At 57.6% G+C, this 51439-nt stretch carries 42 protein-coding genes and 1 riboswitch; of the genes, 22 read left to right on the top strand and 20 right to left on the bottom strand.

All coding sequences use genetic code 11. The features are described 5' to 3' along the window. From WCO56_06560 to WCO56_06510, 11 genes are all read left to right on the top strand, one after another. Positions 1–310, top strand: a 310-nt coding sequence (locus tag WCO56_06560; protein MEI7729213.1) for a response regulator, incomplete at its 5' end; no start/stop codon positions are given. A 116-nt stretch (positions 311–426) separates the two neighbouring features. Then, a complete protein-coding gene (locus WCO56_06555; GenBank protein ID MEI7729212.1) occupies positions 427–2184 on the top strand; it encodes a DUF3365 domain-containing protein in 1758 nt (585 codons plus the stop codon). 79 nt (positions 2185–2263) lie between these two features. After that, positions 2264–3859, top strand: coding sequence for a SpoIIE family protein phosphatase (locus WCO56_06550; protein MEI7729211.1), 1596 nt, complete (start codon positions 2264–2266; stop codon positions 3857–3859). A gap of 26 nt (positions 3860–3885) precedes the next feature. Further along, positions 3886–4452 carry a SiaB family protein kinase gene (locus tag WCO56_06545; GenBank protein MEI7729210.1) on the top strand — a complete coding sequence of 189 codons (567 nt, stop codon included), beginning with the start codon at positions 3886–3888 and terminating at the stop codon, positions 4450–4452. Beyond that, entirely contained in the window at positions 4449–4844 is a 396-nt protein-coding gene (locus tag WCO56_06540; protein MEI7729209.1) for a DUF1987 domain-containing protein, read from the top strand. The genes WCO56_06545 and WCO56_06540 overlap by 4 nt, the downstream gene beginning before the upstream one ends. Beyond that, a complete protein-coding gene (locus tag WCO56_06535) occupies positions 4841–5311 on the top strand; it encodes a hypothetical protein (protein MEI7729208.1) in 471 nt (156 codons plus the stop codon). The genes WCO56_06540 and WCO56_06535 overlap by 4 nt, the downstream gene beginning before the upstream one ends. 128 nt (positions 5312–5439) lie before the next feature. After that, entirely contained in the window at positions 5440–9114 is a 3675-nt protein-coding gene (locus tag WCO56_06530) for a PAS domain S-box protein (GenBank protein MEI7729207.1), read from the top strand. Positions 9115–9474: 360 nt separating this feature from the next. Further along, on the top strand, positions 9475–10311 hold the full coding sequence (locus tag WCO56_06525) for a CheR family methyltransferase (protein MEI7729206.1): 837 nt from the start codon (positions 9475–9477) through the stop codon (positions 10309–10311). A 202-nt stretch (positions 10312–10513) separates the two neighbouring features. Next, positions 10514–10885 (top strand): GxxExxY protein, encoded by a 372-nt coding sequence (locus WCO56_06520; protein MEI7729205.1) that lies wholly within the window; start codon positions 10514–10516, stop codon positions 10883–10885. Between the two features lie 279 nt (positions 10886–11164). Next, positions 11165–14179 carry a response regulator gene (locus WCO56_06515; GenBank protein MEI7729204.1) on the top strand — a complete coding sequence of 1005 codons (3015 nt, stop codon included), beginning with the start codon at positions 11165–11167 and terminating at the stop codon, positions 14177–14179. A 468-nt stretch (positions 14180–14647) separates the two neighbouring features. Further along, positions 14648–16297: a response regulator gene (locus WCO56_06510; protein MEI7729203.1), complete on the top strand. Its 1650-nt coding sequence runs from the start codon at positions 14648–14650 to the stop codon at positions 16295–16297. A 195-nt stretch (positions 16298–16492) separates the two neighbouring features. On the opposite strand, the gene WCO56_06505 is transcribed toward WCO56_06510, so the two are convergent. After that, positions 16493–18823, bottom strand: coding sequence for a response regulator (locus WCO56_06505; GenBank protein MEI7729202.1), 2331 nt, complete (start codon positions 18821–18823; stop codon positions 16493–16495). Between the two features lie 268 nt (positions 18824–19091). On the opposite strand from WCO56_06505, the gene tig reads away from it, so the two are divergent. Beyond that, positions 19092–20429 carry a trigger factor gene (tig, locus tag WCO56_06500; GenBank protein ID MEI7729201.1) on the top strand — a complete coding sequence of 446 codons (1338 nt, stop codon included), beginning with the start codon at positions 19092–19094 and terminating at the stop codon, positions 20427–20429. 259 nt (positions 20430–20688) lie between these two features. On the opposite strand, the gene WCO56_06495 is transcribed toward tig, so the two are convergent. After that, positions 20689–22305 carry a DUF5597 domain-containing protein gene (locus tag WCO56_06495; protein ID MEI7729200.1) on the bottom strand — a complete coding sequence of 539 codons (1617 nt, stop codon included), beginning with the start codon at positions 22303–22305 and terminating at the stop codon, positions 20689–20691. A gap of 282 nt (positions 22306–22587) precedes the next feature. Here WCO56_06495 and WCO56_06490 point away from each other — a divergent pair, with 282 nt between their 5' ends. From WCO56_06490 to WCO56_06475, 4 genes are all read left to right on the top strand, one after another. Beyond that, a complete protein-coding gene (locus tag WCO56_06490) occupies positions 22588–23334 on the top strand; it encodes an HK97 family phage prohead protease (GenBank protein MEI7729199.1) in 747 nt (248 codons plus the stop codon). Between the two features lie 71 nt (positions 23335–23405). Beyond that, positions 23406–24593 carry a phage major capsid protein gene (locus WCO56_06485; GenBank protein MEI7729198.1) on the top strand — a complete coding sequence of 396 codons (1188 nt, stop codon included), beginning with the start codon at positions 23406–23408 and terminating at the stop codon, positions 24591–24593. 254 nt (positions 24594–24847) lie between these two features. Continuing rightward, complete coding sequence (locus WCO56_06480) at positions 24848–25903, top strand: hypothetical protein (GenBank protein ID MEI7729197.1); 1056 nt, start codon at positions 24848–24850, stop codon at positions 25901–25903. Between the two features lie 39 nt (positions 25904–25942). After that, the gene (locus WCO56_06475; GenBank protein ID MEI7729196.1) at positions 25943–26599 is read left to right on the top strand and encodes a hypothetical protein; all 657 of its coding nucleotides are present in this window, start codon (positions 25943–25945) and stop codon (positions 26597–26599) included. A gap of 162 nt (positions 26600–26761) precedes the next feature. Here the strand turns inward: WCO56_06475 and WCO56_06470 are convergent, their stop codons facing one another. Then, positions 26762–27514: an HNH endonuclease gene (locus WCO56_06470; protein ID MEI7729195.1), complete on the bottom strand. Its 753-nt coding sequence runs from the start codon at positions 27512–27514 to the stop codon at positions 26762–26764. Beyond that, positions 27511–28422 carry a Dam family site-specific DNA-(adenine-N6)-methyltransferase gene (locus tag WCO56_06465; protein MEI7729194.1) on the bottom strand — a complete coding sequence of 304 codons (912 nt, stop codon included), beginning with the start codon at positions 28420–28422 and terminating at the stop codon, positions 27511–27513. The genes WCO56_06470 and WCO56_06465 overlap by 4 nt, the downstream gene beginning before the upstream one ends. A 191-nt stretch (positions 28423–28613) precedes the next feature. Further along, positions 28614–28795: riboswitch (cobalamin riboswitch) on the top strand. Between the two features lie 211 nt (positions 28796–29006). Between WCO56_06465 and WCO56_06460 the strand changes: the two genes are divergently transcribed. From WCO56_06460 to WCO56_06445, 4 genes are read left to right on the top strand one after another with little or no spacing between them, the layout of a single operon-like run. Then, the gene (locus WCO56_06460; protein ID MEI7729193.1) at positions 29007–29831 is read left to right on the top strand and encodes a PEP-CTERM sorting domain-containing protein; all 825 of its coding nucleotides are present in this window, start codon (positions 29007–29009) and stop codon (positions 29829–29831) included. Positions 29832–29841: 10 nt separating this feature from the next. Next, positions 29842–30072 (top strand): cysteine-rich CWC family protein, encoded by a 231-nt coding sequence (locus WCO56_06455; GenBank protein MEI7729192.1) that lies wholly within the window; start codon positions 29842–29844, stop codon positions 30070–30072. Beyond that, entirely contained in the window at positions 30069–31049 is a 981-nt protein-coding gene (locus WCO56_06450; GenBank protein MEI7729191.1) for a hypothetical protein, read from the top strand. The genes WCO56_06455 and WCO56_06450 overlap by 4 nt, the downstream gene beginning before the upstream one ends. A 2-nt stretch (positions 31050–31051) precedes the next feature. Beyond that, a complete protein-coding gene (locus tag WCO56_06445) occupies positions 31052–31831 on the top strand; it encodes a prepilin-type N-terminal cleavage/methylation domain-containing protein (GenBank protein ID MEI7729190.1) in 780 nt (259 codons plus the stop codon). A gap of 3 nt (positions 31832–31834) precedes the next feature. On the opposite strand, the gene WCO56_06440 is transcribed toward WCO56_06445, so the two are convergent. The 9 genes from WCO56_06440 to WCO56_06400 form a co-directional block, all read right to left on the bottom strand. Continuing rightward, positions 31835–33073, bottom strand: coding sequence for a phage portal protein (locus tag WCO56_06440; protein ID MEI7729189.1), 1239 nt, complete (start codon positions 33071–33073; stop codon positions 31835–31837). Positions 33074–33109: 36 nt separating this feature from the next. Next, positions 33110–34468, bottom strand: coding sequence for a terminase family protein (locus WCO56_06435; protein MEI7729188.1), 1359 nt, complete (start codon positions 34466–34468; stop codon positions 33110–33112). Between the two features lie 111 nt (positions 34469–34579). After that, positions 34580–35095, bottom strand: coding sequence for a hypothetical protein (locus tag WCO56_06430; GenBank protein ID MEI7729187.1), 516 nt, complete (start codon positions 35093–35095; stop codon positions 34580–34582). A gap of 271 nt (positions 35096–35366) precedes the next feature. Next, complete coding sequence (locus WCO56_06425; GenBank protein ID MEI7729186.1) at positions 35367–36209, bottom strand: hypothetical protein; 843 nt, start codon at positions 36207–36209, stop codon at positions 35367–35369. Between the two features lie 16 nt (positions 36210–36225). Next, positions 36226–37473, bottom strand: coding sequence for a class I SAM-dependent methyltransferase (locus WCO56_06420; GenBank protein ID MEI7729185.1), 1248 nt, complete (start codon positions 37471–37473; stop codon positions 36226–36228). 91 nt (positions 37474–37564) lie between these two features. Then, entirely contained in the window at positions 37565–40162 is a 2598-nt protein-coding gene (locus tag WCO56_06415) for a DUF11 domain-containing protein (protein ID MEI7729184.1), read from the bottom strand. A gap of 66 nt (positions 40163–40228) precedes the next feature. Beyond that, a complete protein-coding gene (locus tag WCO56_06410; protein MEI7729183.1) occupies positions 40229–40957 on the bottom strand; it encodes a hypothetical protein in 729 nt (242 codons plus the stop codon). A 75-nt stretch (positions 40958–41032) separates the two neighbouring features. Next, positions 41033–41512: a hypothetical protein gene (locus tag WCO56_06405; protein MEI7729182.1), complete on the bottom strand. Its 480-nt coding sequence runs from the start codon at positions 41510–41512 to the stop codon at positions 41033–41035. 15 nt (positions 41513–41527) lie between these two features. Next, complete coding sequence (locus WCO56_06400; GenBank protein ID MEI7729181.1) at positions 41528–41698, bottom strand: hypothetical protein; 171 nt, start codon at positions 41696–41698, stop codon at positions 41528–41530. A 167-nt stretch (positions 41699–41865) separates the two neighbouring features. Between WCO56_06400 and WCO56_06395 the strand changes: the two genes are divergently transcribed. Then, the gene (locus WCO56_06395; protein ID MEI7729180.1) at positions 41866–42648 is read left to right on the top strand and encodes a WecB/TagA/CpsF family glycosyltransferase; all 783 of its coding nucleotides are present in this window, start codon (positions 41866–41868) and stop codon (positions 42646–42648) included. Here the strand turns inward: WCO56_06395 and WCO56_06390 are convergent. Further along, the gene (locus tag WCO56_06390) at positions 42645–43724 is read right to left on the bottom strand and encodes an ATP-dependent 6-phosphofructokinase (protein ID MEI7729179.1); all 1080 of its coding nucleotides are present in this window, start codon (positions 43722–43724) and stop codon (positions 42645–42647) included. The two genes, WCO56_06395 and WCO56_06390, sit on opposite strands and share 4 nt — an antisense overlap. 141 nt (positions 43725–43865) lie before the next feature. Next, positions 43866–44465: a DUF4230 domain-containing protein gene (locus WCO56_06385; protein ID MEI7729178.1), complete on the bottom strand. Its 600-nt coding sequence runs from the start codon at positions 44463–44465 to the stop codon at positions 43866–43868. A 297-nt stretch (positions 44466–44762) separates the two neighbouring features. Between WCO56_06385 and WCO56_06380 the strand changes: the two genes are divergently transcribed. After that, positions 44763–45869, top strand: a complete 1107-nt coding sequence (locus WCO56_06380) for a Gfo/Idh/MocA family oxidoreductase (GenBank protein MEI7729177.1) — start codon at positions 44763–44765, stop codon at positions 45867–45869. Between the two features lie 2 nt (positions 45870–45871). Here the strand turns inward: WCO56_06380 and WCO56_06375 are convergent, their stop codons facing one another. The 5 genes from WCO56_06375 to WCO56_06355 form a co-directional block, all read right to left on the bottom strand. Next, positions 45872–46264: a hypothetical protein gene (locus tag WCO56_06375; protein MEI7729176.1), complete on the bottom strand. Its 393-nt coding sequence runs from the start codon at positions 46262–46264 to the stop codon at positions 45872–45874. Between the two features lie 147 nt (positions 46265–46411). Next, the gene (locus WCO56_06370; GenBank protein ID MEI7729175.1) at positions 46412–47629 is read right to left on the bottom strand and encodes a hypothetical protein; all 1218 of its coding nucleotides are present in this window, start codon (positions 47627–47629) and stop codon (positions 46412–46414) included. A 57-nt stretch (positions 47630–47686) separates the two neighbouring features. Beyond that, on the bottom strand, positions 47687–48961 hold the full coding sequence (locus WCO56_06365) for an MBL fold metallo-hydrolase (GenBank protein ID MEI7729174.1): 1275 nt from the start codon (positions 48959–48961) through the stop codon (positions 47687–47689). A gap of 7 nt (positions 48962–48968) precedes the next feature. Then, positions 48969–50342, bottom strand: a complete 1374-nt coding sequence (locus WCO56_06360) for an MBL fold metallo-hydrolase (GenBank protein MEI7729173.1) — start codon at positions 50340–50342, stop codon at positions 48969–48971. 12 nt (positions 50343–50354) lie between these two features. Then, positions 50355–50834 carry a hypothetical protein gene (locus WCO56_06355; protein ID MEI7729172.1) on the bottom strand — a complete coding sequence of 160 codons (480 nt, stop codon included), beginning with the start codon at positions 50832–50834 and terminating at the stop codon, positions 50355–50357. Positions 50835–51439: the final 605 nt, after the last annotated feature.

Genomic DNA, 51439 nt, shown 5'->3' with positions numbered 1-51439 from the left:
TAGCTACATCGCACGGCCCATCGGCAACCGCGAATTGGCCGCGCGGGTGTCGGCGTTTGTCCGCATCCTGCGCCTGAATCGGGCCTTGCGCGAGAAGAACGCCGAATTGGAAGCCGCATTGGCCAAAGTGAAGTTGCTGAGCGGGCTGCTGCCGATTTGTTCAGGCTGCAAAAAAATCCGCGATGACAAAGGCTATTGGAACGGGGTGGAGAGCTATGTATCCAAGCATTCGGAAGCCACCTTTACCCACGGCCTGTGCCCGGATTGCACCAAAAAATATTTCCCGGAACTGGAGGAACCACCCAAATGAATTCGGAATGCGGAATGCGGAGTGCGGAATGCGGAATGCGGATTAGTCATAATTGGTGATGAATGCACGCAAAGGCTGAACTTGAAAAAAAGACATTGAACCACAGATGAACACAGATGGACACAGATAAGACCAAACACCGGTTCGCCCTTCCGCAATCCGCAATCCACAATCCGAATTCGGGTGCTTCGGCGTTCGGCCAGCGCCACTTGCGACGCGCGAGCTGGCTGATTTTCGCGCTTTGGACGTTGGCGGTGGCCGCCTCCGTGTTTTGGAACGCGCGGCTGCTGCATGATGCCATGGTGGAAGCCGCAGCGACGGATGCCCGGAGCAATTTCAACAAAGATGTGCTCTACCGCCGGTGGGCCACGCTGCACGGTGGCGTCTATGTGCCCGTCACCACCAACACCCCGCCGAATCCGTATTTGACCAACGTCACCGAGCGGGATCTGGTGACACCCTCAGGCCGGCGGTTGACGCTGGTGAATCCCGCGTACATAACGCGGCAGGTGCATGAACTGGAACATCGGGAAGATGGCTCGCACGGTCATATCACCAGCCTGAAACCGTTGCGCCCGGAGAACGCGCCGGACGCCTGGGAAGCCAATGCCTTGAAGTCGTTTGAAAAAGGCCAGACTGAGCAGGTCGCCTGTGAACTGTTTCACGGCAAACCGCACCTGCGCCTGATGCGGCCCTTGGTAGCCGAGAAGGCTTGCCTGATGTGCCATGCCGCCCAAGGGTATCGCGAGGGTGAAATTCGCGGTGGCATCAGTGTCGCGGTGTCGCTGGCCCCGTATCTGGCGATGGAGCAGGCGAGAATTGGACCCATTGTCGGCGCCCATGCCGCGCTGTGGGCGCTGGGCGTGTTGGGAATTTTCCTGGGCGGCCGCCAGATGCGCCAACGGCTCGCCCGGCAAATGGAGGCCGAAGCGCAACTCCGGGAGAACGAGGAAAAATTCCGCACGGTGGCTGATTGGACGTACGACCTGGAAACCTGGCGCACACCGGATGGCCGCTATCTATACGTCTCGCCCTCCGCCGAACGCATCACCGGATATCGCGCCGAGGAGTTCCTGGCCGACCCGGAATTGATGCTGAAAATCATCCATGCGGAGGATCGCGCCAAGGTGGTGGAACACTATCAGAAAACCACCCAACCGACCCAAGATGTCAGCAGCCTGGACTTTCGCATCGTCACCCGCTCGGGCGAGGAGCGTTGGATCAGCCATCATTGCCAGTCGGTCTATGGCGATGATGGCCGCTGGCTCGGTCAGCGGAGCAGCAACCGCGACATCACCTTGCGCAAGCAGGCGGACGGGGAAGTTCGGCACCAGGCGACGTTCGCCCGCTTCAACCCCAACCCGGTTCTGGAGTTCATCGCCACGGGAGAAATCAGCTACTTCAACGATGCAGCCGTGGAAATGGCGCAGACGCTGGGGTTGGCCAAACCCGAGCAGATATTGCCACCCGACACGGCGGCGATCATTCGCGATTGCCTGGCCACCAACCAACCAAAACTGCGGGTGGAGATCACGATCGCATCACGTGTGATTTCATGGTCCTTCTTCCCCATCGCTCCCAGCCGCACGGTGCATGGGTACGCCGGCGACGTCACGTCACGGAAGCAAGCGGAAGCCGAACGGGAACAACTCATCCAGGAATTGCAGAAGGCCCTCGCCAACGTGAAGTCGTTGAGCGGGCTGTTGCCCATCTGCTCGGGCTGCAAAAAAATCCGTGATGACAAAGGCTACTGGAGCCAGGTCGAGAGCTACGTGGCCAAACATTCCGAAGCCAAATTCACCCACGGCATGTGCCCGGATTGCGTCAAAAAGTATTTCCCAGAGATTGGGGACCTTGAGGGGGAGGGGAAGTGAACAGTAATCAGTAATCAGTGAACAGTGAACAGTGAGCAGTTATCAGTGAGCGGTGACCGTTATCAGTGAAACGCAAATCATGAAGCTTATTGAAACAGACCAGTCCAGTGCGCAGGGGGCTACCCCATCGCGACACCGCTTATTTCGCATGAAGGTGGTGTACGGCATTGCGCTGACGTTTATTGCTGTGACGATCGTGTCCTCGGCGCTGATCATGCTATATGCCCTCAAGCGTAACGAAGGGGACAGCCGGGTGATCAATCTCTCGGGCCGCCAGCGGATGCTCTCCCAGCGCCTGACCAAGTGCGTGCTGGCTATGGAACGGGAACCAGCCGCTGCCACCGCCGAAGGGCGGCCGGCGGAAATTGAGAAATCCCTGAAAGATTGGATGGCGGCCCACGAAGGGTTGCAGTATGGGAATCCGGCTATCGGTCTGCCGGTGCGGGAGAATTCGCCCGAGATTCGGAGCTTGTTCCAGAAAATTGAAAATCCGTACCGGGACATGGTGCAGGCCGTGACCGCCGTGCAGCGCCTGCTGGCGGCCAAGGTGGAACTCCGAGGCAACCCGGAACTGAAACGCGCGTCGTCGGCAATGTTGGCCCGCGAGCCGTTCTTTTTGCAGTTGATGGACCAGATCACCTTTCAGTTCGACGCGGAGGCCAAGGCGCGGATCCAGGGCTTGAAGCGGTTGGAGTTGGCGATCCCCGCCCTCGGCCTGCTGGTGTTACTGTTGGAGTTCCTGATCGTGTTCCACCCCTCCCTGGCCCAGCTTTCCACCATGGTGGGTATCCTGGAAAAACGGGGGGAAGAGTTGACCAAGGCCAATGCCGACCTCAAAGTGGCCATGGCCCAGGCCGAGGCCGCCAACGAGCAAGTTCGGGAAAGCATCAATTACGCCCGCACCATCCAGCAGGCCCTGCTCCCGCCGCCCCGGCAAATGCAGGGGGCGGGCTGCGATTATTTCGTGATCTGGTCGCCGCGCGATGTAATTGGCGGCGACCTCTATTGGCTGGAAGAGCGCGGCGGGGATTTCACGGTGGCGGCCATTGATTGCACCGGGCACGGGGTGGCCGGCGCGATCCTGACCATGCTGGCCGGCTCCGTGCTGCATCGCGCGGTAAGCATCCATGGCAACCGGAGCCCGGCGCGGTTGCTGGCCGAGATGAACCATCTGATCCGGCTCACCCTGAGCCGCGAGGCGAAAAACACCTTAAGCGATGACGGCCTGGACATGGCCATCTGCCACGTCAGCCGCAGCGGCGGCTATCTTGAATTCGCCGGCGCGCGGCAATCCCTCTTTTATGTGCGCGGCGCGGAGGTGGTGGAAGTCAAAGGCGACAACGAGAGCATCGGGTATCAAAGCTCGGCGGAGCATCATCAATTTCAGAATCACCGGGTGCCGCTGGCAGAGGTCCGGGCATTTTACCTGACCACCGATGGGCTGCTCGGGCAGGTGGGGGCGGCATCGCTGCTGCCGTTCGGCAAAAACGCCCTGCGCGAGTTTATTGCCGCCCATCATGCGAAACCATTCGCGGAACAACGCCAGTTGCTGTCCGAGCGGCTGACGCGCCACATGGGTGGGGAAACCCAGCGGGACGACATCACGGTGATGGGATTCGGGCTGGAGCGGCCGGGAAATTTCACGGCGGTATCCGCTGGCAATCTGGTCGGGTAAGGTTTAACTTAAAAGAAAGTCCAACTATGTTGAATGAACTCTATGGTTTGCACACCAGGTTGCAACAGGAGGGCATCATGTTTGCCTTCAGCGGCCCGGTTTCGCAACGGGTCATCGAAGGCATCGGTGAAACCCTGAAACAGAAAATGGAACTGGAAGACGCCGGCATGACCACCGTGCAGCGCGTCTTCAGCGTGTTTGTCGAGCAGATGCAGAATGTCGTGAATTATTCCGCCCACCAGCTCACGCCGCCCGATAATGTGGATGGCGAGTTGCGAGTTGGCACGCTCATCGTGGGCAGTGAAGCCGGGCATTTTTATGTGCTTTGCGGCAACCTGATCCAGCGGGAGAAAATGGACGCCATCCGGGAACAACTGGAGCAACTCCACTCCTTGAATCGCGAGGAGCTGAAGGCCCTCTACCGCGAGCGCCGCAAAGCGGCGGACCTCCCTGGGCGCAAAGGCGCGGGACTGGGCTTCATTGACATGGCCCGCAAAGCCAGCCGCCCGATGGAGCATGCATTTAGCGACGTGGATGACACCCATGTCTTTTTTTCAATTAAAGCCGTCATTGAAGGAGAACCATCCGCATGAACCGGTTGAACCTTGAACCCACCCGGTCCACGCCCGCAGTCCACTTTGACCCGGGAACCCACTTGCTGGAACTCAAAGGCGAGTCCTATCCGGAAAATGCCGCCAAATTCTACAGCCCGATTTTCGATTGGCTGGACCAGTATCTGGCCGTAGTCACGCAGGCACCGTTGGTGCTGAACGTGGAAATGATCTACTTTAACAGCAGTTCCTCCATGATCCTCTTGAAAATGTTTGACCGGCTGGACCAAGTTGCGACGGCGGGCCGCCCCGTCACCATCAATTGGCGCTTTGCGTCCGAAAATGACGTGGCCAAGGAATGCGGGGAGGAGTTTCAGGCGGAGGTGACAGCGGTGCGTTTCAACCTGGTTCCCTTGACGAAAGGCGTGGCATGAAAAAAGAAAGCATCGCCAACAATAATACCATTTTTCAGCAGGAGGAGAAATCCATCCAGCAGGCCCGAGAGACTCTGGCGGACGGCGAGTTTCGCAAAACTCCGTGGGCGAAACCGTTCGCGACGCTGCTGGCCAGCTACGAAAAACTCTGGGCGCACACCTGCCGGGTCATGCGCATATCCGATCGGTTTCAGGAACAGCTCCAGGCGGCCAAAGCCGAGTGTCAATGCGCGGAAGCCGCGCTCCGCGTCAAAAACGCTGAGTTGGAAGCGGCGCTGGCCAAGGTGAAGTCGTTGAGCGGACTGCTGCCGATCTGTTCGGGCTGCAAAAAAATCCGCGATGACCTGGGCTATTGGAATCAGGTGGAGAGCTACATCCAGAAACATTCCGAAGCCACCTTTACCCATGGGCTATGCCCGGAGTGCATCAAACGATATTTCCCGGGGCTGGAGGAACCACCCAAATGAATGCAGAATGCGGAGTGCGGAATGGCGAACTGGTGTTTGGTCTTATCTGTGTCTATCTGTGTTTATCTGTGGTTCAATTCTGGATTTTATACCACGAATTTCGGACTTCCTGACAGGTGTTTTGTTTTATGGATAATACTACTCTCAGCGCGCTGTTACATAACGCCGCTTTGCTGCTGGCTTTGGTCGTGGTCTTTGACCTGGCATCCAGCCGCCATATCCACCTTGGGCAAAGGATGCGACAGGTTTTCCTCGGCTTGATTCTGGGGGGTATCGGGATCGGCGTCATCCTGGCGGCTTTTCGGTTGGAGCCCGGCATCGTGTTTGACGCCCGCTCGGTGCTGCTGGCGGTGTCCGGTTTGTTTCTTGGGACGATCCCCACCGTCATCGCGATGGGGATAACCGCCGTGTATCGCGTGACCCAAGGGGGCACGGCCGCCTGGGTCGGTGCCGCCGTGGTGCTGACCTCCGGCAGTCTGGGCATCGCCTGGCGGCACTGGCGCAAGGGGCCGCTCGAGGACATTTCCTGGCGCGAACTTTACGGACTGGGGGTGGTCGTGCATCTCGTCATGCTGGCACTGATGCTGGCGCTGCCCTGGGCGTCTGCCCAGCGGGTGCTCACGGCCATTACGCTGCCAGTGCTGCTTATTTTCCCAGCGACCACCGCCGCCCTGGGAGCCTTCCTGGCCAACCGGCGGCGACGTGAACGGCTCGACACCGAACTGGCGGAAAGCGAGACGCGTTACCGCAGCCTATTTGAAAACGACTACGTGGTGATGTTGATTCTTAATCCCGCGGATGGCAACATCGTGGATGCCAACCCCGCCGCCTGCCGGTTCTACGGCTGGACACGTCAGCAACTCCAAACCATGCGGATTACCCAGATCAACATCCTGCCGCCAGAAAAAATGCACCTGGAATTGGAACGCGCGCGCGCCGCCCAAAGCTACCAGGCCCAAGTCGCGCACCGCCGGGCCGATGGTTCCATTCGGGAGGTCGAAATATTTGGCGGGACCATCCGGATTCAAGGCCGCCCATTGTTCTATTCCATCATCCACGACATCACGGAGCGCAAACAGACGGCGGAAGCCCTCCACCGGGAGCAGGAATTCACGCGCACGTTGCTGGACAATCTCGCCGACGGCGTAGTCGCCTGTGATGCCACCGGGAAACTGGTCTTGTTCAACCGGATGGCTCGGGAATGGCACGGCATGGATGCGCTCGCCCTGCCACCCGAAGAATGGGGCCAACACTATAATCTCTACGGGCCGGATGGAACCACCCCGCTGCCCACCGAAGCCATCCCGCTGCGCCGCGCGTTTCACGGCGAGACCGTCCATGATGCCGGGATGGCCATCATCGCCAAAGGCCTGCCGGCCCGGTATATTCTGGCGGCTGCGGGCCCGTTTTTTGATGCCCGGCACAACCTGTTGGGCGCGGTGGCGGTAATGCAGGACATCACGGATCGCAAGCAGGCCGAAGAGGCGCTGCGGGCGAGTGAAAATAAATTCCGAACCCTCGTGGAAAACATTCCACAAAAGATATTTCTCAAGGACCGGGAAGGCCGTTATGTGTCGCTCAATGAGCATTTTGCCCGCGATCTCCATGTTCCATCCGAAGCGGCGGTGGGCAAGACGGACTATGATTTCTTCCCCAAGGAACTGGCCGATAAATATCGTGCGGACGATGCGCGCATCATGCGGACCGGTCAGTCCGATAGCTTCGAGGAAAAATACCCTCAGGGCGGAAGTGAGATCTGGATTCACACCGTCAAAACACCGGTGCGGGATGAACAGGGTGAGATCATTGGTGTGTTCGGAATTTTCTGGGACATCACCAAAGCCAAGCAGGCGGAAGTGGAACTACACCGGACCCAGGCCATTCTTCAGGCCGCCATGGACCAGAGCACCGCAGGCATCGCGATTGCCGATGCACCCAGCGGCACGTTGCGCTATGTAAACGATGCAGGCCTGCTTATCCGTGGCAGGGACCGGCAGACCGTTGTCAATGGGGTCGGGATACATCAATACGTGGCCACTTGGCAACTCCTGGACTTTGATGGCCGGCCACTCAATGCCGAGGAAGTGCCCCTGGCCCGCGCCATTATGTTCGGCGAGACCAACAGCCGGGAATTCATCATCCGCCGGGCCAACGACGATGATCGCATTGTCCTCGCCAAAGCCGCGCCGATCCGGGATGACGTGGGCACGGTCGTCGCGGGCATTGTCGTCTTCATTGACACTACCGAAGCCAAGCGGGCGGAAGCAGCGTTACTGGAAAAAGAAAAACAATATCGGAGTCTTATTGAGAATCTCCCGGCAGGCATCGTCGTTCATGCTCCCGACACGGCGATCCTGCTTTCCAATCCAATGGCCTCATCCCTGCTAGGGCTGACCGGGGATCAAATGCGGGGAAAAATCGCCTTGGACCCGGCGTGGTGTTTCCTCAGGGAAGACGGTACCACAATGCCGGTTGCGGAATACCCGGTTGATCGGGTCGTGTTATCGGGAGAGCCGATTCTCAACCAGATCGTCGGCATCAACCGCCCGGACCTCGCCGAACCCAATTGGGTGTTATGCAATGCGTATCCAGTGCGTGATCCGAACGGCCACCTGTTACAAATCGTCGTCAGTTTCGTTGATATCACCAAGCGCAAGCGCATGGAAAAATCATTACGCGAAAGTGAAACCCGATTCCGTAGTTTACTGCAAGATGTTCAATTCGTGGCCGTTCAAGGGTATGGGCCGGATGGCACAACTCGATACTGGAATCATGCATCCGAACAGTTGTATGGATACAGTGCGCAAGAGGCGATTGGATGTAATTTGGTGAACCTGATCATCCCACCCGAAATGCGCGAGGGGGTCGCGCAGGCGGTGCGGCAGATGGCCGAGACAGGGCAACCAATCCCGGCATCGGAATTATCGCTGATGCGAAAAGATGGTTCGCGCGTGGAGGTTTTTTCGAGCCATGTCATTGTCAAGGTTCCCGGGTGGCCACAAGAATTGTTTTGCATTGATATTGACCTCACTGAGCGCAAGCGCCTGGAACAGGAGCGGGTGAACTTGGAAGCCCACTTGCGCCAGCAGCAGAAGCTCGAATCCATTGGTACCCTGGCCAGTGGGGTGGCCCATGAAATCAACAACCCCATCAACGGCGTGATGAATTACGCCCAATTGATCCTGGACCGGGCCGAAGCGAACAGTCAGGCGCAGGAGTACGCGCGCGAAATCATCCATGAAACCAACCGGGTGGCCACCATCGTGCGCAACCTGTTGCAGTTCGCCCGGCAGGAGAAGCAGGCCCACAGCCCGGCGCGCATCGAGGATGTGGTGGACCAGACGCTCTCGCTCATCCGCACCGTCATCCGCCGCGACCAGATCACCCTGCATGTGGAAGTGCCCCCGGACTTGCCGATGATCAAATGCCGCAGCCAACAAATTCAGCAGGTACTGATGAACCTGCTCACCAACGCCCGCGACGCCCTTAATCAGCGTTACCCCGCGCATCATGAGGATAAAGTCGTCCGGGTGGAGGCCGCGTATTTCGAGCGGGACGGGCGGCGCTGGGTGCGCCTCATGGTGGAAGATCACGGCGCGGGTATCCCGGCGGAGGTTCAAGGGCGGGTCTTTGATCCGTTCTTCACCACCAAATCGCGAAGCGAAGGCACCGGCCTGGGACTCTCCATCAGCCACAGCATTGTGAAAGATCACCACGGAAAGATGTGGTTTGAAACCGAACCCGGCCACGGCACCAAATTCCACGTGGAACTGCCCGTGGACAATGGATGGGAGGTTGAATGAATGCGGAATTCGGATTGCGGATTGCGGAATGGCGGACGGGTGCTTGGTCCTATCCGTGTTATCGGTGTAATCCGTGGTTCAATTCCGGACTTTTAACCACGGATGGAAACCAGGCTATTGCGGATTGCGGATTGCGGATTGCGGAATGGCGAACCGGCGTTTGGTCTGATCTGTGTCCATCTGTGTTTATCTGTGGTTTATTCCCCGGTTTTTTAACCACGGATTACACGAATAGCACGGATAAAAACCAGACCAGTTCGGATTTTATAACAGGTTTTTGGTCTCATCCGTATAATCCGTGTACTCCGTGGTTAAAATTTTCTTTTCCGGTCCGGCCTATGCCACTGTTCTCCACCAGTTATGACTAATCCCAATTCCGCAATCCGCAATCCGCAATCCGCAATTGGAGAATCCGCAATTTCCCAATACGATGAGGGGTTTTTGCAGAAAGCGATCACCCAACGCATGGCGGCCACTGGCATGAACACTGCCGCTGCCTACCGCCAACGTCTAGCGGAGGATGGCGTGGAGGCCGAGGTGTTGCTGGCGTCGCTGAAAATCACGTATAGCGAATTCTTTCGGAACCCGCTTACCTTTGCCCTGCTCGAACAACTGATCCTGCCCAGCCGTCTCGAAGCCAATGGCACCACCGGCCAGGCGGAACTGCGCGTCTGGTCAGCGGGCTGCGCCGCCGGGCAGGAAGCCTGGTCTATCGCCATCCTGCTGGAGGATTTGGCTCAGGCGTGCGGACGCCCCATTCCCTCACGAATCATTGCCACCGACATTTCCGAGGCCGCGCTGGCGTTCGCGCGCCAAGGCGTCTATGACACCGCTGCGGTGCAGAACGTGCGGCTGAAACACCTTCAGAAATACTTTATCATCAAGGGTGATGCGTATGCGATTATCCCCGCGCTCAAAAACCGGGTGGATTTCTCCACCTACGATCTTTTGGATGTGCATTCGGCCAGTCCGGCGACGGGCATTTACGGGGATTTTGATCTGGTCTTTTGCAGCAACCTGCTGTTCTATTACCGGATGGACATTCGGCAACAAATTCTGGACAAGGTCTGCCGGGCTCTTGCTCCCGGCGGGTTCCTGGTGACCGGCGAGGCCGAGCGGGACCTCGTAGCCAAGCACGACGGCCTGCGCGCCGTGGCACCCCCCGCCCCCATTTTCCAAAAACGAAAACAATTTTGAACCACAGATGAACACAGATATAAAGACGATGATTCAGAATACAAATTCTTCGGTTTTCTATCCGTGCTATCTGTGTCATCCGTGGTAAAAAAAGAATGAACAAAAACCTTTAACCACGGATGACACGAATGACACGGATATGGAAACGATGATTCAGAATATAAATTCTTTGGTTCCTCATCCGTGGTAAAAATTTCCCATTATGGAAAAATTGATTCATGAAAAACTGAGCGGCGAGATTATTGGAGCGGCGATGACAGTTTTGAACGAATTGAAGCCGGGGCTTGATGAGAAGCTGTATGAAAACGCGCTGGTCATTGAACTGACGGAGCGCGGGCATTCGGTTAATCAACAGAAAGTGTTCGATGTGGCATACAAGAGCCATCCCATCGGCAAATTGGTCCCAGACCTGATCGTGGACGACCTCGTCATCGTGGACCCGAAGGTCGCTTCAGCATTTACCGAAACGCACCTGGCTCAGATGACCGGCTACCTGGCCATAACAAAGTTGCGTCTCGCGCTCCTGCTAAATTTCAAATACGCCAAGTTACAATGGAAACGCGTCGTGCAATGAAGAAAGAAAAACAATTAACCACGGATAACATGGATATGAAAAAATATTGGTTTCCCCATCCGTGCCATCTGTGTAATCCGTGGTTAAAATTTTACGTATATGAAACTGAATGACCTGAAAATCAGCACGCAACTGCGCCTTGGCCTTGGCCTGATTCTCGCGCTGGTATGATGAAAGAAAATCAATTAACCATGGATGACACCGATAACACGGATATGAAAAAATATTGGTTTCCCCATCCGTGCCATCTGTGCAATCCGTGGTCAAAAATTTACTGATATGAAACTGAATGACTTGAAAATTGGCGCGCAACTGCGCCTTGGCCTTGGCCTGATCCTTGCGCTGGTGCTACTCCTCGGCGCCCAGGCGTGGCGGCAGTCGGATATTCTCTGGCTGCAGACCAAAGGACTCTACGACCATCCGTTCCAGGTTCGCCGGGCCATCGGCAAACTTGAGGCGGACGTCGAGGGCATGTCCCGGTTCCTGCGCGACCTGTTCCTGGCCCAAAACGACCAGGAAACCACCGCCGCCCTGCAAGGCATTGAGATCAAGCGCGCCGATGCCGAGCGGCAGTTCGACATCCTGTCTGATCGTTACCTGGGTCTGCGTGACGATGTCACCGCATTGCAAGACGATTTTGCGAAGTGGAACGCCCTGCGCACGGAGACCATCCGGCTGTTCCAGGCGGGAAAAACCGCTGAAGCCGAGGCACGCATCCGCCCTGACGGCGTCCAAAACGCCCAGGCGGAGGTGGTCCGCAGCCGGCTCCAGAAGATTGACGACTTTACCCGCAACAAAGGCGATCAATTCTATCAGGCGGCCATGGAGCAGAACGACACGCTGACCCACCAACTCGTCGCCATCGTCACCGTTATCCTGCTGCTGTGCGTGGGCATCGTTTGGTTTCTGCTAAAAGGCATCAAAGACCCGCTCAAAGAATTGACGGTGGCTACCGAGCAGTTCCGGCAAGGCAAGCTGGAGGCGCGCAGCCGGTATGCCTCCGCCAATGAATTCGGAGCGCTCTCCACCTCGTTCGATACAATGGCCGACGTCATTCAAACGGAACTGAAGATCAACGAGCACGCCACCCAACTCGCTGGCGTTATGCTGCGCGAGGAAGAGGTGCAGGCGTTCTGTCGGGAGTTGCTTAAAGGTCTGCTGGCGCATACCGGTTCGCAGGTCGGGGCGGTGTATTTCTTGAACGAAGCGAAGACCGCCTTCGAGCATTTCGAGTCTATCGGCCTCGGGACCGGCGGGCGCGCCGCCTTTTCCGCCACGGCGCTTGAGGGCGAATTCGGCGCGGCCCTGGCCACGCGTCAAATTCAGCGCCTCACGGAGATCCCGGCGGATACGCGCTTCACCTTTGCCACCGTCAGCGGCGAGTTCAAACCACGGGAAATCCTGACCATTCCTGTGCTGGCCGATCACACGGTTTCGGCGGTCATCTCCCTGGCCAGCATCCGTGCTTATGACGCGTCAGCCATCCGGCTGGTAAACGAAATCTGGAGCGTGCTGACCGCCCGCGTGAATGGCGTGCTGGCCTTCCGCAAAATCAAGGACCTGGTGGATAAACTCGAACAGCAGAATCGTGAACTCGATGCGCAAAAGCGGGAACTGGAGGCGCAGGCGACCGAAGTGACGGAGCAGAATACTGAGTTGGAGATGCAGAAGCGGCAATTGGACGAGGCCAACCGGCTCAAGAGCGCTTTTCTCTCGAACATGAGCCACGAATTGCGCACTCCGCTCAACTCGGTGATTGCCCTGGCCGGCGTCCTGAACCGCCGGTTGGCCCACACCATCCCGGTGGAGGAACATGGTTATCTCGAAATCATCGAACGCAACGGCAAAAACCTATTGTCGCTCATCAACGGCATTCTGGACCTCTCGCGCATCGAGGCCGGACGCGAGGAAGTCAGCGTCAGCCGCTTTTCCGTCCGCGACCTGGCCGACGAACTCGTCGCCATGCTGGAACCGCAGGCGCTGGAAAAGAAAATCGCCCTACTCAACCAAGTGCCCGCCAAATTGCCTTTCATCGCCAGCGACGCCGTCAAATGCCGGCACATCCTCCAGAACCTCCTCGGCAACGCCGTCAAATTCACCGAACAAGGCCAAGTCACCATCACCGCCGAAGTGGTTACTCCGAAATCCGAAATTGGTAGTTCCCCCAATTCCGCAATCCGCAATCCGCAATCCGCAATTCATATCGTGGTTTCCGACACCGGTATCGGCATCGCCGCCGATCAGTTCGGCCATATCTTTGAAGAGTTCCGCCAGGCGGACGACAGCACTTCCCGCAAATACGGCGGCACCGGGCTTGGCCTCGCCATCGCAAAACGCTACGCCCTGTTGCTTGGCGGCGATATTACCGTGGCGAGCACGTCGGGCAAAGGCTCCACCTTCACGCTCCGGCTGCCGCTGGCGTTGGCATTGCCAGGGACCCAGGCGGAAACCACTTGGCCGACGGCGGAACGCGCCGCGCGACCAACGACCACCCCCTCCGGCCAGGGACAAAACATCCTGGTGGTCGAGGATAACGAACCGGCCATCATTCAATTGACCGACATCCTCCGGGCCGAAGGGTATCGGGTGCAGGTGGCACGCAATGGCCAGGAGGCCCTCGCGCAGATCGCGCAAACCCCGCCCGATGCCATCATTCTCGACCTGATGATGCCGGGCGTGGACGGTTTCCAAGTGTTGAAGACGATCCGCAGCGCGGAGCGGACGGCCCATCTACCCGTCTTGATTTTGACCGCCAAACACGTGACCAAAGAGGAACTGAGCTTCCTCAAAGGAAACAATATTCACCAGTTGATTCAGAAGGGCGACATCAACAAGGCCGGCTTGTTGGCGGCGGTGGCCCGCATGGTCACGCCGCCGACAGCGGAGCCCATACCAACACCACCGCGCCGTCGCCGCCGACCCACGCGTCCCGGCAAACCGGTCGTCTTGGTGGTGGAAGACAATCCCGACAACCTGCGCACCGCCCACGCCTTATTGAACGACCACTATCTGGTCATCGAAGCGGCAAACGGCCAGGCGGGCATCGAACAGGCCAGGGGGCACCAGCCCGACCTGATCCTCACTGACATCGCGCTGCCCGGCATGGATGGGATCGCGCTGCTGGCCGCGATCCGGGCCGACGAATCGCTCTGCGACACCCCGGTGGTAGCCGTCACCGCCAGCGCAATGAAAGGCAACCGAGAGGAAATCCTGGCCCGCGGCTTTGATGCCTACATTTCCAAGCCGATTGAGTACGACACACTGATGAAAACGATTCAAGAATTGCTGCACTAACAAAACATTTAACCACGGATCACACGGATCACACGGATAGGAAATATTTATTTATGAGAAATTTGGCAGAGACAGTAGCGACTTGGGTCCGCCTGGTTGTTCATCAGTGTAATTCGTGTAATCCGTGGTTCAGTTCCGGACTTTTTACCACGGATATAAATCAGCCAATTTCGGATTTCGGATTTCGGATTTCGGATTTCCTGACAGGTGTTTGGTCCTATCCGTGCTATCTGTGTAATCTGTGGTTCAATTCCGGACTTTTAACCACGGATTACACGAATAGCACGGATAAAAACCAGACCAGTTCGGATTTTATAACAGGTTTTTGGTCTTATCCGTGTTCTCTGTGTAATCCGTGGTTAAAATTTTCTTTTTCGGTCCGGCCTATGCCACTGTTCTCCACCAGTTATGACGAATCCCAATTCCGCAATCCGCATTTCTCTCGGTCTGTGGTAAACAATTCAACGTATGAAAATCCTGGCCATTGACGACCATCGCGACAACCTGACCGCCCTGCAGGCCGTCGTTTCGGACCGCTTGCCCGGCATCAAAGTCCTGACCGCGCTCAACGGATTGCGTGGGCTCGAACTGGCGCGCGCCGAGGACCCCGACGTAATCCTGCTCGACATTGTCATGCCGAACATGGACGGTTTTGAAGTCTGTCGGCGACTGAAGGCGGAGGTGCGGCTGCAAGCGATTCCGGTCCTCTTCCTGACCGCCCTCCGCTCCGATCAGGAGAGCCGTGTCAAGGCCCTGGAAGTTGGCGCGGAAGGGTTCCTGACCAAGCCGTTCGACGAGACCGAACTCATCGCCCAGATTCGGGCCATGACCAAGATCAAGGCCGCCAGCCAGCTTCAACGGATGGAGAAGGAACAACTGGCCGCGCTGGTGGCAGCACGCACCAAGGAACTCCAACAAGAGCTGGCCGAACGCAAGCAAGTGGAAAAGGCGCTGCGCGGGAGCGAGGCACGGCTCCGCGACATCATGTTCAGCATGGGCGATTGGGTGTGGGAGACGAACAGTGATTTAGTCTATACCTACACGTCGCAGAAGGGCCTGGACTTTTTTGGCCCGGTCGTTGAAGACATCATCGGCAAGACCCCGTTCGATTTCATGCCGCCGGATGAAGTCCGTCGGGTTCGCGCAATCTTCGCTGAAATCGCGGCCAACAAGGCGCCTATCAAGGACCTGGAAAATTGGAATATCCGGCAGAATGGTGAACCCATCTGTCTGCTCACCAATGGGGTGCCCATCCTGGATGAAGCGGGTAATCTCAAAGGGTACCGGGGCGTGGATAAAGACATCACTGACCGCAAGCGAATGGAGCAGGAGCGCGCCGCAATGGAAGCCCATTTGCGCCAGCAGCAGAAACTCGAATCCCTCGGCACCCTCGCCGCCGGGGTGGCCCACGAAATCAACAACCCCATCAATGGCGTGATGAACTACGCCCAATTGATCCTGGACCGGACCGAGCCGAACTGCCAGGCGCAGGAGTACGCCCGGGAAATCATCCACGAAACCGAGCGCGTGACCACCATTGTCCGCAACCTGTTGCAATTTGCCCGGCAGGAGAAGCAATCCCACAGCCCGGCCCGGATACAAGATGTGGTGGAGCAGACGCTCTCGCTCATCCGCACCGTCATCCGCCGCGACCAAATCACCTTGCAGGTCGAGCTGCCGCCAGACCTGCCGAACATTAACTGCCGCAGCCAGCAAATTCAGCAAGTGTTGATGAACCTGCTCACCAACGCCCGCGACACCTTGAACGCAAAATATCCGGGCCATGATGATAATAAGACCATCACCCTCACCGCCCAATTGATTGCGGAATGCGGATTGCGGAATGCGGAATTGGCCAATTCAGAAATCAGAAATCAGAAATCAGAAATCGGATGTGCTGCCATCCGCATTACGGTGGCGGACCACGGCACGGGCATCCCGGCCGACGTTCAGGGGCGGGTCTTTGATCCCTTCTTCACCACCAAATCGCGGCATGAAGGCACCGGCTTGGGGCTGGCCATCAGCCACGGCATCGTCAAGGACCATCAGGGGAAACTCTGGTTCGAAACCGAACCCGGCCAAGGCACCAAATTCCACCTGGATTTACCAATCTCTTGAATGCGGAACATTCGATTGCGGATAAACGCCGGACCGGAAAAGAAAATTTTAACCACCGATTACACCGATAACACGGATTGAACCAAACACCTGTTAGAAAATCCGAACTTGTCGGCTTTTATCCGTGCCATCCGTGTAATCCGTGGTTAAAAAACCGGTTCCGCAATCCAAATTCCGCAATCGAATGTTCCGCAATTAGGAGTTTGTCTTGTGCAGCATTTCCAGCAGGTCGCGGTTTTCAAACGGTTTGGCAATCACCCTGGTGACCCCCATGCTTTCCAGGGCCGCGAGCTTGGGCTTGACGTCGCCGCTATCCGCCATGCCGGACATGATGATGACTGGCAGGTGCGGGTGGGTCCGCTGGAGTTCCCTCACCAACGCCACGCCATCCATGCCGGGCATCATCAGGTCGCTGAGCACCACCCGGATGTCCTGGCACGCGGCCAGTTCCGCCAGGGCGGTCTTGCCATCCTGGGCGGCTACCACTTGGTACCCGTTTTTCTTAAGAATGGCGACGGTCACCGTGCGCATGGAAACTTCATCATCCACCACCAGCACGCAACGTCCGTCACCCTGCGGGAGCGCCTGGTTATTGTTGGCGGGGCTATCGCTGGCCGGCTTGAGGCAGGCCGGGAAATAAATTTCAAACGCAGTGCCTTTGCCGGGTTGGGTGATGACATTCAAACAGCCGTTGTGACTTTTAACAATGCCAAGCACGGTCGAGAGCCCCAAGCCGGTGCCTTTGCCTTCGGCTTTGGTGGTGAAGAACGGATCGAAGATGCGGTCCAAATGCTCCGGCTGAATGCCAGTGCCGGTATCCGCCACCGTTAATTTCACATACACACCGGGCTGGACTTCGCCCATCATGAACACCGTGCGTTTTCCCAACTTCACTTCTTCGAGCCGCAAGGTCAGCGTGCCCCCCTCCGGCATGGCATCGCGGGCGTTGACACACAAGTTCATCAGGATCTGGTGCAGTTGCGTGGGATCGCCCAGCACCGCCGAAACATGGGCGTCGCGCTGCACCCGCAATTCGATGGATTTGGGGAAAGTCTCATGGATGATCTGATCCATGTCGCGCGACAGGTGTTGCATCTGCACCGGCACCCGCTGGCCCTGGCTGCCACGGCTGAAGGTCAGCAGTTGCTTGACAATGTCGCTGCCGCGCCGCGCGCTGTTCTCAATCAATTGGAGCATGTCATCGGACTCCAGATTGGCCTGCGTGTCGCGCAACAGCGCCGTGCTCATGAGAATCGGCGCCAGGATGTTGTTCAGGTCATGCGCAATCCCGCCCGCCAGCGCGCCGATGCTTTCCAGCCGTTGCGAGCGCAGAAACTGGGCTTCCAGTTGTTTCTTATCGGTGATGTCCTCTTTGACGGCCACATAGTGGGTGATGGCTCCCGCCGCATCCCGCAACGGCGAGATACGCGCATTTTCCCAAAACAACGCGCCATTCTTGCGCCGGTTGTGAAATTCGCCGTGCCATTCCTGCCCGGAGGTGATGGTCGCCCACAGCCGCTGATATTCCTCCGGCGGCATATCGCCGGATTTCAAAATGCGCGGGTTTTTTCCCAGCACCTCGGCGACCGGGTAACCGGTGACTTCGGTGAACTTGGGGTTGGCAAACACGATGTTGCCTTGCGCGTCGGTGATGACGATGGAAACCGGGGCCTGATCCACCGCGCGCGACAGTTGCCGCAACTGGTCCTCGGCAATTTTCTTCTCGGTGACATCCCAGAAAATAATCTGCACCCCCAGCGCCTCGCCCCGGCCGTCGTACAAAGGGGTTTTGATGGCCTGGCTGTAACGTCTGCCATGGCCGGGAATTTGCATTTCCTCCACGAATTCCAACGTCTCGCCCGTGCTGAGGACGCGCTGATCGTCCTGGACATACTTCGCCGCCTGTTCCGCCGGAAAAAAGTCCGCATCGCTCCGCCCCAGGATTTCCGGCAGCGGCTTCCCCACCAACTGGCAAAAGTGCTGGTTGGCAAACAGGAAGCGCCCCTGCAAATCTTTTTGCACAATGTACTGCGGCAGGTGTTGCACCAGCGATTCATAGAGCGCCTCGGAATTCTTCAAGGACCGCGTGCGTTCCTCGACCATCTGTTCCAAGCTTTGCTGGTAGTGGCGCGTCAGCGCTTCCAAGCGTACCTTGTCGTCCATCAGGGATTTGATCCGTGCCGCCTGGCGCACCGCCTGCTGGATGGTTTGCTTGCTGATGGGCTTGGTCAGGTAATTGTGCGCCCCCGCCCGCACCGCCTCCACCGCCGTATCCACCGTCGGTTCCCCCGTCATGATAATCACCAGCGTGTCCGGGGCCACCTGCCGCACGTGCTTTAGCAAATCCACCCCGGTGGCGCGTGGCAAAATGATATCCGTCAACACCACGTCAAACGCCTGTTGCGCCAGACAACGCTTGGCGTCATCCACATCCTCCGCCATCTGCGTGGTGTAGCCGTCCTCGCGCAGGAACTCGGACAAGGTCGTCCGGATGCTCTTTTCATCATCAACAACGAGTATTTTCATAAGTACCCTTCCGGCATAGTCATACTACGCGCATTAGACCAGCGGGCCAACGCACCCAAGCCCAACCCATTTCGTGCGCTAAATTTGTTTCGCTGGCAGGCCCATACTAAACGCGCAAACCGGCCCTTTGGCAATCTAATCCGGCTAAAATTATTCCAAGCCCGGGCTTGACGGGTGGCGGGCGCTTACTTAGGCTTTCCCGCTCGCTGTATCCCGGCGGTGGTTCGCCGGAACGCGGCTTGGTAAAATTTGATCAAAAGGTTTGCCTGTGAATGTGACGCTTGAAACGCTCGGACCGTGTAAAAAATTAATGCGGGTGGAAGTGGACGCCCAAGCGGTGGACGCTGCCATCGAAACTGCCGCCAAAGGCTTCCAAAAAGAAGCCTCGCTGCCGGGATTCCGTCCCGGCAAGGCCCCCCGCGACATGATTCTCAAACGCTACGACAAGGAAATCCTGGAGGAAGCCAAACGCCGCCTGATCGGCGACAGCTACCGTGACGCCGTCAAGGAGCAAAAGCTCTCGGTCGTCATGTCCCCCGACATCGAGGAGGTGCAATTTGGCCGCGGCAAGTCATTGCAGTTCAACGTCACCCTCGAGACCGCCCCCGAATTCGAACTGCCTGAGTATAAAGGATTACCTGCCAAACAGGAAACCACCACCGTCACCGAGGCCGATGTCGAGCGCGCCATCGAACTGCTGCGCGGCCAACAGGCCACGTTTGTCACCGTCACCCGCCCCATTCAGACCGGCGATTTCGCCGTGCTGAATTATGTCGGTTCTGTCGAAGGCAAGCCCATCACCGATCTCGTCCCCACCGCCAAAGGCTTGGCCGATAAAAAAGGCTTCTGGGTCCAGGTGGCGGAAGGCCAGTTCATCCCGGGCTTCACGGAACAGCTCGTCGGCCTCAAGGCCGGCGACAAACACACCGTCAACATTACCTTCCCGGTGGATTTCGTGTCCCAACCGCTCGCCGGCAAACCGGGTGCGTATGAGGTGGAAGTGGTCGAGGTCAAGGAAAAGACCCTGCCAGCGGTGGACGATGCGCTGGCCAAAGCATTCGGCGCCGAGGATCTGACCAAGCTGCGCGAGGGCGTCCGCAAAGACCTGGAAAACGAACTTACGTTCAAAAAGCGCCGTGATGTGCGCACCCAAGTGGTGCAGCAACTGCTCGGCCGCTTCACCTGCGACCTGCCAGAATCCGTGGTGGCGGCGGAAACCCGCAACGTGGTGTACGATCTGGTGGCCGAAAACCAACGGCGCGGCATCACCAAGGACATCCTCGAAAAAGAGAAGGAACAGATTTACAACTTTGCCAACAGCAATGCGCGTGATCGCGTCAAACTTTCCTTTGCCGTGCAACGCATTGCCGACAAGGAAAAGCTGCAAGTGGCGAACGAGGACGTGATGCGCCGCATTTATTCCATGGCCTCGCAGCACAACACCACGGCGGACAAAATCATCAAGGAATTGCAGAAACGCAATGGGATTGATGACATCGTCCACCAGGTGCTTATGGACAAAGTCATTGATCTCCTGGCCGATAACGCCAAGCTCGAAGACGTGACTCCCGCGGCCCCCGAGGCTCCGGCACCCGCCGCGACTTGATTGCGGATTGCGGAATTCGGATTGCGGACACCTTTTTTGGAGTGCGGCGGCAAGGCGGGGTAACAGGGGCCGCGACGCCGCTTTGGATTGGCGTGCCAATTCCACACCGCCGAACCCAAACCTCAGGGCGGCTGAAAGCCGAGCACCAGAATTCAGGCAAAAAAATGGCAGGTAAAAAATCGGACATCTTTTACCTGCCATTTTTCTGCCAATTTCTTTCGGTATTCGGTATTCGGGTTTCGGATTTTTCCTGCGTCCCTCACTCATACCGGTACAACTTGACCTTCAGTATCCGCAACTTGTCCGGGTTGGAAAACGTGTTACTCGTGAACGGCGGCAGTTTGGCCTGATAATTGGCCCCGGTTTCATCCCCATTCAGCCAGCGTCCGCCGAGCCATTGGCCATTCTCATACCGGCCTTCCTGGATATTCAGGATGCCACTGTGTTTCGGGCCTTTGGTCAGCGCGGAAAAGTTCACCGAAAACCAGTTCCCGGCCACGATGAATTCATCGTCCCCAGTCGCGATGAGGATCCCGCGCGCCGCCTTGTCCCGCTGCCGTTTTTCATACCGGATGTTCGCCTTCCAATCGCCCACCGTCACCTCCCGGCCTTCTTCCTTCTCGTCGGCCTGCTGAAACACCCCGGCAATCCGGCCCAACCCCTGTTGCTGGCCGATGATGGGCTGCAATTGCGCCAGCAACTGGTACACCTCCACCAACGGATGATTCGTCTCCAGGCTCTCAATGCCAAACGGCGAAAAGCCCAGCGCTTCATGCTGTCCAAACGCCCAGAACGCGCGCCCGGCGGCGGCTTCATCCCGCGCGGCTTCTGGCACGAACAGTGGATTCCCCTCCCGGTGATACCGCGCCGTGATGCCTTTGAAATCCGCGTGGTAAATATCCGGCGCATACACATCGATCTGCGGCGCGGCGGCCCGCCAGATCTCCATAACGTGCCCCACCGGCCCGCCCACGGGGTATTGCCCGGGCTTGCTGTCCCATTCCAGCCAGGCGTTCACATACATGGGCAGCGGATACGCCTCCTTGCCAGCCTTGGTCACCGCGCCGATGTAGCGCGCATAATGCCACGCCATGAAAATTTCATCCGTCGCCACGCCCTCGCCAAACACGTCCGTCCAAGTGCCGGTTTCCTTGAAACCGGTCGCGGCCCAGCGGTCCTTGATCTCCGGCAGCAACGTTTCTCGGTGTGCCCGCAGATAGGCGATCAATTCCGCGGGCACAGGTTGGGCAAACGCCGCCGCCGATTGCGGCCCAAGGTCGCGCGGCTCCGGCTTGATGCCCACTTCGTTTTCCACCTGCATCAGGATCACCGTGAACGTGCCTTCATCCACTTGGCGAATATGACGCATGACCGCGGCAAACGCCCGTGCGTCCGCGTCACGGCTCGCGTCGCAAAACGGGGTCAACAAATCCTTCTTGTTGAAATTGCTTTTACCCAAGGCACGGGGGAAGCGCGTCGTGTCCTGCTTCACCCACGCGGGCGTGTAGCTCGAGACGCCATTCTTCCAACTCCCAAACCACAGCAATACCAGGCGCAGATGGTGCTTCCGCGCCCCGGTGATCAGCCCGTCCACCAGAGTGAAATCGTACTTGCCCTCACTCGGCTCGACCAATTCCCAGGAAACCGTGGCCAGCACCGTGTTCAAGTGCAGCGCTTCGAGTTTGGGCCAGACCTCCCGCATATAGTCGAGGCTCGACGCGCTGGAGTTATGCAATTCCCCGGCCAGCATCACGAACGGCTTTCCGTCCACGATTAATTGCGTCGCGTTGCCCTGCTGCCGCAACTGCGGTAGCGCGGGCGAGGCCGCCGCCACCCAGCCCGCCAGCCCGATCAGTGCCAGGACCGTGTATTTCATAGTTTGATGCATCGGCCCAGCCTACCGCCATCCGCCCGCGTTTGAAATGGGAAATATTGTAGCCGCCTTTTTCCGCCTGCATTTCGATTCCCAGCCTTCACGCTTCAGTCTCCCAACGTCTCTGGTTCGGTATTCGGCTTTCTTTCTGTTTTCTGCTTTCTTCTTTTCAGTTTTCATTCCGCATTCCGCACTCCGAATTCCGCATTTGCATTATTTCCCCCCGGGAGGGAACCGCTTTTCCCGAACCCGTGTTACCGTCATCTCAACATTAAATTATTAAATATGAATATGAATATAGTAAGTAATGAGTTTGCGGGGCGGACGGTGATCCTCCCGGATGGCCGCGCCGGGCTCCGCGGCGCCCTCCTCGTCGAAACGCGCACCCACGGCGGTTCCGCCAGTTCCCCGGACCCGGCAACCGAGCCCAACCCGGTCACCACTCCGGCGGTTCCACCGCCGGTCCTGGACTTCATCGCCAGCGACGAGACGCTGGATCGCGCCGGGGAGGTCATCCTGGCCCGGGGCTGGGACTTGGCGGCATACCGCCGGAACCCGGTGTTCCAGAACGCGCATCAGTACGGCGACATCCTGCACACGCTGGGCCGCGCGCTCAAGGTGGAGGTGATCGGCGACCGGCTGCACCTGCGGGTGCTGTTCGCCACGGAGATCAACCCCCTCGCCAAACTGGCGTACGACCTTTACCGCGCCGGGTTCCTCAACGCCGTGAGCGTCGGCTTTCAGCCGCGCCGCTGGGAGAACGGGAACGATCAAACTCCGTGGCGGCGACGGTTCCTCGAGCAGGAATTGCTGGAAGTCAGCGCCGTCTCGATTCCCGCGAATCCCAATGCGCTCCGGCTCGCCGCTCAGGCGGGCGCGGTGGAGAAAAGCGATCTCCAGGCGCTGGGCGAACTGCTCCGCCGTCAGTGCGGCGACCACTCCCACCCTCAAGATTTTGCCGGCGGACCGGAATCGTTTTCCGGACTGTTGCAACTGGCCCGCAGCGTGGCGAACGCCATGCGGCATGTGTAACCGGATCGGCAGGACCAGACGATCCATCAACCAAAAGAAAACCAAACCGCCGGAACTCCGGCACTCATAGTATGGAAACCAACCAAATCAATGAACTCACCTCCACCCTGCACGTTATTCGCGGCGGCGTGGATCACCTCAACACCACGGTCGCCGATCACGGCACCGAACTCGGGCGCTTGCGCCAGGATCTGGATGGCGTCCGCCGCCAGCAGCTCCAGCGCGGCCTGGCCCGGCCCGCCAACCCGGGCGAAATCAGCGACGACTGCGCCCGGCACATTGCCGCCGTGGTCATCGCCGGCGCGGTGCGCTCCGGGCGCTTTGACGGCCCGGTGAAAGACCACCTGCTGGGCGTGGCCCGCGACGTGCTGGGAGCGGAAGCCAAATCCGCGCTCACCACGAGCGACCTTCCCCTGCCGGTGCAATACGCCGGCGAGGTGGTGGAACTCGTCGCCCAATACGGTGCCGCCCGCCGCTATGGCACGGTGTATCCGCTCGGCTCGGGCACGGTCAAGCTGCCGCGCCTGAAAACCGATCCCGCCTTTGGCCTGGTGGCCGCCAGCGCCAGCATCGGCGAGAAATCGCCGCAGGTGGAATTTGTCACGTTTACCACCTCGAAATGGGGCGGTTTGGTGCGCATCCCGGCGGAACTGGACGCGGACAGCGTCGTCGCCATCGGCCAGTTCATCGCCCGCTACGCCGCCCGTCAGCTCGCCAAGATCGAGGACACGGTGTTCTTCGCGGCGGACGGCACCGGCAACTACGACTCCCTCGAGGGGCTGGTCAAAAACGTCGCCACCAATAACAAGCTCAGTGCCATGGCTTCCACCAAAACCCATTACAGCGATGCCTCGCTGGTGAACTGGCGCTCGCTGCGCGGGGTGGTGGATGCGGCGGTGCTGGCGCGCGGGGCCTACTACTGCCACCCGAGCTTCGAGCAGCAACTGGCCGGGTTCAACAGCAGCGGGGATCATCCCTACAACGCCAACGGGCTGCAAGGGGCGACGCTGGACGGCTTCCCGATCCGCTGGGTGGACGCGCTGCCGGCGTACAGCGCCAGCGTGAACACCAGCAAGGTGTTCGTGCTCTTCGGCGACGCCAGTTATCAATACCTGGGCGTGCGCGGCGGCGTGAACCTGGCCACCAGCTATGAGGCCGGGTTTACCACGGATGAAATCCTGGTGCGCGTGCTGGAACGCTTCACCATCGGCCTGATGGCCACCGGCGCGGTCGCCGGTCTGCAAACCGCAGCCAGCTAAACCGGATGCACTCACCTCCCGCCTTCCGCTCCGGGTTTACCCCCGGACGGAAGGCGGGAACTTAACCTAACGTAGCAGCCGAAGTAATGAGGCTCAAATAATGGAAACCCGAAAATTGGAGCAGCCTTATGTCAACAACCCGCCGGGACTTTAAAGTGAGACTCCTTACGTCGTCACCTACATTGAATTTGAAGCCGGGGTCTCCTTACTTCGGCTGCTACGAAGCATCACCCAATCCTGAAAATTAGTGTCGTATGAAAACCATGATCCGCAAATCAATGCCCGTTGTGTTCGCATCAGTTCTGGCCATCGCGCACCCCATCCAAGCCGCCACCATCACCGGCAATGTGCGCGATACCGGGTTGGCTGCCGTGGCCACCAATCTCACCTTCACGCCGCTCAGTACCCCGCTGGTCACCGGCGGCAGCGTACTGCTTTCCAGCGTTTCAGCCATCAATTCGGATGAGACCGGGCAGTTCTCGCTCACGCTGGGGCCCGGCAATTACCGGGTGACCGTGGGCGGCAATGCGCGGGACAGCCTGCTCATCGCCGTACCGGAGGGAATAGGCACGCGCGACTGGACCACGCTGGTCACCGGCTCGCTGACGTATCAATATCCATGGTCGCCTGCCTATCTGGACCGCGCGTTGTTCACCACGCGCGGCGACCTGTTGGTGTGCGACGGGGCCAAAGTCGTCCGCTTGGGTGCCGGTACCGCCAATCAATTGCTGATGGCCAATCCAGCCGCCGCCGCCGGATTGAGCTGGACTGATGCGGCCTTTCTCACCAACGGCTTGGCCACCACACAGGCCGTGCAACAGGCGACCAACAGCGTGGCGCAGACCAATTGGGTGCGGCAACTATTGGCCACCAACCTGGCGCAGCACAGTTTCCTGCCCATGGACGGCTGGATCACCGGCGGCACGGTATCGCTCAGCCAGTTCGCCACCTATCCCACACTGGCATTCTCCAGCAATGCCAACGGCAAGACGGTGGAATGGAACATCCCGGATCGTGCCCTGATCGGTACCAACGCCAGTTTTACCGTCTGGTACCTGACCACCAACGCCACCCGCATCAACACGCGGTTCGGTTATGTGTACCTGGCGCCCAATGGCGTGGGGACCACCTACCTTCTGAGCGATAGCGGCGGCACCAACACACCGCCCGGCACAAATGTCACGGTGGTCACGTGGAACACGGTGCTACCCGCCACGAACGGCGTGTTCTCCTTCCGCCTGACGGACACCTACCACTACAACACCAACGAATGGTACTTCGTGCTCAAGACCGTGCTGCGCACGTGGTAACATTTCGAAGCAAGAGATCACCTTAACTGTAAACAACCTATGCTCACCCAACTCACTACTATTAAAACCCGGCTGGCGATCCCGGCCTATGAAACGGAATTTGAACCGGTGCTGTTGCAGTTCCTTCAGCACGCCTCGGCCCGCTTTGAATTGGAATGCCGCCGCCGGTTCGCGCGGGACGCCACCGCCACCTACACGTTTGGCGCGTTGTCGCGCCTGATCTGCGCGGATCGGTATCCCATTGAATCCGTGGCGAAGTTTGAATTGAAAACCAGCGAGGACGAAGGCTGGGTGGAGCAGTCGGAGGTGGAGTACCTGCTCTCACCGGCCCGCGCCGTGATCGCGCTGGCCTCGCCGCTGGGTACGCCGGGCGAACTGGGCCGGGTGACGTTTGCGGGCGGCTATGTGTTACCGGGGACATCCCCGCAAACCGGGCAGGAACCGTTGCCAGCGGAACTGGAATACAGTTGCGTGGAGCAGGTGGCGTATTGGTTCGAGAACCGCAACCGCCTGGGGCTGGTGAGCGCGGGTGGCGGCGGCGGCGCGGTGCAGTTGTTGCAGGACTTGCAGCTCCTGCCCGGCAACACTTCCGAGAAAGTCACCGGCAGCGCGTGGTTCAAGTTCACGCAGGTGGATCTGTTGCCCGGTGTGCAGGCGGTATTGGCAAGGTACCGACGGATGGAGGGGTTAACATGATTGCAAATTGGAAATTTTAAATTGGCAATTTTCACTGAAAAATCGAGCCCGAAGGGTGTGCAGATAAAAGCCGGTGGGTCAGGAGGGGAAAGCGACCTGACCACCGGAAAACCGCCAAAATGGATGCGTCCCAATTCGTCCATCTGCCACCCCACGATACGTTTATGTGCTCACCGATTTCCCCGACTCCATTTTCAAGTGCTGAGCGATGATTTCCTTTACGTAGCCTGGAATATTTTTTTGAAGCTGCAGCGTTCGCCGTTTTAACTCCTCATACGATTGCACTTCCTGTTCGGTCCAAAGGATGTCGGCACGGCGTGCCTCGCGCATCGCCACATGAGAATAGTTGTCCGGGAATGCCCAATAGCAGCTTCGACAAATGCCGGCCTGCTTTAATTCAAGCCAGTTGACACAATGTTCACAGGACCACGATTTGGCTCGATTGGCAGAACCGCAAAGCAGCATGTAGCCGCCCGGATCGGACTCTGCGCCGGGCACGTCACCTAAAACTTCAAATGGGATGCGATGGTCAATTTGCAGTTCCCGAGCAGGAAAACGCTCCATGTAAATGGCACAGCATTCTCCCTGCGCGGCAATGAGTTTTTCCTTCAGTTCCTTTGAAAGAACGGTGCGTCCCAGTTGCTGTCCGGCCCGCGCTTTGCTTGGGTCGCCGAACCGGTAGGCGGCGATTTTCCGTCCGTCATTTCCCGCCACCCGGAACATTTCGATGGGAATGCCATGTTCCTTGACGTCACGAACCGCCCGTGGCGGATGGTTGTAGCCATAGTCGTCTTTCAACTCTTGGGTGGTGATGAAGCCATGCTTAAGGAGGTGATCTATCACCGTCTTTGGGCGTTTGGCGGTTACCGATTTGCATAGCGCCGTGAACTTGGGAGGAAGTTTGGGCTTGCTCATCGTCTCGCCTCCAACAGCGTTAACTGCTCGACGGTGCGACGGCGCGGTTGCCGTCGTAAATGCAGCGCCTCACCGAGAGCCGGTGACAGATACAGGGATTCCACCGTAACTTCATCCCGTCCCAATAACGTTGCCTGTGAGGAACGGCCCGCCTCAAGCTCGACCAGATGCAGCCGCAAATGGTCTGGCAATTTACGTCCGTGGGTCCGTTCGCCGGTCCGGCCATCATAACTGACAAGGTATTTGATATCCCGATAATTCAACGACTCCAGAGCTTCAACGAATTCATCGAACACCACACCTTTGAGATAACGCGGATCGCGTTCGCCACAAACGCCCTGATAGGGCGGGTCCATATACACCAAATCATCCGCTGTCGCCTGACTCACAACGTCCTTGTAGTCGAGGGATAAAAGCTTGGTTTTCCCGTGTAACAAGTGAGACGCCCCAAGCAGGTGTTCTTTCATGGTCTCAGGCAAGGCACCCATCCGCCGGTTGTCCGGGCTTTGGTTGAAGTCTCCGCTGGCATTGTAGCGCACGGAGGCCTTGACGCAGCGGGCCAAAAGGTAAAGCAGGCAATCCGGACGCCCCGACTTGTTAAAGTCATCGCGCACTTTGTCGTAATAAAGCCGGCGGTCGTCATGTTGCGCGCGCCAGAGGGCTTCGTATTGCCGCGCCAGTTTTTCCGGTGACTCGATAATGGCCTGCCACAAGCCGATAAGTGGTTTGTTCAGGTCATTGATCACATATCGGTCAGCCAAACCCCTGGCGGCTGCCGCCAGGGTGAGCGCCGCTGATCCGGCAAATGGCTCAATCAAGGCTGCCACGCGTTCCGGGAAATACTCCAAAATGGCTGGTGCCAAGCCACGCTTGCTGCCTTGGTATGGAATGGGATGCGGAACTTTCATTGGGCAAAATAGCTCCGCTCGCCCCCCGGCACGAACTTGAGCAGGGCGCGGCCTGCCCGTTGAACTGCTAATCTCATGTCAAGAAAGAGCTTAATGGAAATTTCGGCGGGAGGCAAGCGTTAGCGAGTGTTGGGAAGAACAATTAAAACTTCCCAAAATTAAAGCTTGGCTTTGGGGCCGGGCGGGTTTAACAAAGACACGGTTCTTTGAATACACCTTTGGGCGACTGGGAACCCTGTTAAAATCAGGGACGGTTGCGCCACTGTAACGGGTTACAAGCTCCCTGGGCCACTGTTGGGTCACACCAGCGGGAAGGCGGGAGTGAGGTTTGAAGCCCGAAGTCAGGATACCGGTCCAAGGGTGCTCGTCATGGTTCCGCAAGGTGCGGAGCCAGCTTCTCCGCACAGAGAAGGATGAGACCAGGCTGCCCCGCGTCTCGGGGCGGCATGCGTTGAATACCTTCATTCGCCGTTTTGCGGAGCGTGAAGGTTTTTTGTTTTCAGGAAACATTCAGGCTCCGCGCTGGTCTCTAAAAGAACTGATTCGGTTCGCGTTGTGTCGCGAACCAAACTGAAAGAGAGACCATGCAGAAAGCTAGTTGGATGGCGCTGGTAATGTCCGGCGCGTTAACCGTATGTTCGTGGGCCGGCAGCAATCCCGCCCAAATCCTGTCGTTCGCCACCTCAGTGGTGAATTACAATCCGGGCGCCTTGTCCGGGAGTGAGTTGAAATATGCCAATGCCTCCTCGGCCTTGGGCGCACCCACCCTGATGGATCAGTATAGCGTGCCCATAGACCAGTTCTATGCGCCGTATGAAACCAATCATATTTTGTTGATCGGGGCGGGCGGGTCGCTGACGGTCAAGTTTGATACCCCTATCCGGAATTCGGGCGCGAATCCTTACGGTGCGGATTTTCTCATCTACGGCGCGTATGGCCTGAACATTACGAATGGCGAATACTATGGCGCCGGGATTTCGGATGGCACGTATTATAATCCGGATGGTGGCAATGTGCGCATTTCCGTGAGCCAGGATGGCGTGCTGTTTTACACGTTGAATCCCACGCTGACGCGGCAGATCGAGGCCGGGTTGCCTACCGACTCCTTCGGGCAATTTGGCCTGGCGCCCAATCCCGCGCTGAATCCATCGGATCTCGCCGGGCTGGATTATACGGGCATGCGAGCGTTGTACGCGGGTTCCGCCGGCGGCGCCGGGTACGACCTGAGCCTGGCGCAGGATGGCTTGGGCGGGAGCGTGAACCTGCTGGATGCCAGTTATCTGCGCGTGGATGTGCTGGACGGCCGGGTGAAGGTGGATGCTTTTTCCACGGCGGTGCCGGAGCCCTCGACATGGGCGCTGGGTCTGGTTGGCGCCGGGTTGTTGTGGTGGCGGCGCAAAGCCAAGTAAGGGACGTCTCATGAATTCTCCGCATAACCCGTGCGTTTGTCCGCTGTGCGGCCAGCCCAATGATTGCGAGCTGGCCAAGCAGGGCAACCACGAAGGCCCGTGCTGGTGCTGGAACGAAAAACCTTCCGAGGCGGCGCTCGCGCGGATACCCGCCGAACTGCGGCACAAGGTGTGTCTGTGCCATGACTGCCTGACGGGCAAAACCGTCTGGCCCGCGCCAAATACCTGGCTGGTGGCGTGAAACAACGGAAACATATTCCGGGCGTGCTGGCGCTGTGGGCGGTCTTCACCGTCGCAGCGCCTGCCGCCCAGTTGTTTGAGGATTTCTCCAGCGATCCGACGGCGCGCGGCTGGAAGGTGCATGGCGACACGAACTTTTTTGTGTGGAATGCCGCCAACCAGAACCTGGAGGTGACGTGGGATTCCTCGCAATCGAACAGCTTCTTTTACCTGCCGTTGGGGACCATGGTCAGTGAGCAGGACGATTTTCAATTCGGGTTTGATTTGAAAATGAGCGACATCAGAATCGGCTCGACCCCCGGCAAGCGGTTCACCTTCCAGATCGCTCTTGGGCTGATGAACCAAACCAACACACTCGCCACCAACCTGTTTATTGGCACTGGGAATGGAGTGCGTAATTTAGTGGAGTTTGATTATTTTCCAGATTCCGGCTTCGGCGCCACGTTTGCCTTGGCGGTGGTGAAGACCAACAGTGCTTACGAATATAGCCATAACTATCCGTTGGAAATGACGACCGACGACTTATATCACTTGCAAATCACCTATACTTCCAGCAATAAGACCATGCAGATGTCGGCTACCTGTAACGGGGTGCTCTTCGGCTTGGGCACAAACAGCAGCATGAATCCCCTGGTATTCACCAACCAAGCGGGTTTCCGGGTAAATTGCTTTTCGGTCACCAGTTACAACGATGGCAAAGGCACCGGTTCGGTGCTGGCGCATGGGGTGGTGGATAATGTGTCGGTGACGTGTCCCGATCCGCCCGTGGCAAAAATCCAGGGCGGGTTGACCAACGGCAACTGGGAAATCGGGCTTTCCTCTCAGACCAACTGGGTGTATGGGTTGCAACGCTCAGCGGATATGAAAACTTGGACGAATGTGGCAACGGTGAACGGCGGCGGCCCCATCGCGCTGCGCGACACCAACCGGCCAACGTCCAAACCCGGCTTCTACCGGATAATGGCCACCAAACCATGAAAATGAGGAAACAGAAGTTAGAAGTCAGAAGTCAGAAGTTGGAAGCTCTGGTCTCCCGTCTGCAGATTTCTGCTTTTACCTTGATCGAGCTTCTCATTGTTATTGCGATCATTGCGATTCTGGCGGGATTGCTGTTGCCCGCGTTGAACCGCGCCAAAAAGGCTGCTCAACGCATCCAATGCGTGAGCAACTTGAAACAACTTGGCTTGGCCACCCAGATGTACTGGGATGACAACCAGGGCCAGGCATTCCGGTATCTCCTTGCGAACACCAACGGTGGTGGGCTGTATTGGTTTGGCTGGCTCCAGACCGGGGCGGAAGGAACTCGATCGTTTGATGCGACTCAGGGTGCGCTGTATCCGTACTTGCTTGGCCGGGGCGTCGAGTTGTGTCCGTCGCTGGATTACTCGCTGGTGGAGTTCAAGCTCAAGGCCAAAGGTGCCGCCTATGGTTACGGGTACAACAACAATTTTTCTACGCTCCTTTCCAAGCCGCCATTCAACGTCAACCAGATCACCAACACGAGTGGTCTGGCGCTGTATGCCGATGCGGCACAGGTGAATACCTGGTTGGCGCCCGCCTCGCCGGATAATCCCATGCTCGAAGAATCGTATTTCATTTCCCAAGATGAACCCACCACCCACTTCCGCCACACCGAGCGGGCAAATGTCACGTTCTGCGATGGACACGTGGGACTGGAAAAACCCGCTCCGGATTCGCTCGATCCCCTGTTACCGCAACACATCGTGGGCACGCTGCGTCCCGAATTGTTGACGCCATAACTTCTAACTCCTGACTTCTGGTTTCTGGCTCCTCTGTTCATTTCCCCACGCGTATTCCGGAAATCCCAAATCCAACTCCCGGTTCAGATCGTTGAACGGCACGCCCAGAGTGGCAAGCTTTACAGCGGTATCCACGCGGGCGCGGCGGGCGGCCTGCATTTCGGGCAGGGCGTCGGGATCAAACCAGCCGCTGAGTTCAGGGCCGGCCAGGTCCAACAACGGCTGCAGCGCGGCCTCGATGCGACGACCCAGCGGTAGGATGACGTTGATCAGCCAGTTGAGCGATTGCTGCTCGTCCACGCTGCGGTTGGCATCCTCCGTGTAGCCCAGGATGGTTTGCGGCACCTTGAAAATGCTGCCGATTTCCTGGCGCGAGAACTTGCGGTTTTCCAAAAACTGCACATCCGCCGCGCGCAACGCCGGTTTGTCCACCTTCACGTCGAACGGCAGGAACAACGGACGGTCGGCGGCGCCGGGCCGGCGTTTGCGCTCGCGCAAGGCGGCGTAGATTTGCTCCATTTGATGTTCGGAAAGGCAACTGTTGGCGGTGACGATGAGGCCCGGATCGGCATTGTTCAGCATGAGGCCCTTCATGAATTGGGCGGAGGCGTAATCCGTTTGCACAGCAAGCTGGGCCACCGTCAGCGGCGACATCCCGCGCCAGAACTGGAACGGGTTTGGCAGCTTCAGGTGAATCACTTCCTCCGGCAGCAGGGCCGCGCCAGGCAGGGGCGAATACGGCCCGCCCGGCTGATAACGCCAGCCAGTCAATTGGTGGTCGGTGATGATTTCCTGAAAATCATCCGGCGGCAGCACCAGCAGGCTGCGCACCGGAAAGGCGCGTGGGCGCGCGGTAAGGCTTTGCACCCGGCCATCGGCATCGAGCGCCACAAGGAAGACTTCGCCGCGCAGATCCAGCCAGGTCGAGATCAATTCCCAGAAGGCAAACCGGTCCAGGCGTGGATGCGGTCGCTGGAACAGGTCATACAGCGGCCCGCTGGTGACCAGGTTTTCGCCGCGCCGCCGAACTCCGGCGCGCGAAAGACGGAATGGGATTTGCGCGATCTTGGCGGCCTTGGCGCACACGGCGGCATAAACCCACGCGGATTGCTGGTACGGGTTGACCAAGGGCAACGAGCCGGATTCCGGTTCGTCGTCGCCGCGCAAGAACGCGCGCGCGACGGGCATGGACGATTTTTGTGCGGGACGGAAACGATCGAGGATATGTTTAAGGATTGGCATAAGGATTTGAGGTTAAGGTTAGGTTGGTTGGTTTGGTTAATCGAGAAACATGGGACGGGCAAAGGCATTGGTGCGGGCGGCGGCGTGCTGGCGCAACGCGAGCGCCCAGAAGCGGTCGCAATGACCATCGCTGGCATCGCCATTGAAGCGCAAGGTTCCGGCAGTAGTGACCTCCTTGCGCACGGCCAGCAAATCCTCGCGCAGGGCGGGATCGCAGGCCAGGCGCAGCCGGCGCTGCTCCAGGCCGGTGCGCACCACGTAGGCCAGTTGCTCCTTGAGCGGCGCGGTGAAGGTGATCGGTTCGACTTTCCAGCCGAACCGTTTTTGGGCGCGCTCCGCCAATTGCAGGCCCATGCCGGTGGCGTCCAGGCAGGCACGCTGAAGCCGGGACAATTCCAGCAAGCGCCAGAGCCAGTGTTCGATCTCGTCAAAGCTGCGGTGTTCCAGCACCAGCCGAAAGCGGTCATGCATCACGTCGCCGATCAACTCGCCGACGTCGAGTACGGTGAGGTCATGCTTGCGGCCCACGTCCACGCCGAGATACAGCGGGTTCCGCGCCATCCGCAACTGTTCGAGGGACCATGTGGTCGCGCCGGCATCCGGTTCCTCGCAGGCGGTGATGAGTTCACCGGTGAGGAAGCCGCACTGCTCATTGGCGGGGGTGCAGCAATATTCCTGCAGCCATTCATCCTCGCTGAGGCACTCGGAATGTAGCCGCTGCACAAATGATTCGGGTGTTTCTTCACCGTTGTTTTTACGGTTGATGCGGTCCACCAATCCCTGGGCGGCGGCGTCCGCCAGCGTGACGCGGTGATGCGACCATCCGGCGCTGGCCTTGCCGGATTGGATATCGAGCAGCAGCCGGTTGAACAGGCTGTTGGCGCCGCGATGCGTGCTGATGATTTCAAGCTGACCGCCCCAAAGCGTGACCGGTTTGGCCACGCGATACAGCAGCGCCTGATCCTGGTGCAGCGCGAACTCATCCAGAATCACATGCCCGCGTTTGCCAGCCAGCGCGTTGGGGTTGGAAGAAAGCGAATAAATGCAGCGGCCGTTGGCGAACTGAAGTGTGTAGGCGGAGGCACGGGAGTCACCCTCCAGCAGGCGAATTCCCAGATCCACGGCCACATGCCACAACAAGTCGGCCCATTGCTTGCAATCCTGGAGAAATAGTTTGGCTTGGAATTCATCGCGCGAACTCACCCAGACATCCAGCCGGGCATCGTGCGCGGCGGCGCGACGCACGGCGGAATAGGCGGTGGCATACGAGAGCCCGATCTGGCGCGATTTCTCCATGATCTTCAGGCGTGAACCGTCGCGCAGCCAGCGGAGTTGATAAGGCAGGAAATGCCAGAGACCAGAAAGGGACGTGTCAGAAGCAAAGTTAGGTTTCATACGTCTTTGAAGTTATTGATTAAATCCGAATGTCGAAAACCGAAGCCCGAAAGAAGCCCGAATTTCGAACCAAATTTCTTCGGTTTTCGTTCTTCGGATTTCGGTTTTTCTTCACATCAATTTCAGTTTCTCCTCGATGTAGGCCATGGTTTCCGGGCGGATGCCGGCTTCGCCTTTGGGTGAGCCGGGTTCTTCGCGCTCCAGTTTCTGGCGGTCCAGTTCCTGGTCGCGGTACTTCAACCACAGGGTCATGAGCGCCAGGATATCCGCCGGTTTGAGCACGGGGTTCAGGGCTAGTTCCAGGAGCCGTTGCTTGAGCTGATCGAACAGGGCGGCATCAAAGCCATCCGGCAACGGCTGCGCGGCCAGCAGCTTGGCGGTATGCGCGGTGCGGGCGCGGCGGTCCAGCAGCCGGGGCAGCACGCACTCCTCGAATAGCCTGGCGAATGCTTCCGGCGCGAGTTCGCAGTCAAAGTCACGGCGAAGGTTTTCCTGGAGTTCGGCGTGGGAGAGGCCGGCGAGCCAGCCGTCGGCCAATTGCAGGCGGGCGGGTTCGGGCAATGCCGCAAGGTCGGTGGCGGTAGTCATCGGATTCGGTGTCGCTTTCGTTTTCATTTTGTCGTTCATATAATAATGTTAATGTTTTAATTACATAAACACGCTATCACAGGATTTGAAAACACGGTTGCCGCCGGGAGGTAAAATTTGAGTGACCAGTTATCAGTCATCAAGTCATCAGTCGCATACAGAAGTTAAGTGAGAATTACCCGAAACCAGATTCCGCTCTTTGCCCCCCTGAACCAATCCCTCCCCCTCAACCGCCCTGCGGGCACCTTCGCCCCGAAGGGAGAGAAAGACGGGATGCGGGGGGGGCCTGGAGAGGGAGCGTGCGCTTATGCTACTTTGAGGCCGCCGAATCCAATTTGAACCCGCTGCTTTTTTCCGTGTTCCGAAAGCGCATGGTGCTGGCCAGTTTCCGGCAATTGATCTGCACGACCTGCCGCACGTTCACCCATGTGCCGTCCGGCATGCGCTGGCGCTCCAGGCAAAACTCGCATTGGTTCAGCGACCCCAGAACGCCGAACAACCCCAGCGACACGGAGCCTTGAAGCGTCGAAGTCAGTTTGGCTGCATCCGCATCCTCTTCGTCAACCCACGTGGTGCCGCTCACTTGATTCAGAATGTTATCCATGAAATTTTTGGTGGGAAGCTCGCCCTCCCGTGGTTTGAACGTGAGCACCAGGGTCGGGCGATTGTTTAGGATCACACGTTCCTTGACGGTGAACTGATACCGTTCCAGCAATTGGGCCGTCACCCAACCCTCTTTCTTGGCTGCCATTTTTTTCAGGTTGCGCGCCGATACCTTTTGTTGGAACTTTTCCTCCTTCTGCCGCTCCTGCTTCAATTCGTCACTGGTAAGTTCCCGGCCTTGGATTTTTACCAGCCGATCAAAGGGAAAACCAGCCACTAGCCTGACTTGGTAAAAACGCTCCTCGGATTTGATGGTTTCCCCGTTTTCATCCAACTGTTCGCGCAAGGCATGTTTATCATACGTGTACTGCGGCCCGCGCTCAGCCCGGGCGATGGCCGAGGCCCGTTCGATCATCCGGTTTAATATCTCTTTCACCGCAGGCAATTTCTCCGCCGCCCGGCAGGGAACACATGCCGTCAGCCATCCCAACAGCACCGCCTGGAAAATGGCTGCCGCCGCAGAGACCCGGTGGTGGTGACAGTATTTCATTCAAAAGGTGCTCCCATTAATGCCGCCCGGCCATCCGCAGGTAAATGCATTTCAAATAGTGCGCCTCGGCGAAGGTGGCCGGATGATCCGGCGGATGCGCGGTGGTTTCCATTTCCGCAAAGGCCCGTCCCGAATGGTATGCGGCCTGGCGGACCGCCTCAAAAAATTCCGGGGCCGAAACATGCGCCGAACAGGAGGCGGCCGCCAGGACCCCGCCGGGGCGGAGCGAACGGAGGGCGTCGGCCGCCAGCCGTCCGTAGGCCTCGATTGCCCCGGCGCGTTCCGACTCGCGCTTGGCCAGCGAGGGTGGGTCGAGGATGATCAGATCGAATTGCCGCGCCCGGTTTTGCGTCAGCCAGGCAAACACATCCACCGCCAGCCCCTCATGCCGGCATTGCGCCACCGCCGATACGGACTGGTTGAGCGCAAAGTTCCGGCGTCCCGCCGCCAACGCGTGACGGCTGATGTCGAGGTCGGTGGCGGACTTGGCGCCGCCCGCCGCCGCGTAGAGTGAGAAACCACCAGAAAAACTGAACGCGTTCAGCACCTCCGCCCCGCGTGAGAGAGCGCCAACCCGCCGCCGGTTTTCCCGTTGGTCCAGGAAAAAACCGGTTTTTTGACCCCGGACCACATCCGCTTCAAAGCGCAGCCCGTTTTCGAGAAACACGGGTTGACTGGTCAACGGTTCCCCAAAGAGTAATTGCCCGTCTTCCACGTGAAAGCATTGCTGCGCGTTGGCTTGGATATTCCGGCTGAGGCGCAGCACCAGGCGGGCCGGGTGGAGCGCTTCCTGAATCAAACCGGCCACCTCGTTCAGCCGGGGCAGCCACGCCGCCGTGTAAAGCTTGAGCACGAGCACATCGCTGTAGCGGTCCAGCACCAGACCCGGCCAATGATCATTTTCCCCGTGAATCCATCGGAACCCGGTCGTTTGCGCGTCAAACAGCGCGTACCGCCGCGCGAGCGTTTGCTGCAAGTGCTGCCGCCACCAGGCGGCATCCAGCGTCACGGGTTTGCCCAGATGCAGCACGCGCAGGCGCAACGGCGAATCCGGATCGAACAAGCCAACGGCCATGAACCGGTCGTTCCGATCATAGACAACACCCAGTTCGCCCATCTGGCCATCTCGGTTTTGACTGCGGACACTGTCCGCAAACAGCCAGGGATGGCCAGAGCGCAGCATGGTTTCCGCCACCGTCGTGACGCGCAGACGAAGGCGCGGAACGCGGGCGGCGAGTAGTGCATTTTCGATGGTTGGCGGCACGCACAACCATGGTGCCGCGCAGGCGGATGAATGTCGAGCCGTGACTCACGCGAACCGAAAGCCTTTTGCAGGTTGGTACGAGGCGCAACGCCTACGGCCGGGTGACATGCAGGCGCATGAAGCGCCGGGGAGCCGAGCCGAGCGGGGCGTTATCGCGGACCTGGAGGCGGTTGGCGGTGTTTTGTTCCACCGTGGTCCCGTTGGTAGTCCAAGCCGGCGTAAGGAGGTCCCCCGTCGCTTCCACTGTGAAAATCAAGTCAGTCGCGGTCGCGTTTTTGGGCAGCGAGAGCCGCAGATAGCCGGAGTCAAAATTGCCAATGACGGGATTGGTGCTGACGGTCAGCGGATTCAAACCCAGCGCATACTTAAGCAGATTGGGCATGCCGTCACTGGTGGCCACATAGGTGTCAGCAGCGGTACCGGTGTCGTTGGTGGTGCCGAACCATTGCAGCCGCCACGCTTCTGCCGGGGTCAACACCGGCGCGATGGTTCCCTGGATGGCAAAATCGGGCGCGGTGCTGGTCGCCACATCGAATATATACCAAGTGCCGCCCGAACTCGTAGCGCCCCAGTTGACGATGCGAAAGGTGACGTTGGTGCCCGCCCCGACATTTTGCAGCGCGGCAATGCCGGAAAGGTCAAATGGTCCGAGGGAGGCGCCACTGTTGGCAGAGGAGGAATAATTGAGATTGGTCAGATCCAGGAAAGGACCCGAACCCACTTGGAATTGCAGGAGCCCATAGGCAGGACCAGAATTGGAACGACGGTAATCCAGCCGGGTGATCGAAGAATACGAAACCCGGTAACCCGGATAAGCCGCCAATGCGCAGGTGGCCACTTCATTACTGGTGATGGCTTGGGCGGCGTTGGTGGAGTCAAACCCATTGCCGCCCCAAGCGCGGGCGGCCGCGGTAGATGTGTTGGTCACTCCACCGCCCCGAGTAAGGCCGGTGATGGAGAGGTTGGGGGCATTGGTGACCGGTGCCAAAGGCGATACGCCAAAACTCGTCAGCCCGCTAACATCCCAACCCGCCAGGATGCCGGTGAAGGTGCCACCGCTGCCCGACGGGTAAATCGTAGTGGGATCAGCGGCGGTGTTATTCGCGGTAATGACATCCCCGCCGCCGGAAACTGTGGCGCGATTGGTAACGCTGCCGGGCGCGTTGGTGGCCGCCGTTACGGTGATCGTGATGGGCGGGTAACCGGCACCTGCCGCCAAGGAATCGGAGCGCGTGCTGGTAAGCGTGCCGAGATTGAGCGTCCAGCCATCCCCGGTGAGGGCCGTGGCGGTGAGACCGGTTGGCAGCGTATCCACCACACTGACGGTGCCGGTGGTGCCCAACGTGCCGAGGTTGGTGACGGTGATGGTGTAGGTGAGGTTGGTGGCTCCTTGATTAAAAACGGCGGTATGCGTTTTAGTGATGGTCAAATCCGGGGTAGGCAAAGCTGCGGTGGTGAAAACCTGATCCGCGCCGCTGACTGTCCCCGACTTATTGGTGGCGGTGAGGCGAAAATGGTAGGTGGTTCCCGCCGTCAGCCCGGATAGATTGGTACTTACCGCTTGGGCGGTGGCTCCGGTGTAGGTGCCCGAAAGCAGAATATTGGTGCCGTAGGCAGTCGTCAGCCCATACTCAAACCAGGCCGTCGCCGTTTGGCCGTTGGGATTGATGGTGCCATTAAGCGTAGCGGCATTCGTGGTCACCGCACTGGCCGCACTGGTGACAACCACAGGTGGCGCGAGCGCATTGCTGCTGCCGTTCACCAACCACACCGTCCCGTTGATGGCCAGGTACCCGTTATCCACCGGGCCGCTCCAGCCATCATAAAGGGTTTTGCCAGATGTGCCGGTGCCGTCGTCCACCACGGAACTATCCCCTACCGCCACAAACCGGCCCGCACCGAACGTTCCGTAGAGTGCCATCACATCGGTGGTTTTCGACGTGTTCCACACTGCTGGGCAAGCCACGCTGAAATTGTTGATCGTCATGGTTGCGCCGGCACTGAACGCCAGGGTGGTCACGTTTCCACCCAGGCCATGCGTGAGCATATTGGTGGCAGCGGCATCCACCGTCACGTTGGTAGGCGTCACAGTGTTGGCATTGAAGCGAAAACCGAACGGATTGAGCTGCACGGAATTGTTGGTCATCAGGTCATTCCAGACTTCCAGAGAATCCCAGCCGTCGTTATTGCGGTCGGAACCGTTGTGGTCGGCGATCATGAATAATCCACCACCGTTTTTGACGAAGTTCAGGATGGCGGTTTTCTCCGCCGCCGTGAACGGCGAATTCGGCTCGCACACCACGAACACCTGGTAATTGGAGAGGTCCTGCGCGTTGGCCGCGCTACCATAGGTGATGGCGCCGCTGGACACCAGCGTCTCGATGCCGTTTCCGGGCAGCGTCAATTGGCCCGTGTTGCGCAGTTTGGCCAGCGCCACACCCCACGCGCTGATGCCGCCTTTCCAATAGGATTCCGTGCTGTTGGTGGTAATGCCGGTGATGGACGGGGAGGGAATCTGCTGGGTGGCGCCATCAATGATCCAATCCGCGTTGCCTGCCGTCTCCGCCTTGGTGGCATCAAACAGCACCTGCGCCTGGCAGGTGGCACAAAGCCAAAACAGGCCAGCCAGAAACCATCCGGCCGGCCGCCTGCAACCGTTGGCCAGCCATGCACACACAATACCATTCAAGTGTTCTTGGATGTTCCTTGAATGACAAGATAGAAATGTTTCGCATTTCGAACTTTGGAATAAGCATCAGTTCTTTTTCGCCCCGGCCTTTTTGCCGGCCTTGCCCGCGCCCGGGCGGGCCGCAGGCACCGCCACTTTCTCCCCGGGCTTGGGCAGGGTGTCCTTCACGTTTTCCCAGCCGGGGTTGAGCGTTGCCTCGCGGATGACCAGGTTGCGGAAGTCCACGCTCTGCCCGCCCACGGTGAAGCCGGGCGCCACACGGGCCTGCTTGAAGAGGTCGCTGCTCCCCCAGGCCGCCAGGTCGTCCACCTTGCCCAGCATCATATCCCCCACCATCTCCATGCGCACCTTATGCCAGGTGCCGGGCGCGAAATCCGCGAGGAAACGGGCGAAGACCACCGCCTTGTCCGGGCCGTCGTGATCATTGTCATCCTTCTGAATGGCGACGGACTTGGGCGTGATCATGATGCGCGCCATGTGATCCTTGGTGGCGTTGATGGTCAGGCTGGTGGATTTGCCCCCCTCGAACTTGAACTCGTATTCGATGACAAAATCCGCCAACTGGTTGGGCAGGCGGGTGACCGCGCCGTGGTTGTCCTCGGGCTTTTCCGCTCCGCGCCACACGCCGTTCGCCAGTTCCCACTGGCCCTTGGCGGATTTCCATGGAGCGCCCGGGGCGGCATCGAGCTTATTCTCGTAGATGACTTTGCCGGGGGTGGCCAGCAGCGGCTGATCCGCCGCGTTAAGGTGCAGTGACACGCACAGGGCGCACGCCGTGAACAGGATCGCTTTCATAATAGCTTGGTCGTATTTCAGCGGCAGAGTAGGCCCATGGTGTCGGGTGTCAAGCTTTGCGAACTTCGGATTTTCTTATCCACCATCGGCATTAGGGTTCTTTGTCCGGGGGTTATCCTCGATCTTATAAGTCCAGCCACAGTGCAAACATTTGGATTCCCCGCTGGGCATGATCGTGCGGCATTTGAGACATTCGATCGGCTCCTCACTTGTCGCTGCAGGTCGTTCGAATATCTGAGCCCAACGCCATATAAGCCAAGCGGCTAAAATGAGCGTTAGAAAAATTGTCTGCGCCCAGTCTGCCCAATTTAGTAATAGCAGGCAAAATCCCAAAATTAACAAAGTCCACAAGGCCTCACCAACCCGGCGAAAAATAACCTGCAGCAGAACTCCAACCATGAGCACCGGAACTGACACAAGCCAACAATCATAGATAACAAGTCTGCTGAATGGGAGGTTAAGAACGAGTGCCATGACAGAAACAACCAAACACACTTTCACCGGCAGCAGGGTCAGATCGAGCCATTTTTCTTTCGAATGCGGCAGTAATTGCATTGCGGCTCTCCGTGCTTATTCCACCGTCACTTCGTAATACGGAGTTTGATCGCGCGCGCCGTCCACTGTGAACCGGCCCTCCGTCACCGCCAGGCTTTTTCCCGTGGGGCAACCATCATGATCCAGCAGACACGCCGGGACGGGGATGATGCGGCGCCACCCGGCGGCTTGAGTTATGTTTTGCATGGCATGGGTATGGCGCGCAGACGGGATGGAGTCAAGAAATACTCATGACTGGCCACGAGCCATCCCCGATGGCAGACTTTCTGCTTGGAGCCGATCCCCCTTTGCGATAACACTTGCGCAGGACTTGATTGAGCGGTGAGTCCTTGCGGCAAATGACCAAAACCCGAATGACTATTGATCGCGTGAACGTGTTGGGAGTCGGTGTCAGCGCCATGAATCTACCCCTGGCGTGCGAGGCCATCTTTGAGGCCGTGGCCCGGCGCCGGAAGGGTTACATCACCGTCACCGGCGTGCATGGCGTCATGGAATCGCACGATGATCCCGAACTGAAAACCATCCACAACCGCGCCTTTCTGGTCACGCCGGACGGCATGCCCATGGTCTGGATGGGAAAACTGAGCGGGTTCAAACACATGAGCCGGGTCTATGGACCGGATTTGATGCTGGAAGTGTTCTCCCAATCCGCCGCGCGCGGGGTCCGGCATTTCTTCTATGGCGGTGCTGAAGGTGTGGCGGCAGCCCTGAAAGAACGCATGACCGCCCGGTTCCCGGGAGTGCAAGTGGTGGGGACTTATGAACCGCCGTTCCGTCCCCTAACCCCTGCTGAAGAGGCGGAGCTTGCCCGCCAAGTCGAACAGTCCCGACCGGACATCCTGTGGGTGGGCTTGAGCACGCCGAAACAAGAAAGGTTCATGGCTCACTATTTGCCCAAACTGCCGGTGACCCTGATGATTGGGGTGGGGGCGGCGTTTGATTTTCACACCGGGCGAGTGGCCCAAGCGCCGCGCTGGATCCAGCGGAGCGGCTTGGAATGGTTCTACCGGATGTGCCGGGAACCCCGCCGGCTGTGGCGCCGATACTTCAAAAACAACCCGCGGTTCGTGGCGCTGGCCCTGCTCCAGCGCACTGGGCTGCGCAAGTTTCCCCTGACGGATGGCGCACGCAGTTAATCGCCCACGCTGATACCGAGGTCGCGCGCAGTTTGCACCAGATCGCCGTTTACCGGCACGGTGCGTAGGCGGCCAATCGCTTCGGTGATGTTGACCGCCACGGTATTGGGCGGATGCAGCGCCACCATTTTGCCAAACTGGCCCTCCGCAATCAAGTGAACGGCCATGGTGCCGAAGCGGGTGCAGATTAAGCGATCAAAGGTGGTCGGCCCGCCGCCGCGCTGCAAATGCCCCAGCACACAGACGCGGGTTTCCTTGCCGGTACGCCTGCCGACTTCGTCGGCGATCAACGCCCCAATGCCGCCCAGCCGTGCCTCGCGGTTTTTCTCCGCCGCCCCCGAGGTGGTAAAATCCTTGCCGGATTCCCGGGCGCCTTCGGCGGCCACGATGAGGGTAAAATGTTTGCCCTGGCCTTCGCGCTCCTCGATTTTCCGGCAGATGCTGTCAAAGGAGAACGGGATTTCCGGAATCACAATCACATCCCCGCCACCGGCGATGCCCGCATGCATGGCAATCCAACCGGCATAACGCCCCATGACTTCGAGCACCATTACCCGGTTGTGACTTTCCGCCGTGGTGTGCAGGCGATCCAGCGCATCCGTGGCACAGGCCACCGCCGAGTCGAAACCGAACGTGATGACCGTGGCTTCGAGATCGTTATCAATGGTCTTGGGCACGCCCACCAACGGCACGCCGGCCTCAAAAAGCTGCTGGCCGATGGACAACGAGCCGTCACCGCCCACCACCACCAAGCCTTTCAAGCCCAGCTCGCGCACATTAGCCAGGGTGGCCTGCAACACTTCCGCGGGGATTCGCTGCACTTCGCCATGGCCCACCTTGGCGGCAAAGCGGCCCTTGTTGGTGGTGCCGAGAATCGTCCCGCCGCGAAACAGCAGGCCATCCATGTTCTTGTAGTCTAATATGGTAAATTCCTTGTCCAGGAGACCTTCAAACCCGTTGTGGAAACCCAGCGTTTCCCAGCCGCGCTTGGACGCGGATTTGCCTACCGCCCGGATGACCGCGTTGAGTCCCGGACAATCTCCGCCACCTGTCAATATGCCGATTCGTGTACTCATGTGTTCTCCTCTGAACGTTTATGGTATCTAACTTTACACGGAAGCTACCAGCCTCCGTGGCTGGGGTCAATTTCTTAAAATTCGGATTCCAGCTTTTGCCATGTTCTCATTTTGCCGGATTGTTTTTTTGCAAAAGGTCAATCACTTAAACTCGACACCCAACCCCAGCGAATTAAACAGCCGGCGCAACTCCTCTTTGACCCGCAGATCGGCTTCGGTGGTGATGCCCTGATATTTTGCCGCGCGGCGAATGTCATCCACCGCCTGCCGTCGCGCTTCCTGCTCCAGGTTGCGGTCGTATTTGCGCATCAGCCCGGTCTTATGCTCCATCACCTGAGTTTTCTTATCGTCCAAGTAGGCGTCGAGAATGGTGGCTGGCGGCAGGTTGATGGTGATATTGGTGCCGCGCAGGTGTAAATCCGTTTCTTTAAGTTTGGACAAGTCCACGCCAGCCTTCACCACCCCGCCCGCCACCATGATCACCCGGCTCTCACCGGTGAATAACATGCCCAACGTGTCCTTGGGCGGATCTTCGAGCACCACCACTTTTTCCATCACATATTTGATGGTGACCAATTCGGACAACGACTGCACCTGCTTCAAAACGGAGCTGGTATTCAACGAATACGGCGTGGAGGGCGCCCCATAAATCAGACGGGCGACGGTAAACCCCACCAGCGCGCCGCCGCCGAAAATCGCCAGGGCCATCAAACCAATGAACGCCAATCGTGCTTTCCACATGGAGGCACTCTACGCCCACCCGCCGTTTGGCGAAAGCACGAAAATTCAGTTTCCCAATATTACAAAATCAGCGGCTCGCAGATCGCGAACCAGTTGCTCTATCCGTGTATTCCGAGTAATCCGTGGTTAAAAATATTGTCTTCATCTTTTTGCCAACTAATTTTTCTGCCGGTCCATTTTTCTGCAAAATTTCCAGGCCATTTTTCCACAAGATTCCCTTGAATTCTTCCCCCGCCCGGCCAAAGAATATCCCCGTTCGCACTTTAAATGAAACAACCCATTTGGAAAGGCATGACGATGAAAAGCAATTTGGCCCGGCGTGATTTTATCAAGACCACCGGTCTGGTGGCGGCAACAGCGGCGTTCGCGAGTCCGCTCGCCACCCTGGCGCAAGCCGCCGGCGGCAAAGTGACGCTCGCCATCGTGGGCGGCGCGCACATCCACACCCCCGACTTTGGCCGCCGCCTGAAAGGGCGCGAGGATGTCGTGGTCAAATACGTGTGGGATCATGATGCCGCGCGCGCCGAGAAGCGCGCCAAGGAAGCCGGCAGCAAAACCACCGCCAATGTTCAGGAAATCTGGGACGATAAGGAAGTGACCGGCGTGGTGATCTGCTCCGAGACCAACCGGCACCTGGAACTGGTGGCCGCGGCCGCCAAGGCCGGCAAGCACATGTTCGTCGAAAAACCGCTGGGCGTGACCGCCAAAGACAGCGCGGCGATGGCGGCAACCATCGAGCAGGCCGGGCGCCTGTTCACCACCGGCTACTTCATGCGTACCTTCCCGGCCCACCTGTTGCTCAAGGAACTCGTCGCCAAAAACGCGTTTGGCAAAATCACCCGCGTTCGCGGGTCCAACTGCCACAGCGGTTCGCTGGGCGGCTGGTTCGATACCGATTGGCGCTGGATGGCCGATCCCAAGCAATCCGGCTGCGGCGGCTTCGGTGATCTCGGCACCCACTCCCTGGACATCCTCATGTGGCTGATGGGCGACGTGGAGTCCATCACCGCCGATATCAAGGTCATCACCGCCCGTTATGGCGACACCGATGAATGCGGCGAGGCCCTGATCAAATTCCGCAACGGCGTGACCGGCACCCTGGCCGCCGGCTGGGTGGACGTGGCCGACCCGGTGACCCTGCTCATCAGCGGCACCGAAGGCCATGCGCACATGCTCAACGGCGACCTGTATCTCAAGTGCAAGAACATCCAGGGCGCGGATGGTAAACAGCCCTGGAAACAACTGCCGCAACCGCCGCCGTTGCCCATCTACCAATTTGTGGAAGCCGTCTCCGGCAAGCGCGATATGCCGCTGGTCACCTCGCGCGAAGCTGCCGCCCGCGTCGCCGTCATGGAAGCCGCCTACCAATCCGCCAAAACCGGCACCTGGCAAAAACCGGTGTAAGGTCAAGTCTGCGCTGAAGGCCGTGTGCTGTACCCGGTGGGTTTTGGTGGCATCCGAATCAGCGCCTCGGGCAGGCAGGCTAAACCGTTGAAGAATAGAAACGGAGCTTGTTTGTGGCATTCCTTGAGAAAATCATTCGTTTCAGCTAACGAGCCAACTTGGCCGCGATGCGCTTCCCACTTTTGTGCGCACGCGCACGCAGTTTCCGAATTAATGCCGTGCTGCGCGCGACCTCTTTCGCACGTTCCCCGGTTGATGCTGATAATAGACTGCCAGTCCCAGTCTTTGATAAAAGCGGCTCGGGCCTGAAGCGGTGATTCGTCGCCACTGCTTCCGCCAAGATGTCCGCTGCGCTTAACTGTTCTAGCAAGTCGGTTTTCAGTTTCATCAGGCATGCCTTAAATCAGTTTTTCCTAAAAGTCGAGCCGGTTATAAAACGGGTCCATCTTTTTACCAATCAATTCTCCAGAGTAGCCTCTATAATGCCAAATCCCTTTTGGCTTCATCGTGCGATGCCATCAACTTTTTTAGATGGCAATCACCTAATGACCATCTGCCGCATGTTGGCTGCTCGCTAAATTTTTTGGTTGTGATAGATGCGTGCATCGAAATTTCAGCGTCCCTGGCTTTCCCGCTTCGATGAATGCAATCCTACGAACTCGTTGAGCAACTGAACTGGAAGCATCTGCAAGCAACTTGTCGGTAATAGCCTTTGTCTCTTCCAGCAGTTCTGGAGAAGGTCCAGCGAAATATATCAGGTAAATGTCACATTTTGCATCAGCCGGGAGGACTTTGAATTGTTGCTCGTAACTGGTCTTCAAACGCAGGAGTTGGTTCGGTGTTGTAAACTCAACCGCATACGTCAAGGTCTGGACAAGTGCTAGGAACATGTTCGTATCGCCAGGGGCCTTAACCTCGGCGATGATAGGCAATTTAGCTTGATCGTTGCTTTGCAATAGAAGATCCACTCCACCTTGACCAGATTTACGACCATGGTGTCCGTCTTCAAAAGTTGCATTGCTTGTCGTATATGGGCTTACTTCATAGTCAATTGGCGTAAAATCCAAAGCCCCATCATCTTTGAAAACCACCGGGACAAACGGGGGCAGGGTGTCTGGTTTTAGGCTTGCCACCAATGCTTTGGCTGTGTGCCCCTTGTTTTCTTTGGGTCTTTGCCACCATGGATCTTCACGCTGTTTCGTTGGGGGAGCAAACCTATCTTTAGTATTCTTGTAGCGAGCAAAGTGATCAGCACTTTCCTCGAACATAACTTGCAGATGCGCGGCACAATCATTGCGGCCGCTGGAATTGTGCTTCTTGGTGAGGTAACCTGCAAAGGAACCATGAATTGCAACGGAAGAAAACAGCCTTAACGATTCGTAGAATCGGCGAATTCTTGTTTGGGGAATAACTATTGACCCGCCATCCCGTTTTTTCTCAGCGGGAGACTGTATTTGAAGTTTATTCTCCTCCAAAAATATAATTACTTTCCGCCATTTTTCCCAATCTTCGTTGACGCGCAACTTTGATGGAATAAGTTCGCTGTCTTCACTCACAATCCGTGCGCCTACCTCGGCAAAGCTTACCTCCTTGGCATTGATTAGCCTTTTTGCAAGGCGGTCCTCATCGCCTGGATTGCTGCTTTTGTATTCTTCTGGTTCAGGTCCATTTTTGAACTGACGAAGTTTAATGGTTTTTCCAGAGGAAGAATAGTGGACCCATTCACCGGTACTTAAGCAATAAAGACACGTTTTTTTCATAAAATCTTGTGTTTCCAATTCTGAATTATTATTTGAAGGACGTTATTAAACTCTATTTTATTCAATTCCAAAACCTTGCTTGTCTTCCAATATCTTTACGTTCTGAAGATGTTTCGCAAATTCCTCCGGGTTTGTGGTGTGGATCGGGATGACCAAGCGTGGTTTGATCGCCTCAACAAAGCGCACGATGTCTGGCGCGTGAATATGGCCGCTGGAATGTCGCACTTGGAAATCGCCACCAACTTCTTTCACTTTCGCACGTGTCGCCTCCCACTCCGGTTGTTTCAAATAGCCACTCCAATAGGAGTAGATGCACCGGACACGTTCCGGCAACTGCCCGGAGAAATCCGTGCCAACCATGCTGGAACGGAAAAGCATTACATAATCGCGTGGATTCGCCAGGATCTCCGCCAAAGTGATGTGACTATGGGCAAACAAACGGTCAATTTTGGGAAGCTTGCGCTGTGCCTTCGGAAGGAACACGCGGATGCGGTTCTCGGCTTGCGGCTTTGGAATGCGCGCTTGCGAGGCGATCAAGTGCAGAACAAACGCAGCGTAATGATCAACGGCCAGAATGCGATTGCATCGTCTGGCGGCTTTGTAAAAGGTAACGAGGCGGTCCACATGCATTGGCGAAAAGGATGCCAACACCAATCCAGACGCGGATTGGATGTCATCAACAATGTCTTCCTCAAGCTCCTTCTCAGCTCGCCCTGGTGCCCGAGACCCGGAGAAATGTGTTCCCTCCATGATTAGCGCATCCACACCTTTGGCGGCCACGGCTTGGATTAATTGCTGGGCCATGCCGGGCTTGCGTCCATGCATCCGCAGATCGCCACTGTAGAGCGCCCGCGTTCCATTGGCCTCCACCAGCAGTGCCACGCCATCGAAGGCGGAATGATCCACCGGATAGGCGGTAACCTGAATATCCCCAACCATCACTGGGACCTTGGGCTTAAGAGTCTTTATCCGTGTTCGCGGCACTTCGGTTTGGCCAGCGTAAATAGACGCTGCCATCATCATTTTGGAAGTGCCTTGGGTGCAATGGATGGGGATGCTGGCCTCTGTATGAGCCAGAAGTCCCCCATGATCGGAATGAACATGCGACAGAAAAATGGCGTCTATTTTGCGTCCGCTGGAAAACAGCCCGTCCACCTGGGGAGCCAGACCATCTGGCAACGGCTGTTTACTTCGCAATCGCTTGGGTGACTTGGTCTCTTCCCCGTCATTTAGCGGAAGGCCGACATCCAGAATGATCCTCGTGGTATCGGTGGAGATTTCCACGCAACTGCCGCCAATCTGGTGTGTGCCTCGATGGATGGTGATTTTCATAGCCTGCCTATTTCAGAGTGAACCCGGTTCCATCCTTGAGATATGTCGTCTGGTTTTCAAAGAACTGATCAAACCTGTTTGAACCCTCACATTGGAGAGGGAGAATCTTATTGGGATTTAAGGTCCATACAAATGCCAGAATGTCTTCCGTGAATTGGAACCCGCTCGAATGATACTCCACGAATTCGCCTTTGGCGGCGGATACCGCAGCTTTGAGTTTCTTCCAAGCGATTCCGGCCTGATTCGTCGGGCATCCATGCCAATAGGAATAAATGATTCGGGTTTTCGGCGGCAGTTGTCCGCCGAAATCCGCTACCAGCATGGGATGGCGAAACAGCATCACGTATTTCTGCGGGGCTTCCAGAATGGCTTCCAGTGTCACTCGGGAACACTTTTTCCCGTGCAGCAGCGTCGTGCGTTGGATGGGGAAGTCCTTCGGGTAATAGACCTTGATCCCCGCTTTCCGAATCGGCAGGGGTGTGGCCAGTTCATCTGTGGCATTGGTCTGCACCAGCATTTCCGCCGTGAAGGGATCCACTACCAGTATCCGACCGGAATGCCAGGCGGCCTGGTAAAAGGTCATCAGGCGATCCAAATGCGATGGCACAAACATGGCCAATACCAAGCCGGGGCTCTCACCCATCTCAAAGATCAATTTATCCTCCAAATCCGTGGAATGAACCTGATCCTTACGAATCCGCGCAAAATGTGAGCCGTTCAGAATCAAGGCGTCCAGTGTTGTGCTTAAGGTCAGGCGAATCAGTTGATCCGCCGACATCCGGTCACGGCCATGCAACCGCAAATCTCCGGCGTACAGTACCCGCTTGCCCTCCGCTTCAATCCACAAGTTGACACACCCCAAGGTGTCGTGGTTCACGGGAATGATGGTAATGGTGAAATCGCCAATCTTCACCGGCTTATCCGGCAGCATCACCTGGTCACACGTGGGACAGCCAATGGTTAGCAGGCCACTATCTCCCTTCGCTCTCAGGGTGTGAAGCTCCCCGCCCATCACGTGCCGCCGCTTGACCGGTACCGCACAAGTCCGCCCATAATAACTTCCTGCTTCGATCAGCTTGCTGATGCCCGGTGTCAGGTACACCGGAATGGTTTCTAATGTATCCTGGAGAAACGGAGTGTTGTCCACGTGGGCACTTGTAAGGATGATGGCATCAATCGCCGGTCCCGAAGCAAACAGACCAGGGATTTTCTCAGCCAGGCTTTTGGTCCGGCTCCCTTTTGCATCTTTACTTGATGCAGTTACGGTATTGGGATCGTCAAAGGGAGTCCCTACCGCAATAAGGATGCGCGAGTTCCGGGTAGTGATTTCAATGCAGCAATCGTCATATTCAGTCGAACCATGGTGAATTTTGATATTCATGTTCGTTGCCTCCTAATCTCCGCCAGCCAGTCCCAGTACCGCTTCCAATACCGAAACCCCTTTGCAAGAGACGGTTTGAATCGCACGGTCATCGTAAAAGAAAACCATGAACGGGTCTTTCTGGTTGGTGATCTCCAATTCCGGCAACTGGTGTTTAGTCAGCCAGGCACGAACTGGAGGAATACCTTTGGGTTCAAAGGCCCGAGCCGTGAAAATCTTGACGGTAATGTTAGCCGCCAGCATCTGCCTTACCTTAGTCATCATTTCCGGCACCGGCTCCCCGATTCCGTAAACCGTGCCGGTAAAGTCCAACTGATGATTCCCCGACAAGGTGCCATCCAGATCCACGCCAACCCACTCGTGATTGGCTACATAAAAGGGGTCGCCCAACGGTTCAGCTTGTACCCAAGCCCCCGCACGTTGATTGTTTTTGATATCCTCCGTTACAGAGAATGGTTTCAACTCGGTCGCATTATTTTGTTCGTTATCCATAAATACTTTCATATAAGCACACTACACCTTAAAAAGGTCGCAATGAATCGAGTGCCGGGTACGGGTTTATTGGGAATAAGTACCCTATTGGACGTTCGAGAAATCATTTTATTCAATTCAGCACGATGCCATTAAATAAGTTTAACTTATAAAAATGTAACCGATTGCTCTTGAACGGGTTGCATGAGGGTTTTTGATTAATGTTAACAGCTTCGAAAAAGCATTTTGGCCCCAAAACCGTCCCGGCGGACCCGGTGCCTCTGCTCATCACTGTTGATTCATAGTCATCCTGCAAATCCTGTACATCCTGTCTTGAAGGTGAAGCAACAAGGTCAGACAGGATTAACATGATGGACAGGGTAAATCCGGGACGCCGACGTCTTTTGAGGAACCGCCATCCCGTGCAGGTCAAAACATTTCCATAAATTTCGTAGCCGCTCGACGTCAGTCGGCGCTGATATTCTGCCCCAAATACCGTGAGCAGCTTCGGATTTCGAGTTTAAACCACTCTAAAGGCAAGCCTGTCGATTGAAGCGGTCGAACCCGCTCGCCCTAGCAGCCTGTCGGACTTAACAATGCGGATTTTTTGCAGGTTTTTGAATAAA

It is taken from the genome of Verrucomicrobiota bacterium (assembly GCA_037139415.1).
Classification (GTDB): Bacteria; Verrucomicrobiota; Verrucomicrobiia; order Limisphaerales; family Fontisphaeraceae; genus JBAXGN01.
The sequence above is the reverse complement of the archived record's forward strand: the minus strand, read 5'-3'. Positions and strand labels throughout refer to the sequence as shown.

Coding starts and splice junctions, on each gene's coding strand:
- WCO56_06555 (MEI7729212.1), top strand. CDS start 427: ATGGACACAGATAAGACCAAACACCGGTTCGCCCTTCCGCAATCCGCA.
- WCO56_06550 (MEI7729211.1), top strand. CDS start 2,264: ATGAAGCTTATTGAAACAGACCAGTCCAGTGCGCAGGGGGCTACCCCA.
- WCO56_06545 (MEI7729210.1), top strand. CDS start 3,886: ATGTTGAATGAACTCTATGGTTTGCACACCAGGTTGCAACAGGAGGGC.
- WCO56_06540 (MEI7729209.1), top strand. CDS start 4,449: ATGAACCGGTTGAACCTTGAACCCACCCGGTCCACGCCCGCAGTCCAC.
- WCO56_06535 (MEI7729208.1), top strand. CDS start 4,841: ATGAAAAAAGAAAGCATCGCCAACAATAATACCATTTTTCAGCAGGAG.
- WCO56_06530 (MEI7729207.1), top strand. CDS start 5,440: ATGGATAATACTACTCTCAGCGCGCTGTTACATAACGCCGCTTTGCTG.
- WCO56_06525 (MEI7729206.1), top strand. CDS start 9,475: ATGACTAATCCCAATTCCGCAATCCGCAATCCGCAATCCGCAATTGGA.
- WCO56_06520 (MEI7729205.1), top strand. CDS start 10,514: ATGGAAAAATTGATTCATGAAAAACTGAGCGGCGAGATTATTGGAGCG.
- WCO56_06515 (MEI7729204.1), top strand. CDS start 11,165: ATGAAACTGAATGACTTGAAAATTGGCGCGCAACTGCGCCTTGGCCTT.
- WCO56_06510 (MEI7729203.1), top strand. CDS start 14,648: ATGAAAATCCTGGCCATTGACGACCATCGCGACAACCTGACCGCCCTG.
- WCO56_06505 (MEI7729202.1), bottom strand. CDS start 18,823: ATGAAAATACTCGTTGTTGATGATGAAAAGAGCATCCGGACGACCTTG.
- WCO56_06495 (MEI7729200.1), bottom strand. CDS start 22,305: ATGAAATACACGGTCCTGGCACTGATCGGGCTGGCGGGCTGGGTGGCG.
- WCO56_06490 (MEI7729199.1), top strand. CDS start 22,588: ATGAATATGAATATAGTAAGTAATGAGTTTGCGGGGCGGACGGTGATC.
- WCO56_06485 (MEI7729198.1), top strand. CDS start 23,406: ATGGAAACCAACCAAATCAATGAACTCACCTCCACCCTGCACGTTATT.
- WCO56_06480 (MEI7729197.1), top strand. CDS start 24,848: ATGAAAACCATGATCCGCAAATCAATGCCCGTTGTGTTCGCATCAGTT.
- WCO56_06475 (MEI7729196.1), top strand. CDS start 25,943: ATGCTCACCCAACTCACTACTATTAAAACCCGGCTGGCGATCCCGGCC.
- WCO56_06470 (MEI7729195.1), bottom strand. CDS start 27,514: ATGAGCAAGCCCAAACTTCCTCCCAAGTTCACGGCGCTATGCAAATCG.
- WCO56_06465 (MEI7729194.1), bottom strand. CDS start 28,422: ATGAAAGTTCCGCATCCCATTCCATACCAAGGCAGCAAGCGTGGCTTG.
- WCO56_06460 (MEI7729193.1), top strand. CDS start 29,007: ATGCAGAAAGCTAGTTGGATGGCGCTGGTAATGTCCGGCGCGTTAACC.
- WCO56_06455 (MEI7729192.1), top strand. CDS start 29,842: ATGAATTCTCCGCATAACCCGTGCGTTTGTCCGCTGTGCGGCCAGCCC.
- WCO56_06445 (MEI7729190.1), top strand. CDS start 31,052: ATGAGGAAACAGAAGTTAGAAGTCAGAAGTCAGAAGTTGGAAGCTCTG.
- WCO56_06440 (MEI7729189.1), bottom strand. CDS start 33,073: ATGCCAATCCTTAAACATATCCTCGATCGTTTCCGTCCCGCACAAAAA.
- WCO56_06435 (MEI7729188.1), bottom strand. CDS start 34,468: ATGAAACCTAACTTTGCTTCTGACACGTCCCTTTCTGGTCTCTGGCAT.
- WCO56_06430 (MEI7729187.1), bottom strand. CDS start 35,095: ATGAACGACAAAATGAAAACGAAAGCGACACCGAATCCGATGACTACC.
- WCO56_06425 (MEI7729186.1), bottom strand. CDS start 36,209: ATGAAATACTGTCACCACCACCGGGTCTCTGCGGCGGCAGCCATTTTC.
- WCO56_06410 (MEI7729183.1), bottom strand. CDS start 40,957: ATGAAAGCGATCCTGTTCACGGCGTGCGCCCTGTGCGTGTCACTGCAC.
- WCO56_06405 (MEI7729182.1), bottom strand. CDS start 41,512: ATGCAATTACTGCCGCATTCGAAAGAAAAATGGCTCGATCTGACCCTG.
- WCO56_06400 (MEI7729181.1), bottom strand. CDS start 41,698: ATGCAAAACATAACTCAAGCCGCCGGGTGGCGCCGCATCATCCCCGTC.
- WCO56_06395 (MEI7729180.1), top strand. CDS start 41,866: ATGACTATTGATCGCGTGAACGTGTTGGGAGTCGGTGTCAGCGCCATG.
- WCO56_06390 (MEI7729179.1), bottom strand. CDS start 43,724: ATGAGTACACGAATCGGCATATTGACAGGTGGCGGAGATTGTCCGGGA.
- WCO56_06385 (MEI7729178.1), bottom strand. CDS start 44,465: ATGTGGAAAGCACGATTGGCGTTCATTGGTTTGATGGCCCTGGCGATT.
- WCO56_06380 (MEI7729177.1), top strand. CDS start 44,763: ATGAAAAGCAATTTGGCCCGGCGTGATTTTATCAAGACCACCGGTCTG.
- WCO56_06375 (MEI7729176.1), bottom strand. CDS start 46,264: ATGCCTGATGAAACTGAAAACCGACTTGCTAGAACAGTTAAGCGCAGC.
- WCO56_06370 (MEI7729175.1), bottom strand. CDS start 47,629: ATGAAAAAAACGTGTCTTTATTGCTTAAGTACCGGTGAATGGGTCCAC.
- WCO56_06365 (MEI7729174.1), bottom strand. CDS start 48,961: ATGAAAATCACCATCCATCGAGGCACACACCAGATTGGCGGCAGTTGC.
- WCO56_06360 (MEI7729173.1), bottom strand. CDS start 50,342: ATGAATATCAAAATTCACCATGGTTCGACTGAATATGACGATTGCTGC.
- WCO56_06355 (MEI7729172.1), bottom strand. CDS start 50,834: ATGGATAACGAACAAAATAATGCGACCGAGTTGAAACCATTCTCTGTA.